This is a genomic window from Actinopolyspora mzabensis, from assembly GCF_900101095.1.
In the GTDB taxonomy this organism is placed as follows: Bacteria; Actinomycetota; Actinomycetes; order Mycobacteriales; family Pseudonocardiaceae; genus Actinopolyspora; species Actinopolyspora mzabensis.
This window is the reverse complement of record NZ_FNFM01000009.1, coordinates 1-56,776: the sequence shown is the minus strand read 5'-3', so window position 1 is coordinate 56,776 and position 56,776 is coordinate 1. Positions and strand designations below refer to the sequence as shown.

At 68.0% G+C, this 56,776-nt stretch carries 57 protein-coding genes (1 of these 57 cut by a window edge); 35 read left to right on the top strand and 22 right to left on the bottom strand.

The genetic code is table 11. The features are described 5' to 3' along the window. The 6 genes from BLR41_RS15720 to BLR41_RS15695 form a co-directional block, all read left to right on the top strand. Nucleotides 1-117: the 3' portion of a hypothetical protein gene (locus BLR41_RS15720; RefSeq protein WP_092629347.1), read on the top strand. The gene continues 108 nt to the left of window position 1, outside the view; only the last 117 of its 225 coding nucleotides appear in the window; its start codon lies off the left edge, out of view; the stop codon is at nt 115-117. Then, entirely contained in the window at nt 98-526 is a 429-nt protein-coding gene (locus BLR41_RS15715; RefSeq protein WP_092629344.1) for a hypothetical protein, read from the top strand. The genes BLR41_RS15720 and BLR41_RS15715 overlap by 20 nt, the downstream gene beginning before the upstream one ends. Further along, nucleotides 526-1,077 (top strand): hypothetical protein, encoded by a 552-nt coding sequence (locus BLR41_RS15710; protein WP_092629342.1) that lies wholly within the window; start codon nt 526-528, stop codon nt 1,075-1,077. The genes BLR41_RS15715 and BLR41_RS15710 overlap by 1 nt, the downstream gene beginning before the upstream one ends. 18 nt (nt 1,078-1,095) lie before the next feature. Next, nucleotides 1,096-1,506: a hypothetical protein gene (locus BLR41_RS15705; RefSeq protein WP_092629339.1), complete on the top strand. Its 411-nt coding sequence runs from the start codon at nt 1,096-1,098 to the stop codon at nt 1,504-1,506. Continuing rightward, nucleotides 1,506-2,756, top strand: coding sequence for a hypothetical protein (locus tag BLR41_RS15700; RefSeq protein WP_092629338.1), 1,251 nt, complete (start codon nt 1,506-1,508; stop codon nt 2,754-2,756). The genes BLR41_RS15705 and BLR41_RS15700 overlap by 1 nt, the downstream gene beginning before the upstream one ends. Before the next feature lie 77 nt (nt 2,757-2,833). Beyond that, nucleotides 2,834-4,648, top strand: a complete 1,815-nt coding sequence (locus BLR41_RS15695) for an ATP-binding protein (RefSeq protein WP_092629336.1) — start codon at nt 2,834-2,836, stop codon at nt 4,646-4,648. Here the strand turns inward: BLR41_RS15695 and BLR41_RS15690 are convergent, their stop codons facing one another. Then, nucleotides 4,649-4,942 carry a hypothetical protein gene (locus BLR41_RS15690; protein ID WP_092604620.1) on the bottom strand — a complete coding sequence of 98 codons (294 nt, stop codon included), beginning with the start codon at nt 4,940-4,942 and terminating at the stop codon, nt 4,649-4,651. It abuts the gene before it with no gap. Between the two features lie 135 nt (nt 4,943-5,077). On the opposite strand from BLR41_RS15690, the gene BLR41_RS15685 reads away from it, so the two are divergent. The 3 genes from BLR41_RS15685 to dnaB all read left to right on the top strand — a co-directional run bounded on the left by BLR41_RS15685 (nt 5,078) and on the right by dnaB (nt 8,622). Further along, complete coding sequence (locus BLR41_RS15685; RefSeq protein ID WP_092629335.1) at nt 5,078-5,731, top strand: GGDEF domain-containing protein; 654 nt, start codon at nt 5,078-5,080, stop codon at nt 5,729-5,731. Between the two features lie 132 nt (nt 5,732-5,863). Beyond that, entirely contained in the window at nt 5,864-7,141 is a 1,278-nt protein-coding gene (locus tag BLR41_RS15680) for a radical SAM family protein (RefSeq protein ID WP_092629334.1), read from the top strand. A gap of 107 nt (nt 7,142-7,248) precedes the next feature. Further along, entirely contained in the window at nt 7,249-8,622 is a 1,374-nt protein-coding gene (gene dnaB / locus BLR41_RS15675; protein ID WP_092629332.1) for a replicative DNA helicase, read from the top strand. Nucleotides 8,623-8,741: 119 nt separating this feature from the next. On the opposite strand, the gene BLR41_RS22580 is transcribed toward dnaB, so the two are convergent. Continuing rightward, the gene (locus BLR41_RS22580) at nt 8,742-9,497 is read right to left on the bottom strand and encodes a hypothetical protein (RefSeq protein WP_143013101.1); all 756 of its coding nucleotides are present in this window, start codon (nt 9,495-9,497) and stop codon (nt 8,742-8,744) included. 292 nt (nt 9,498-9,789) lie between these two features. Beyond that, nucleotides 9,790-11,040: an MFS transporter gene (locus BLR41_RS15670; RefSeq protein WP_143013100.1), complete on the bottom strand. Its 1,251-nt coding sequence runs from the start codon at nt 11,038-11,040 to the stop codon at nt 9,790-9,792. 181 nt (nt 11,041-11,221) lie between these two features. Between BLR41_RS15670 and BLR41_RS22575 the strand changes: the two genes are divergently transcribed. From BLR41_RS22575 to BLR41_RS15660, 3 genes are all read left to right on the top strand, one after another. After that, nucleotides 11,222-11,596: a hypothetical protein gene (locus BLR41_RS22575; RefSeq protein ID WP_143013099.1), complete on the top strand. Its 375-nt coding sequence runs from the start codon at nt 11,222-11,224 to the stop codon at nt 11,594-11,596. Between the two features lie 229 nt (nt 11,597-11,825). Beyond that, nucleotides 11,826-12,227 (top strand): hypothetical protein, encoded by a 402-nt coding sequence (locus tag BLR41_RS15665; protein ID WP_092629330.1) that lies wholly within the window; start codon nt 11,826-11,828, stop codon nt 12,225-12,227. Nucleotides 12,228-12,354: 127 nt separating this feature from the next. Beyond that, entirely contained in the window at nt 12,355-13,764 is a 1,410-nt protein-coding gene (locus tag BLR41_RS15660) for a pentapeptide repeat-containing protein (RefSeq protein ID WP_143013098.1), read from the top strand. Nucleotides 13,765-14,288: 524 nt separating this feature from the next. Here the strand turns inward: BLR41_RS15660 and BLR41_RS15655 are convergent. Beyond that, nucleotides 14,289-14,723, bottom strand: coding sequence for a VOC family protein (locus BLR41_RS15655; protein WP_092629327.1), 435 nt, complete (start codon nt 14,721-14,723; stop codon nt 14,289-14,291). A gap of 343 nt (nt 14,724-15,066) precedes the next feature. Here BLR41_RS15655 and BLR41_RS15645 point away from each other — a divergent pair, with 343 nt between their 5' ends. The 5 genes from BLR41_RS15645 to BLR41_RS15625 all read left to right on the top strand — a co-directional run bounded on the left by BLR41_RS15645 (nt 15,067) and on the right by BLR41_RS15625 (nt 20,602). Next, on the top strand, nt 15,067-15,531 hold the full coding sequence (locus BLR41_RS15645) for a PPOX class F420-dependent oxidoreductase (protein ID WP_092629324.1): 465 nt from the start codon (nt 15,067-15,069) through the stop codon (nt 15,529-15,531). Between the two features lie 426 nt (nt 15,532-15,957). After that, the gene (locus tag BLR41_RS15640) at nt 15,958-16,383 is read left to right on the top strand and encodes a MarR family transcriptional regulator (protein WP_092629579.1); all 426 of its coding nucleotides are present in this window, start codon (nt 15,958-15,960) and stop codon (nt 16,381-16,383) included. Between the two features lie 194 nt (nt 16,384-16,577). After that, the gene (locus BLR41_RS15635; protein ID WP_092629322.1) at nt 16,578-17,420 is read left to right on the top strand and encodes a p-hydroxycinnamoyl CoA hydratase/lyase; all 843 of its coding nucleotides are present in this window, start codon (nt 16,578-16,580) and stop codon (nt 17,418-17,420) included. A 95-nt stretch (nt 17,421-17,515) separates the two neighbouring features. Beyond that, entirely contained in the window at nt 17,516-19,033 is a 1,518-nt protein-coding gene (locus tag BLR41_RS15630) for an acyl-CoA synthetase (RefSeq protein ID WP_092629321.1), read from the top strand. A 405-nt stretch (nt 19,034-19,438) separates the two neighbouring features. Continuing rightward, on the top strand, nt 19,439-20,602 hold the full coding sequence (locus BLR41_RS15625) for a beta-1,3-glucanase family protein (protein ID WP_092629319.1): 1,164 nt from the start codon (nt 19,439-19,441) through the stop codon (nt 20,600-20,602). A 481-nt stretch (nt 20,603-21,083) separates the two neighbouring features. Here the strand turns inward: BLR41_RS15625 and BLR41_RS15620 are convergent, their stop codons facing one another. The 3 genes from BLR41_RS15620 to BLR41_RS15610 form a co-directional block, all read right to left on the bottom strand. Continuing rightward, on the bottom strand, nt 21,084-21,920 hold the full coding sequence (locus BLR41_RS15620) for an ABC transporter permease (protein ID WP_092629318.1): 837 nt from the start codon (nt 21,918-21,920) through the stop codon (nt 21,084-21,086). 16 nt (nt 21,921-21,936) lie between these two features. After that, complete coding sequence (locus BLR41_RS15615; RefSeq protein ID WP_092629316.1) at nt 21,937-22,884, bottom strand: ATP-binding cassette domain-containing protein; 948 nt, start codon at nt 22,882-22,884, stop codon at nt 21,937-21,939. A 72-nt stretch (nt 22,885-22,956) separates the two neighbouring features. Further along, the gene (locus BLR41_RS15610) at nt 22,957-23,577 is read right to left on the bottom strand and encodes a TetR/AcrR family transcriptional regulator (RefSeq protein WP_245694289.1); all 621 of its coding nucleotides are present in this window, start codon (nt 23,575-23,577) and stop codon (nt 22,957-22,959) included. Between the two features lie 676 nt (nt 23,578-24,253). On the opposite strand from BLR41_RS15610, the gene BLR41_RS15605 reads away from it, so the two are divergent. Both BLR41_RS15605 and BLR41_RS15600 read left to right on the top strand, forming a co-directional pair. After that, nucleotides 24,254-24,454 carry a hypothetical protein gene (locus BLR41_RS15605; protein WP_218120172.1) on the top strand — a complete coding sequence of 67 codons (201 nt, stop codon included), beginning with the start codon at nt 24,254-24,256 and terminating at the stop codon, nt 24,452-24,454. Between the two features lie 444 nt (nt 24,455-24,898). Beyond that, nucleotides 24,899-26,350 carry a hypothetical protein gene (locus BLR41_RS15600; RefSeq protein ID WP_176798009.1) on the top strand — a complete coding sequence of 484 codons (1,452 nt, stop codon included), beginning with the start codon at nt 24,899-24,901 and terminating at the stop codon, nt 26,348-26,350. Nucleotides 26,351-26,372: 22 nt separating this feature from the next. Here BLR41_RS15600 and BLR41_RS15595 read toward each other — a convergent pair whose 3' ends face one another. From BLR41_RS15595 to BLR41_RS15585, 3 genes are all read right to left on the bottom strand, one after another. After that, nucleotides 26,373-28,436 (bottom strand): IucA/IucC family protein, encoded by a 2,064-nt coding sequence (locus tag BLR41_RS15595; protein WP_092629313.1) that lies wholly within the window; start codon nt 28,434-28,436, stop codon nt 26,373-26,375. Beyond that, entirely contained in the window at nt 28,433-30,403 is a 1,971-nt protein-coding gene (locus tag BLR41_RS15590; RefSeq protein WP_143013097.1) for an IucA/IucC family protein, read from the bottom strand. Before BLR41_RS15590 ends, BLR41_RS15595 begins: the two co-directional genes overlap by 4 nt. 237 nt (nt 30,404-30,640) lie before the next feature. After that, on the bottom strand, nt 30,641-32,620 hold the full coding sequence (locus BLR41_RS15585) for a cation:proton antiporter domain-containing protein (protein WP_092629310.1): 1,980 nt from the start codon (nt 32,618-32,620) through the stop codon (nt 30,641-30,643). A 220-nt stretch (nt 32,621-32,840) separates the two neighbouring features. Here BLR41_RS15585 and BLR41_RS15580 point away from each other — a divergent pair, with 220 nt between their 5' ends. From BLR41_RS15580 to BLR41_RS15570, 3 genes are all read left to right on the top strand, one after another. Continuing rightward, nucleotides 32,841-33,059 carry a hypothetical protein gene (locus BLR41_RS15580; protein ID WP_092629309.1) on the top strand — a complete coding sequence of 73 codons (219 nt, stop codon included), beginning with the start codon at nt 32,841-32,843 and terminating at the stop codon, nt 33,057-33,059. 46 nt (nt 33,060-33,105) lie between these two features. Further along, nucleotides 33,106-33,441 (top strand): DUF8129 domain-containing protein, encoded by a 336-nt coding sequence (locus BLR41_RS15575; RefSeq protein WP_092629307.1) that lies wholly within the window; start codon nt 33,106-33,108, stop codon nt 33,439-33,441. 296 nt (nt 33,442-33,737) lie between these two features. Beyond that, nucleotides 33,738-34,940 carry a hypothetical protein gene (locus BLR41_RS15570; protein ID WP_176798008.1) on the top strand — a complete coding sequence of 401 codons (1,203 nt, stop codon included), beginning with the start codon at nt 33,738-33,740 and terminating at the stop codon, nt 34,938-34,940. A gap of 75 nt (nt 34,941-35,015) precedes the next feature. On the opposite strand, the gene BLR41_RS15565 is transcribed toward BLR41_RS15570, so the two are convergent. The 4 genes from BLR41_RS15565 to BLR41_RS15555 all read right to left on the bottom strand — a co-directional run bounded on the left by BLR41_RS15565 (nt 35,016) and on the right by BLR41_RS15555 (nt 39,564). Then, nucleotides 35,016-35,417, bottom strand: coding sequence for a type II toxin-antitoxin system VapC family toxin (locus BLR41_RS15565; protein ID WP_092629305.1), 402 nt, complete (start codon nt 35,415-35,417; stop codon nt 35,016-35,018). Next, entirely contained in the window at nt 35,417-35,689 is a 273-nt protein-coding gene (locus tag BLR41_RS22570) for a hypothetical protein (RefSeq protein ID WP_143013096.1), read from the bottom strand. Before BLR41_RS22570 ends, BLR41_RS15565 begins: the two co-directional genes overlap by 1 nt. A 115-nt stretch (nt 35,690-35,804) precedes the next feature. Next, nucleotides 35,805-36,650, bottom strand: a complete 846-nt coding sequence (locus tag BLR41_RS15560; protein ID WP_092629304.1) for a formate/nitrite transporter family protein — start codon at nt 36,648-36,650, stop codon at nt 35,805-35,807. A 169-nt stretch (nt 36,651-36,819) separates the two neighbouring features. After that, the gene (locus BLR41_RS15555) at nt 36,820-39,564 is read right to left on the bottom strand and encodes a helix-turn-helix transcriptional regulator (protein ID WP_245694371.1); all 2,745 of its coding nucleotides are present in this window, start codon (nt 39,562-39,564) and stop codon (nt 36,820-36,822) included. A gap of 187 nt (nt 39,565-39,751) precedes the next feature. Here BLR41_RS15555 and BLR41_RS15550 point away from each other — a divergent pair, with 187 nt between their 5' ends. From BLR41_RS15550 to BLR41_RS15535, 4 genes are all read left to right on the top strand, one after another. Further along, the gene (locus BLR41_RS15550) at nt 39,752-40,417 is read left to right on the top strand and encodes an esterase/lipase family protein (protein ID WP_092629303.1); all 666 of its coding nucleotides are present in this window, start codon (nt 39,752-39,754) and stop codon (nt 40,415-40,417) included. A 262-nt stretch (nt 40,418-40,679) separates the two neighbouring features. Next, nucleotides 40,680-41,462 carry a DUF6381 family protein gene (locus tag BLR41_RS15545; protein WP_092629301.1) on the top strand — a complete coding sequence of 261 codons (783 nt, stop codon included), beginning with the start codon at nt 40,680-40,682 and terminating at the stop codon, nt 41,460-41,462. Nucleotides 41,463-41,465: 3 nt separating this feature from the next. Continuing rightward, nucleotides 41,466-42,173 (top strand): DUF5710 domain-containing protein, encoded by a 708-nt coding sequence (locus BLR41_RS15540; protein WP_092629299.1) that lies wholly within the window; start codon nt 41,466-41,468, stop codon nt 42,171-42,173. 43 nt (nt 42,174-42,216) lie between these two features. Beyond that, complete coding sequence (locus BLR41_RS15535) at nt 42,217-43,047, top strand: MOSC domain-containing protein (protein WP_092629297.1); 831 nt, start codon at nt 42,217-42,219, stop codon at nt 43,045-43,047. A 127-nt stretch (nt 43,048-43,174) separates the two neighbouring features. On the opposite strand, the gene BLR41_RS15530 is transcribed toward BLR41_RS15535, so the two are convergent. Then, nucleotides 43,175-43,465 carry a helix-turn-helix domain-containing protein gene (locus BLR41_RS15530; RefSeq protein ID WP_092629295.1) on the bottom strand — a complete coding sequence of 97 codons (291 nt, stop codon included), beginning with the start codon at nt 43,463-43,465 and terminating at the stop codon, nt 43,175-43,177. Between the two features lie 57 nt (nt 43,466-43,522). Between BLR41_RS15530 and map the strand changes: the two genes are divergently transcribed. From map to BLR41_RS15510, 4 genes are all read left to right on the top strand, one after another. After that, nucleotides 43,523-44,290, top strand: coding sequence for a type I methionyl aminopeptidase (map, locus tag BLR41_RS15525; protein ID WP_092629293.1), 768 nt, complete (start codon nt 43,523-43,525; stop codon nt 44,288-44,290). 70 nt (nt 44,291-44,360) lie between these two features. Continuing rightward, nucleotides 44,361-45,371 (top strand): aldo/keto reductase, encoded by a 1,011-nt coding sequence (locus tag BLR41_RS15520; protein WP_092629292.1) that lies wholly within the window; start codon nt 44,361-44,363, stop codon nt 45,369-45,371. Next, nucleotides 45,368-45,955 carry a TetR/AcrR family transcriptional regulator gene (locus BLR41_RS15515; RefSeq protein ID WP_092629291.1) on the top strand — a complete coding sequence of 196 codons (588 nt, stop codon included), beginning with the start codon at nt 45,368-45,370 and terminating at the stop codon, nt 45,953-45,955. The genes BLR41_RS15520 and BLR41_RS15515 overlap by 4 nt, the downstream gene beginning before the upstream one ends. Nucleotides 45,956-46,132: 177 nt before the next feature. Beyond that, nucleotides 46,133-46,603 carry a transcriptional regulator, SarA/Rot family gene (locus BLR41_RS15510; protein WP_092629575.1) on the top strand — a complete coding sequence of 157 codons (471 nt, stop codon included), beginning with the start codon at nt 46,133-46,135 and terminating at the stop codon, nt 46,601-46,603. Nucleotides 46,604-46,802: 199 nt separating this feature from the next. Here the strand turns inward: BLR41_RS15510 and BLR41_RS15505 are convergent, their stop codons facing one another. Beyond that, the gene (locus tag BLR41_RS15505) at nt 46,803-47,831 is read right to left on the bottom strand and encodes an aldo/keto reductase (RefSeq protein ID WP_092629289.1); all 1,029 of its coding nucleotides are present in this window, start codon (nt 47,829-47,831) and stop codon (nt 46,803-46,805) included. A 358-nt stretch (nt 47,832-48,189) separates the two neighbouring features. Here BLR41_RS15505 and BLR41_RS15500 point away from each other — a divergent pair, with 358 nt between their 5' ends. Continuing rightward, a complete protein-coding gene (locus BLR41_RS15500) occupies nt 48,190-49,203 on the top strand; it encodes an NADP-dependent oxidoreductase (RefSeq protein WP_218120170.1) in 1,014 nt (337 codons plus the stop codon). Between the two features lie 60 nt (nt 49,204-49,263). After that, complete coding sequence (locus BLR41_RS15495; RefSeq protein ID WP_092629288.1) at nt 49,264-50,316, top strand: alcohol dehydrogenase catalytic domain-containing protein; 1,053 nt, start codon at nt 49,264-49,266, stop codon at nt 50,314-50,316. Nucleotides 50,317-50,434: 118 nt separating this feature from the next. On the opposite strand, the gene BLR41_RS15490 is transcribed toward BLR41_RS15495, so the two are convergent. Together BLR41_RS15490 and BLR41_RS15485 are read right to left on the bottom strand one after the other, a co-directional pair. Further along, complete coding sequence (locus BLR41_RS15490) at nt 50,435-51,310, bottom strand: arginase family protein (RefSeq protein ID WP_092629287.1); 876 nt, start codon at nt 51,308-51,310, stop codon at nt 50,435-50,437. Nucleotides 51,311-51,505: 195 nt separating this feature from the next. Continuing rightward, nucleotides 51,506-52,180 (bottom strand): haloacid dehalogenase type II, encoded by a 675-nt coding sequence (locus tag BLR41_RS15485; RefSeq protein ID WP_092629285.1) that lies wholly within the window; start codon nt 52,178-52,180, stop codon nt 51,506-51,508. A gap of 79 nt (nt 52,181-52,259) precedes the next feature. Here BLR41_RS15485 and BLR41_RS15480 point away from each other — a divergent pair, with 79 nt between their 5' ends. Beyond that, the gene (locus BLR41_RS15480) at nt 52,260-52,859 is read left to right on the top strand and encodes a TetR/AcrR family transcriptional regulator (protein ID WP_092629284.1); all 600 of its coding nucleotides are present in this window, start codon (nt 52,260-52,262) and stop codon (nt 52,857-52,859) included. 198 nt (nt 52,860-53,057) lie between these two features. Here BLR41_RS15480 and BLR41_RS15475 read toward each other — a convergent pair whose 3' ends face one another. Beyond that, nucleotides 53,058-53,894 (bottom strand): helix-turn-helix transcriptional regulator, encoded by an 837-nt coding sequence (locus BLR41_RS15475; protein WP_176798007.1) that lies wholly within the window; start codon nt 53,892-53,894, stop codon nt 53,058-53,060. Between the two features lie 122 nt (nt 53,895-54,016). Here BLR41_RS15475 and BLR41_RS15470 point away from each other — a divergent pair, with 122 nt between their 5' ends. Further along, the gene (locus BLR41_RS15470) at nt 54,017-54,424 is read left to right on the top strand and encodes a VOC family protein (protein ID WP_092629280.1); all 408 of its coding nucleotides are present in this window, start codon (nt 54,017-54,019) and stop codon (nt 54,422-54,424) included. 219 nt (nt 54,425-54,643) lie between these two features. Continuing rightward, a complete protein-coding gene (locus tag BLR41_RS15465; RefSeq protein ID WP_245694278.1) occupies nt 54,644-55,024 on the top strand; it encodes a hypothetical protein in 381 nt (126 codons plus the stop codon). Between the two features lie 89 nt (nt 55,025-55,113). On the opposite strand, the gene BLR41_RS15460 is transcribed toward BLR41_RS15465, so the two are convergent. The 3 genes from BLR41_RS15460 to BLR41_RS15450 form a co-directional block, all read right to left on the bottom strand. Then, complete coding sequence (locus tag BLR41_RS15460) at nt 55,114-55,500, bottom strand: hypothetical protein (RefSeq protein ID WP_143013095.1); 387 nt, start codon at nt 55,498-55,500, stop codon at nt 55,114-55,116. Nucleotides 55,501-56,135: 635 nt separating this feature from the next. Then, entirely contained in the window at nt 56,136-56,582 is a 447-nt protein-coding gene (locus tag BLR41_RS15455) for a hypothetical protein (RefSeq protein WP_143013094.1), read from the bottom strand. Beyond that, a partial coding sequence (locus tag BLR41_RS15450; RefSeq protein ID WP_245694277.1) for a hypothetical protein occupies nt 56,582-56,776 on the bottom strand: 195 nt, incomplete at its 5' end. The genes BLR41_RS15455 and BLR41_RS15450, both read right to left, overlap by 1 nt.

The window sequence follows — 56,776 nt, the reverse complement described above, 5'->3', positions numbered from 1 at the left end:
GGCCGCTGGCAGGCCGACGATCAGATGGACATCTGGCAGTGCGCCGACGAAGTGGAACTCGACGCGATGCGCGCACGCGGTGCGGAGGTGGACGAACATGGCGACGACGAAGCGTGAGCCGAAGCGGGTGCGCTCGATGCGACGCCGCAGCGCACACCACGCGGACCGGGCGCGCAAGGCGAGCACCCCGGTGGAGCGGTTCCGGGCCGCGCAGGACGCGCTGCTCAGCGCCGTCACCCACTCCCGCGCTCCGGCCCGGACGGCGCGCGGGAAGTACGAGGAGATCGCCGAGCACGTGCGGCGGGTGCTCGACCGTGGCGAGCCGAACGCGGCGAGCGCGGCGCTCTACGACAGCAAGCTCAACCAGAGCGGCACCGATTCGGCGCGGTTGGGCAACGCGCTGATGTGCCTGCGGGGTGCGATCTCGCTGCTGCCGGAAACGGAACGTGACCGGCTGTTCGAGCACTACGCCCGGCATCTGGGCGAGGAGGCCCAGCGGATCGACGCCGAAGGTGGTGACCGCTGATGCCGATCCCGGATCCGTGGGAGAGCCCCGATTCGGCCACCGCGAACCCTTCGGAAGAAGGTCCCAATCGGGGGCGTGAGCGCGAGCCCGAGCGCGATCGCGCACGCGCGCGTGGGGAACCCGCCGAACAGGACGCGGAAACCGAGGGCGGCGAGGTGCTGCCGTTCCCGAGCGACCGGCAGGGTTCGAACACGACGAGTAGTCGAGTCGAACCGCACTCGGACGGCGGGAAACCCGCGCACGTCTCCGTGGTGAAGCTGCGGAAGGCGGCCGCCGCCTGGACCTCGGAGGCCGGCAGCAGCGCCCGTGCGGCCCTGGACGGCTCGGTGTGGCGGGCTCGTCCACCGTCCCTCCGCGACATCCACACCCGCGCGCGACGCGCCGAGTGGTCCGGCGACATCCCCGCGCTGCGGGCCGCCGGGCAGTGGTTCGGCTGGGTGTCCCTGGTGATCACCGCCGTGGGATACGCGCTGCTCTGGCTGGCTCGCCGGCCTTCCCGACTCCTGCTGACCACCGCCGTAGCCGTGCTGATCACCGTGCTGGCGGTCTGAACTCCCCGAGGAGGAATCTTGTCCTGGGCGATCATGATCGTGGCCTTCGGACTGGTCGCGATCCTTTGGAAGCGCAAGAAGGCCAACCCCTGGTGGCTGAAATCCTCGCTGGTCTTCATCGGCGGGTGCTCGCTGGCGGACACCGCGCTCGGCGCGTGGCTGGCCGCCCGCATCAACGAGATCGTCGGCATCGTTCCGGTCAACAGCAGCATCGTCGTAGGAGCGGCGACCCTGCTGCTCATCGTGCTGACCGTCTACGACATCGGCATCGACCGGAAGGCCGACAAGACGGCGCTGATCTGTCTGGTCGTGCTGCCGGTGCTGTTCCTGGCCGGTGTCGGCCCGCTGGCCGAGGCGGGCTCCGGGCTGACCGAAGCGATCTCGCAGGTCGGTGCGAACAGCATCGGCAGGCTGATCGGAGGTCAGTGATGGGGATGCTGCTTCTGGCGATGGTGCTGGCGGCCGGGATCACCCACGCCGCCGAGCAGAGCGCCGCACGCACGAGGGCCCGCTGGGACGAGGCCCGCCGCCGCGCCGAGGAACGCGGGGCGGCCAGGGAACGAGCACGGCAGGAACGCCTCAGGTCGGCCAAGTCCCGGTGGCACGCCGCCGTGTCCACCGGGCCGCGCCACCTGCTGTGGTGGGTCTACGCCGCCGGCTGGATCACCGCCGGAGCGGTGGCCGCGCTCGGTGCGGGCGCGGTCGGCGTCTACTCCGGGGCCGTCTCCGGTGGCCGCTCGGGATACCGGGTCGGGCTCGAAGCCGGACGCCGGGGTGCCCACTACCGCGAAGCCTGGCGGCAGTGGCGCCGCGAGACACCGCGGCCTCGGGTGGAGCTGGCCAAGTGCCGCAACTGCGGCTACTGGGTCCGCGCCGAACAGCTCGACCAGACCGGCGCCTGCCCCGACTGCGCCAGCCCCGCCGAAAGCGGCGCCGCCTGCGGAGCCACCGGGCAGTGCGCGGCTTGCCGCGCCCGCTACCCCTGGACCGAGCTGCGCGTTATCCACACCGGACGTCCCCTGTGCCGCACGTGCTGGCGCACCCCCCACGTGCGCAGCACCGTTCCCCGCCGCTGCGCATGGTGCGCCCGACTGACCGAGCCCTACGAGCTCGACCAGGATGGGTGGTGCCCGGACTGCGCCTGGTGGCACGACTCCGGCGCCGCCGATGACTCGCACGGCGCAGGCCCCACGCCGGGAGCAGGAACTCCGCCACCCGGCAGCTTCCAGTCGTCCGGTGGTTCGCGGCACGCCAACGGCGAGCAACAACCCAACCGGATCTACGTCGACGCGGAACGCGCCGACAAGCACGAGGAAGAAACCGAGGAATCGAAAGGAATCACCAACACCATGGCCGAACTCATGCCCGCCAACAACACGGTCGCCGCGACCGGCGAGGGCTACAGCGACACCGTCCAATCGCTGCAGTCGCTGGCGAAGCTGCTCACCCTGGCGCACGAGGAGGTGACCAACCTCGGCGACGTGCTCACCGCCAACAGCCTGGACGCCGAGACGCTGAACCAGATCAACGAACTGGCCGACCTGCTCGACACCGCCGCACCGATGGCCGACCGACTGCACAAGCACGTCGAGGGCAGGCACGGCGGGGTGGCGGACGCGATGGCCGCCGCGGGTGGAAGCGGCAACGTCGCCGAGAAGGGCTGGTACGACCAGTACTGAGCTGTCGGGTGCGTGTCCCGCCCCGGCAGCCGCCGGGGCGGGGTGCGGGTCCGGAAAGCCCAGCGGAAGGAGACGGGATGACCACCCCCACCAAACACCCTCCCGCCGAGATCGAGCGGCGGGAGACCGAGTCGGACACCGCGCCGGAGGAGCCGCGAATTCCCGTAACACCGCAGGTGGTTAACGAACTCCGGCGGCTGCTCGGGCGCTGGCGCCACCAAGCGATGCCGTTCGCGGCGATCGGCGCCACCCACGGGGTCGGGGCCGTCGCGGCGGCGCTGGACCCGCCGGAGGCGCTGCTGCCGGTTGCGGCGGGCTGGACCGCCTCGGCCGGGATGTACGGCTACGTGCACCGTAAAGCGTCCCGCTGGGACCGGCTGTACGTCTGCGTCGCGGCGGGAAGCTCCGCCAGCTGGCAAGCGGCCCTCGCGCTGACCGGTGCGAACGGTGTGACGGCTGGGCTGATGTGGGCGTTCGGCGCGGCCCTGTCGATCCCCTGGTGGGTGCGGCACGCGGAACCGGAGCCGGACGTGACCGCCGAACTCGCCGCACCACCGCAGCCCAGGGAAACGCTGCCGGTGGCGCCCGGCACGGCGGATCGGCGGCTGAAGCTGTGGAACGAGCACATCGCCGCCAACGGCAAACCACTCCCCGGCTCCGCCCTGGAGGGGATCACCGGGTTCGCCTACGGCTGGAAGGCCACGGTGACCCTGGCCATCGGGGAGCACTGGCACACCACGCTGCAGGCGCGGAAGTCGATCCTGTCGGTCTACGACCTGCCCGACGGTCGGGTGTTCGTGGAGGCGATGCACGGCGAATCGGTCCGCAAGTCGCGGCTGACCGTGCTCACCAGCGACCCGTTGCAGCAGAAGAACCACTGGAACGAGCCGGGACTCGACCCCGAGACCGGAAAGTTCCCGCTGATGATCGCCGCCGACGGCGAGCCGCTGCACTTCAAGCTGTGGAACCCGGGAGCCGGCGCCCTGCACGCGCTCATCTCCGGGGTGACGCGTTCGGGCAAGACCAAGGTGCTGGACGTGGTGCTGACCGAGGCCAGCATGTCGGACCGGGTGTATCCGCTGGTGATCGACGGGGGTGGCGGTGCCTCCCTGCCGCAGTGGCGCGAGCGCGCCAACCTGTTCGCGGGCACACCGGAGCAGGCCCGCGAGGTGCTGCGCTACACGCTGCGGCTGATCGAGCGGCGGCGTCCCGTCGTGGAGCGGCAGGGCGGCGGCTCGCTGGAGCCGTCCCCGGAGATGCCGCTGGTGCCCGTGGTTATCGACGAGGCGCACAAGCTGCTGATGAGCGACGACGAGACCGACAACCGCGACATCGTGCGGATGTGCGAGCAGATTACGCAGGAGGGCGCCAAGTTCGGCGTCTGCCTGATCCTCGCTACCCAGGTGCCCTCGGTGAAGCAGCTGGGCAACTCGACCGCGCTACGCGACCAGGTCAAAGCGGGAACGATCGTGGGACTGCGGATCACCGAGAAGGGCTCCGGGAACATGATCGACACCGGTGATCCGATGCCGGAGCACCTGAAGGACCTGCCCGCCGAGTTCCCCGACGGCAGTTCGACGCACGGGCTCGGCTACATGATGACCTCGCGCAAGATCCGGGCGCGGGCGCTGCTGCTGGAGAACCCCGCCGAGCAGCCGGTGACGCCGACCAGGCTCGATCCGGATTCGGCGGCCGAGCCGGCACCGGCACTGAACGCGGCGAAGAAACCGGCGGAAACCGACCCGCGACGGCGGTCCGGGCCGACGGCCGAGGACATCGACGCGACGGTGCGGGAGGCGATCGAGGCGGGCACCGAGTCAACTGTGGAAGCGCTGATGCGGGACACCGGGCTCGCGATGACCCAGGTACGCGCCGCGTTGAAGCGGATCTGATCAGACCTTGCGGTAGATGTCGTCGATCGTCTTGCGCAGCTTCGCCGCGTCCCTGTCGGCCACCCCGGAACGCCCCTCGGTGACCAGCAGCAGGACGTAGCGCCGGAAGAGCTTGTCGGAGTCCCCGGTGGACTGCGCCAGCCAGCCGCGGAACTCGTGCACGAACAGATCGACCGCCGCGAACTCGCTCGGAGGACCGACCACGTTGCACGCCGCACGCAGCGCGATCAGCCGATCCATCTCCCGGTCGTCCACACCGGGCAGGTTCACCACCGAGTTGTTGTCGAGCTCCATGCGCCCAGCCTAGCCACCACGACCGACGCACCGAGGACTTCCGGCCGAACCACGGCCGGGACGGTCCGAGTCACCACGAAGCCGCCAAGCACCCGGTGACCCGGATTCATCCACCCCACTCGAAAGGAGAACACCGTGCGACTCCGCGACGGTTCGACGAGGAACGGAATGCTCACCGCCCTCGCACTGGGACTGACCGCCACCGGCTGGTGGTGCACCGGCCGCTACGCCTCGCGATTACACCGCGAGCTGCGCACCGACCCGCTGACCGGACTCGGCAACCGCCTCGCCCTGCGGGAGGCCTTCCAGCGCGACGGCGCGGGCAACGGCCGGTGCGTGGCCGTGCTGCTGCTCGACCTGGACGGTTTCAAGGAGCTCAACGACACCCACGGACACCGCTTCGGCGACCAGGTGCTGCGCGAGGTGGCCCGACGGATGCGCGAGAGCCGGCGCCCGGGGCGGCTCGCCGTGCGGTTGTCCGGCGACGAGTTCGCCTGCTGGCTCGGCACGCTGCCGGACACGCCCTCGCACTGGCAACGGGTCGAGGAGCTGCAGCACGCGCTGGCCGAACGGCTCGCCGAACCGATGCTGATCGAGGGAACCACCGTGCGGGTAAGCGCGAGCATCGGAGCGGCGATCACTGCCGGACCGGCCGACACGCTCGAAGGCGTGCTGGAGCAGGCCGACCGCGCGATGTACCGCGACAAGCGCGGCCGAGGCCGCTCGGATCGACTCAGGCATGGACGGCGGACGAGCGGTCACACCCGAGCGGGGAGAACGGCCGAGTGAGCACGGAGCCGCGCCTCGCACGACGAGGTGCGGCGCCGGGTCCGCTCGGACCAGACCCGGCCGGGACGTATCGGCCTGGCAAGCGTGGCGTCCCGGCCGGGTTCCCACGACCCGAAGGAAGTGGAGACCCCATTGTCTCTGGACAGGAATCTGCCGCTCGTCGACCTCAACCGACCCGGCTCGAACGAGCCGAACCCGACGGAAACCCCGGACGAGCTGTACGGACGACTCAACCGGTTCCTCACCGAGGGCCTGGACTACATCGCCGGGTTCACCCCGCTCGACGACAGCGATCGGGAGGACCCGGACACCGCGCTCAGCCGGACCCAGCTGCTGTCGCTGCTGATCGGCTTCCTCGGCTGCGACACCACGGAACCGCTGGACAACCGCACCTACACCCTCGTCTACACCGATGGGGAGCAGAGCAAGTCGAACTACCAGACGATCTGCGTCCCCGACTACCGCGCGGCCTCGCCGATCCTGTTCACCCGCGAACAGGACAACCGGGCGCGGCTGGTGAACCGCTCCACCGGAGGGACGCTGGCCGAGGTGCTGGTGCACGCCAGGATCTTCGCGGCCAGCAACCACTACTACAGCCGCGTCGCGCCGGACTTCACCGAACTGCCCACCGCGGCGATCATCTCGCCGTACTCCACCTGCGCGGGAGGTTGCCTGGGCTGCTCGCGCGGCGCGGTCAAGAGCTTCACCCCTCCGCCGAAGGACTACATCGAGCGGCACGTGGCGCAGTTGGCGGCCGACTACGACCGCCGTGGCTGGGACCGCGGTGAACTGGTCAGCGTCAACATCACCACCGGTTGCCAGCCCGACGAGGACCGCGAGCTGGAGATGATGCTGAACCTGATGCGGACCTACCGCCGCTACGGGTTCGGCAACGCCGCCTTCCACGCCTTCACCTACGCCATCGACTCCACCAGGGCGATGGAGCTGCTGCGCGAGCACGGCGCAATCGGGTTCATCGGCACCGTCGAGACCATCAACGACGCCGAGCGGATCCGGCAGTGGGGGCGCAAGAAGGGTTCGATCACCTTCGAACAGCACCTGGAGAAGTACCGCCGTGCGCGCCGGGTGGGCTTCGACATCGTCGAGACCGACTACGTGCTCGGTGCCGACTCCTATACCGAGATGCTCGATGGCATAGCCGAGCTCGACGAGAACGGCGTCGCCGTGGTGCCCAACATCAAGCGCAACTACACCGTCGAGCAGCTCGACAGCAACCACCGGGACCTGTGGCTCCACGGCATGCGCTACATCGCCGACGGGTTCCACGCGGCGCTGTCCAGCTACGACAACGGCACGATCAAGCGCCGGGCGGCGCGCTACTCGGTGGACTACCTGCGCCGGTGCGGCCGGGAAGTGGGGCTGCGGGACCTGCCCATCCGCCACACCTGATCCCACCCCGCCCGTAATCCCAACAAGCCCGTAGCCCCAACTCGTCCGTAGTCCCAGCCCGGCCGGGGAACGCCTCCCGGCCGGGCTCCTTTCACCGAGGAGTCGTCATGTCCGTCACCGTGAACACCACCGAAGAAGAGCTCCACGGGCCGCACGCCCCGATGCCGCCGCAGGACATCGAGGCCGAGCAGTCCGTGCTCGGCGCGATGATGCTCAGCCGCGACGCCATCGCCGACGTGATCGAGGTCGTGCGGGCCGGGGAGTTCTACCGCCCCGACCACGGGGTGATCTTCCGCCACGTCGTGGAGCTGTTCGGCCGGGGCGAGCCCGCCGACGCGGTCACCGTGCGCGACGCGCTGGAGCAGTCCGGCGAACTCACGCAGATCACCCGAAACTCCGACACCGGGACGTACCTGCACACGCTGCTGGAGGCGGTGCCGACCGCGGCGAACGCGACGTTCTACGCCGAGATCGTGGCCGACCGGGCGCAGCGGCGCCGCATCATCGAGGAGGCCAGCGGCATCCTGCAGCAGGGCTACGGCGGGCAGGGCGAGGCCGCCGAGCTGCTCGACCGGGCGCAGGAGCGGTTCTCCTCGATCGGGCGCAGCCGCACCGAGGACATGTACTTCCTGCAGGACCTGGCCGACCCGCTGCTGTCCGAGCTGGAACGGATCCAGCGCAACGACGGGCGCTCCGGCATCCCCACCGGGTTCACCGAGCTCGACCGGCTCACCAACGGGCTGCAGCCGGGACAGCTCGCCGTCGTGGCGGCCAGGCCGGGACTGGGCAAGTCCGCGCTGGCGCTGGACATCGCCCGCTCAGCCGCGATCCGGCACCGCCGTGGGACGGCGCTGTTCAGCTTGGAGATGGGGCACGGGGAGCTGATGATGCGGCTGGTCTCGGCCGAGGCGAAGGTGCGGCTGGACCGGATGCGGGGCGGCTACATGTCCGAAGCGGACTGGAGCGCGACCGCGCGGCGCACCGGCGACGTGCAGGACGCACCGCTGGTGATCTCGGACGCGCCGAACATGACCATGATGGAGATCCGCGCCAGGGCGCGCAGGCTGAAACAGCGCGGGCAGCTGGACCTGGTGATCGTGGACTACCTGCAGCTGATGACCTCGGGCAGGCGGGTCGAGTCCCGCCAGCAGGAAGTCTCCGAGTTCTCCCGGAACCTCAAACTGCTGGCCAAGGAACTGGAGGTGCCCGTGGTGGCGCTCTCGCAGCTCAACCGAGGGCCGGAACAGCGCCTGGACAAAAAGCCCGAACTCGGGGATCTGCGGGAGAGCGGCTCGATCGAGCAGGACGCCGACCTGGTGGTGTTGCTGCACCGGCCGGACGCCTTCGAGCGCGACACCGCCCGCGTCGGCGAGGCCGACCTGATCCTGGCCAAGCAGCGTTCCGGACCGACCGGGGTGGTCACAGTGGCCCACCAGCTGCACTACAGCCGCTTCGTCGACATGGCCCCGGAGCCCGGCTGAATATAGATCCATCAAATCTAAAGGAGAGCTATCTTTTCTTTATAGGTGCCATACTAGATACACCACACAACAAAGAAAAATCACGATTTTCTTTATCCGATAAATTTTTCAGGCGCCCTTCATGACGCAAATATAACCTGAAGATCATCCTCGGTGATATCGGAATTCCAGATCGGCAAAATGGCTATCGAAGCCCACGAGCTAAACTCAGCGACACCGGTGCCGATTCGAACGAAAGCGCGAAACCTAGTCGGAATACAACGAATTTTACGACAGAGAGCAATCATAACATCTCGAATTTCGTCTTGATGGGCGAACCACTCTCCGGATTCACGCTGCCCCAAGGAACATGGAACAGGGTACCGAGTAAATCGATTAGAGAGGTGGTAAGGGACATACGCCACCTGGCCTACGTCGAACTCTAGCCCTGCCACTTCCACTCCGATAGGCAACAGCCCGTGATTCTCGGCGCGAATACCGATATACTTAGCGCCATCACTGTTTACTTCCTCACTCTTGACTGGCGCTTCGAGTGCTGTAGCGATCAGTCCGGAACCATTGGAGCCAACTCCACCGCGTAGTTCAACTACAAAGTTGACCTCCTTAAGAGAAGCGATGAACTCATCGAGCTTACGGACCAGCGGATCGATCTCTATATCAGTGACCGAACATCCTCCCCCTTGAGCGATCTGCCGACTTTTCCATTCAAGCAGTTCGCTAATAGTATAGAGGTCTTCGTGTTTGTCGACGTGATCGTGATGGGGACCATTACACAACAGCAACAAATTCTCGTCACTGTTGAGCTTGGCTCGATCGTAGCTGGGGTCGTGCCGCGGCCCTCCAGATTTAGCGGAGCGAATATGCGCAATCTGCACCGCAACGGTCCTGCGACCACGGTCCTCAAAGACCAACGGCGTCGTGCATCCAGGATAGGCACAGTGTCGCGCCGAACCGAAAAGGAATTTGATAGTTTGCTCGGTGTACCTGCTGGCCAATGTTGGCACCACCTATGATAAAATAGAAGATTTCGCCGATCAAAGCGACCGGACTGTGTCCCCTAAGGCTACGTCTCATTTGGTGTAGACGTGGCCTTAAGACTGATCGCGGTGACACAGCCCTGAGACACCTGAATCTTCTCAGGTTACACAAACCAATATGTTATGCGAATCACACCCCTATGCTAATCACGCTGGTATGACTCCGAAGAGGGGGTGCGGCCAGTGCCACCAGGGTGCTGGCCAGCGCCCACACCACCGCGGTGGCCAGCAGCAGACGGGCGTCGACGTGCTCGGCCAGCGGGCCGACGGCGGCCAGGCTCAGCGGCACGAGGACCAGGTTGCCGAGCTGGAAGCAGGACGCCACGCGGGCAAGCTGCAGGTCGGGCACGTGCCGCTGCAGCAGCCAGGCCTGAGTGGCCAGGTAGTACGAACCTTGCAGCCCGAACCCGAGTGCGGCCAGGCTGACCAGCCACAGCGGAGCGGCAGCGGCGAACAGCGCCAGATACGGCAGCATTAGCAGCGAGGCGGCCACCGCCGCCACGAGCGGGCGTGACGGGCGCAGCCGCAGCGCCAGCGCGCTGCCTGTGATCGAGCCGATCGCCTGAACCGCTCCGATCACCGCCCACGAGGCCGCACCGTGGTAGTGCTGCCGCGCCAGCAACGGTCCCAGCAGCATGTGCGGGCCGATCACCAGCGCCTGCAACAGGGCGGTGTAGCCCAGCAGAGTCCGCAGCCACGGGGTGGCCGTCACGTGTCGCCAGCCGCCCCACATCTCGGCCAGCACGCCCCGACGCTCCCGCTTCCCGGCGAGCGTGGTCACGGGGCCGATCAGCAGCAGCGAGAGCGCGCTGATGGTGAACGTGGCCGCATCGGCCAGCAATGCCCACCCCGAGCCGAGCCCGGCCACCAGCAGGCCCGCCACGCTGATCGCGGCCACCTTGTTCACATTGGCCGCCAGCCCGAGAAGCGCGTTGGCCTGCCGCAGCAGGTTCTCCGGCACCAGCGCGGGGAGCAGTCCGGTGGCCGCCGGGGTGAACACCGCGGTGCCCACCCCTGCGCAGCCCTGCAGCACGATCAGCGCCCAAAGTGGAAGCTGACCGGCCAGCAGCAGCGCCCCGCACACCGCCTGGGAGGCCATGCGCCACACGTCGGCGGCCACCATCACCCACCGTCGGTCGAACACGTCCCCCAGCACTCCCCCGGCCAGCGTCGCCACCACCACCGGCAACCGGTTCGCCAGCAGCACCCCGCCCAGTCCCACCGCCGAACCGGTCAGCTCCAACGCCGCGAACGCCACCGTCAACGGCACCAAGCTGTCCCCGAACGACGACAACACCCGCCCCACGAACAACCACCGAAACCCCCGCACACGCAGCGGAGAAACGGACGAAGCCTTCACAGCCGACTCGGTAGCGATCATCCACACATGGAGCACACATGCACGTGGCAAACGGAAGAGCTCAGCTCAGAGCGGGTGCGACAGGTACGAAGCGAAAGGCCCGCACGATCCAGATCGTTCCAACCATTCGTTTGATCATGATCACCCGTTCAGACCTGCAAAGGATGATCACCCCGCGATTACTGTCCATGCCGTGAAGGTAGTGCGCAAATACTGGGGATACGCGGTGGCCTTGGTCCTCCTGTACGGCTGGTTCAGCGCGACATTGGGAGCGGGCGTACTGGTGCTGCTCTCAGCGGCGACGTTCTTCTACGCACTCTTTCAAGCTCCGGTATGGTGTTGCGCCGAGACCAGAGGCAAGAACTTCTGCCACAACAACGCCAGCGGCATCCTCATGGGGTGTCACCTTCGAGAGCACCGCTGGCAGAAATTCAAGATGCTGGCACGAAAAAGCTCCTGGGGACGCCTGTTCCGGCGGCTGTGCTCTGGATTTCACGGCGTGGCTACCAGCTTCTCAGCACTCGGAGCGATGATTTCAGCAGTAGCAGCGGTAATAACTTTGGCGCTCGGGCGCTGAACTGGGCAAGATAATTACCGACGGCTGGCTCTTGGTGGACGAGACGAAGATCTATCCAGGATAAACGGGGTACCTGCCTCAACGCCTCCGTGAACGGTCCCCGGAAAGGCAGAAGGTCGACGTGAACAACCACTGCCTCCGATAAGCTCTTTCCGCTGGAACGCGGAAGAGGCACTGAGGCAACCAGTAACGTTGGCCCGGTAGCACTCTGATCGATACTCTGTGGATCATGACTTCTGAGATCATCCAGCTCATCTCCGCCGAACCAGGCTATTACCTGCGTAACGAGCAAGATGACCAAACCTTCTACACACCGATCGCGGCCTGGGCACTCATGGAGGACAAGGAAGGAACCAGGTGGATCGAACCGGTCGATCCGACTGGCGACGGATGGGACGGACAGCCGGAGGGAAACGGCAAGGAAGTCGTGCACGTAGCTGGAACGATCGAAGGCGAGAACTGGCCACCGCACGAAAAGGAAAGCTCGGCCGAAGACACACTCTCCAGTCACACGCGAGCGATGAGGTGGCTCGTCAAAGCTCTCGGCTCACACGAAAAGTCCGTTCGGAACCTCATCGGCGAACTCGACGCGCACGCCACCGAGGTCAAACGAGCGTTGCGCGGTCGCTGACGACGCTATCGCCCCCTTGCCTCACCACCGCTCCATAAGGCCGTAACTTCACACCAACCTCCACGCGATTTTTCGGGATCGATCCCGCTACCTGAAGCTTCGGTGTGATCATGTTCGAGTGAGGATAGTGACCAGGCGAGCTTGGCGGTGGTTGCGGGACTCCACATGGGCGCTGCTGGCAGTGGTGGTGCTGTTGGCTGGCGGAGTGCTGACGTGGTTGCCGATCCCTTGGGCAACTCTGGCAAACCGACTCGGCCACAGCCTGGCCATCTGGGGCATCTTCCGCGGTCCAGGATTGGCCACCCTGCTCGGCACCGTGCTGCTGGCCATGATCGTGGTAGCTAGGATGCTCACGTGGCGTCGTCAGCGGCACAGCGCGGAAAAGCGACGTCCAGCGGTGCGACCGCTGCGCTGGTGGTGGGTGGTACTCATCGCGCTGGTGATCGCAGGCGTGGTCGCTCTGGCGCTGTGGTGGTTGATGGGCTTGGCTGAGCATTCCCTGCCCAAGGACGAGCCCAAGGCTCGCATCGACGCGGTGCGCACCGCACTGACCCTGGGCGCCGGACTGGTCGGAGTGGTGGCGTTGGTGCTGACCTCACGCAAGCAGTGGCTGGCCGAGCACACCCAGCGCCACACCGAATCCGACGCTGCCGAACAGCGGGCCACCGAGCTCTACACCGCTGCCGCCGAACAACTGGCTTCGGACAAGGCTCCAGTACGACTGGCCGGGCTCTATGCCTTATCCCGACTCGGGCAGAACAACCCCACCTACCGCCAAACCATCGTCGACCTGTGGTGCGCCTACCTCCGCATGCCCTACGCCCCGCCCGGGCTCAAACAACATCAGGAAAACACCTCCGAACGCTCCATAACGGATACAACAAGACAGGATGACGACAACCAGCCACTGCTGCTTGACCTCGCCCCCACCTTGGCCGAGGCTGCCGGGCTTTCCCTGGATGGGGCCGAGCAACACCAGCAGGAAGGTCAGGTACGGCTGACCGCCCAACGGCTACTCGCCCACCACCAAAGCCCCCACTGGGATGAACACGGCCAGCCTACAAACCGCGCCTTCTGGGGAGGTGAACACGGCACAGGTATGGAACTCGACCTGACCGGGGCTACGCTCGGGCGTTGGAACTTCCGCAACTGCTCTGTCCGAACCGCCAACTTCACCGAGACACACTTCTACGGCTTAACAGACTTCCGAAAGTCGCGGTTCCACGGCGGCGTCATCTTCTTGGGAGCGCAGTTTCACAACATCGCCGACTTCGGGGGCTCAGAGTTCCACCACCACACTGACTTCGCCGGAATGCAATTCCACGATCACGCCTTTGGGGAAGTGTGGGTACGGCTCGATCACGACACCCCCGTGGCATCGATGTACCCGAAAGGATGGACGGTGCGCGAGACTAATTCTGGCGACGGGCACGAAGGCCGCTGGGGCAAGCTCGTACCAGTCGATGACACGACACCCGACGATGCAGAAGGCACCGGCTCCCCCGAATCAGATGAGCAGACACAGACCAACGAGTAATCCGACGAAGTTTGTTCCACGAGCGTTGACTTAGCGGAAGATACCGTTCGAGTACTACTCCGGCTCTGGCATCAATGCTTGGCCTGTTCTGGGCATGACCGTGGGCATGAAGTAGGTGAATCGGGCGAGACAGTTGGAACGACAGCGACACATGGAACAACCATCGATGCAGGTCAAACGCCTGCATGCGGTGTCGGCAGTCCTCCTAAAGCGGGTGTCGCAGGTTCGAATCCTGCCGAGGGCGCATCAACCCAGCGCCACGGGTGAGCAGGGATCTCGACCAAGATCGGTCCCCACTTTACCCCCACTTTTCGGGCTCTTCGCACTGATGTGTGGCGGGATACCCGTTGCCGAGCGGCCGGCTCCCGTCCGGTCGAAAGCCGGCTCTTCAAAAACGAAAGACTGCTGCTCCGCAACAAGCGCGATTCGTCACCGGCGAGTGAATCAACTCGCGGTCGCGAGTGCATCCCGCCGGGCAACCCTAACCCCGCTCGAGTGGTCGGGATCGCCCGCCACACGGGTCATCAGTCGAGACAGAACTCGTTGCCCTCGAGGTCCTGCATCACGATGCACGACTCGTCGTTTCCATCGGCGGGCAGCAGTCGCACACGAGTCGCGCCGAGCTCGATCAGTCGTGCGCACTCGGCCTCGAGTGTGGCGAGGCGCTCTTCACCCACTAGCCCGGTCCCGACCCGCACATCGAGATGTACTCGATTCTTGACGACCTTGCCCTCGGGAACGCGCTGGAAGAACAGCCGCGGCCCCGTACCGGAGGGATCGATGCAGGCGAATGCTGAGCCCTGATGTTCTGACGGCAGCGAACGATTGAAATCGTCCCAGGTGGCGGACCCCTCGGGTGGCGGTGGTACGACGTACCCCAATACTTCGCACCAGAAACGGGCGACGCGCTCGGGTTCCGCGCAGTCGAAGGTGACTTGGAACTGCCTTACCGATGTCATCGATCAAGCCTAGTGGAGTGTGCTGCCCACAGCGAGCGCTGCCGCGAGCGAGTAGCCGACGATTCGGACACCGAGCTGCGGGATCGCACCTGGTTCGAAACCGTCCCACCGCACGGAACGACACGCGGCCAGCACCGTTTCCACGAACCACTCCGCACGGCTACCGCGCAGGCAATGACCGCGTACCGAACGGTACTGGCCAGAACCGTATTCCCAGAATATCGCCATTTCCCCGCATGCGGCGGCGATAACCCCATTCCCACCCGATCAGGCGACCAGCGGAGTCCTGTCCGGTCCGAACAGGACGGTCTCGGGTAAGACTTCCGCGTGAGATGCTGGATTCATGCCACGAATCGCCACGGCCGAACGCGTCGAGCGGGAAGCACTGCTCGAATTCCTCCGTCCACGTCATCGCGGCCTGCTGTCGACCACCCGCGCCGGAGGCGGCCCGCAGATGTCCCCGGTGACCTGCGGTATCGACCCGCAGGGTCGGATCGTGGTCTCCACCTACCCGGCCCGCGCCAAGACCCGCAACGCGCGTCGCGACCCACGAGTGTCGATCTGCGTCCTCTCCGACGAGTGGGACGGACCGTACGTGCAGGTCGACGGCCGCGCCCGGGTGCTGGACATGCCCGAGGCGCTGGACGGCCTCGTCGACTACTTTCGCTGCATCTCGGGTGAGCACCCCGACTGGGACGAGTACCGCGAAGCCATGGCCCGGCAGCACAAGTCACTGCTCCGCATCGAGATCGAGAACTGGGGCCCGATCGCCACCGGTGGTTTCCCGCCTCACCTCGCGGAATCCTGAACAGCGACGAGCGGCATTCCGTACCCGGAGCAGCGACTCGACGAAGGTGGGGCGTTTCCCCACTGCGGAGTGCCCGGCTGTGCAGTCCGCGTCACCCGGGCTCCCGGCCGGCGAAACGGTCAGGTCGAAGGAGCGCGGAGCATACGGCGCGGGTAACCGCACCATCTGCTCCGCGATTACGCAAGAGCCGACCACTCACAGAACTTCGGACCGGACGAACGAGTCGTTCCACAACGAGTCGCAAATATCAGCATCCCTGATTCCAGATGAACACGACGCTCAACGCCTCCGCGGACGAGGCAAGAGCGAATCACCACGACGAGGTGGCAGGAGGACCGCGTGACCGACTATGCCGAGGACGCGGACGGCTCGGAGTCGTCCGACACCGACGCGCCGCTGACGCTTTACCTGGTCAAGCGGCTGGAAATGGTCGTCCGCGCGCTGATGGACGACGCCTTGCGCCCCCACGGCCTGACCACGCTGCAGTACACCGCGCTGACCGTGCTGGAACAGCGCGGCGAGCTCTCCTCCGCCCAACTTGCCCGGCGCTCCTTCGTGACTCCGCAGACCATGCACGAGATGGTGCAGTGGTTGGAACGGCACGAGCTGGTGCGACGCAGGCGCGACGAGACCAACCGCCGTGCCCTGCTGATCAGCCTGACCACGCGGGGCCGGGAACTGGTCACCACCTGCGCGCCCATGATCGACTCACTGGAACGACGCGTGCTGGACTCGATGAACCCCGGGGAGCGCCTGGTCTTCCGGGAGTGCCTCGACAGAGGCTACGCGGCGCTGACCCCGCTGGTGCAACAACGAACCGAGTCCGGAGACACCCCCGCTTCGGGATCCTGACCCACCGCCCGGTGGACGAAGCCCCGACTCCGGGTGCTCAAAGCGGCCCGAACGGAGTCTTGCGGCAGCAACAGCTCTTGTGCATTATCAGGATACCTGATTAATTCCGCCGTTGGCTCGACAGGGACCCGTGCTCACCCCGCGGGAGCGGGCCCCATCCGCCACTCGCACGAGGAGCGTTCGAGTTGTCCACCATGAACGGATCCACCACGAACCGGTACGAAACCGTCGGGGTCGAGGTCGACGACTCCGGAACCGGCTGGCTCACGTTCGACCGGCCCGAAAAACGCAACGCCATGAACCCGACGCTCAACCGCGAGATGATCCGGGCACTGGAACAACTCGAAGCCGACGAGCGGGTCCGCGTGGTGGTGTTGACCGGAAACGGCCAGGCCTGGTCGGCGGGCATGGATCTCAAGGAGTACTTCCGGGAAGTGGAGGAGGCACCACCGCACGTGGAGAACCGGGCCCGCCGGGAGAGCGCCGAGTGGCAGTGGCGGCGCCTGATCCACTTCGCCAAACCCACCGTCGCGATGGTCAACGGATGGTGCTTCGGCGGCGCGTTCACCCCGCTGGTGTGCTGTGACCTGGCGATAGCCGCCGAGGACGCGACGTTCGGCCTGTCCGAGGTCAACTGGGGCATTCCGCCCGGTGGACTGGTCTCCCGGGCACTGGCGGAAACCGTGCCTTCCCGGGACGCGCTGTGGTTCATCATGACCGGGGAAACCTTCGACGGCCGTCGCGCGGAGCGGATGCGCCTGGTCAACGAAGCGGTTCCCGCCGAGCGACTGCGCCCGCGCACCGTGGAAGTGGCGACCCGACTGGCGGGGATGAACACCCACGTGTTGCGTGCGGCCAAGGTCGGTTTCAAGAAGGCACAGCAGCTCTCGTGGGACCAGGCCGAGGACTATCTGTACGCCAAACTGGACGCCGCGACCGGCCACGATCCCGAGCGGGGCAAGCAGCAGGGGCTCAAGCAGTTCCTCGACGACAAGACCTACCGGCCGGGCCTCGGCTCGTACGAGCAGGAGGCATGACGACGAGCCCACCCCCACGACGATTCGGCCGGAGTTCACCCGGCTGACTCCGGCCGGCTCGTGCTCGGCCCCACGCTCGGGAGAGGTGCACACGTATGCGCAATCAGGGACTGGGTTCCTGGCCGGTCAGACGCGCCCGCGCCACGCCGGACAAGGCAGCCGTGATCCACCGGGGAGGCACCCGCACTTACCGTGAGTGGTGCGGACGCGTGCATGCCCTGGCCAACGGCCTGCACCAGCGAGGAGTGGGCAGAGGCGACCGCATCGCCTATCTCGGCCCGAACCACCCGGCGTTGTTGGAGACGCTGTTCGCGGCGGGAACGTTGGGGGCCGTCTTCGTGCCGCTGAACACCAGGCTCGCAGCGGCGGAACTGACGTTCACCCTGCACGACTGCGGCGCCGAAGTGCTCGTGCACGACGGGCGACACACCGAAACGGCCCGATCGCTCCGGGAGCGCATTCCCGAGCTGCTGCTGATCACCACCACCGAGGACAACAGCGGGGAGGAAGATCTCGAGACCCTGATCTCGGCCGCGCCGAGCGACTTCCGGGACGAACCGGTCGCGCCCGAGGAAACGGCGCTGGTCCTCTACACCTCAGGCACCACCGGGCGCCCGAAAGGCGCGAGGATGAGCCACGGCAACGCCATCTGGAACGCGCTCAACGTGCTGGTCGACGTGGACATCACCAGCACCGAGGTCACCCTGCTCAACGCTCCGCTGTTCCACAGCGCGGCACTGGGGATGACCTGCCTGCCCACGCTGCTCAAGGGCGGGACGGTGGTGTTGGAGGAGAGATTCGACGTCGATACCACCTTCGATCTGATCGAACGGCTCCGGATCACGCTGATGTTCGGTGTTCCGACCATGTTCGACGCGTTGAGTCGTGCTGCGCGCTGGCCGGACGCGGACCTGTCGAGCCTGCGTTTCCTGCTGTGCGGTGGCGCTCCGGTCCCCGCGGAGCTCATCCGCCGCTACAGTGCACGAGGGTTGGCCTTCATGCAGGGTTACGGCATGACCGAAGCTTCTCCCGGCGTTCTACTGCTGAGTGCCGCCGAGAGTGCCGAGCGAATCGGCTACGCGGGCAAACCGGCGTTCTTCAGCGACGTACGCCTCGAACGGACCGACGGTACGACGCCTTCGGTCGGCGAGCCGGGGGAGATCCTCGTGACGGGACCGAACGTGGTGGCCGGATACTGGCAGCGCCCCGCCGACACCGCGAACGCCTTCACCGAGGACGGCTGGTTCCGTTCCGGCGATCTCGCCACCGTCGACGAGGCCGGTTTTCACCGCATCGTGGGCCGGATAAAGGACATGTTCATCTCCGGTGGGGAGAACGTGTATCCGGCGGAGATCGAGTCGGTGCTGCACGAGCATCCCGCGGTGGTGGAAGCCGCCGTGGTCGGGGTACCGGACCCCGTCTGGGGCGAAGTGGGCAGGGCAGCGGTCGTCGTCGGCACCGAGCGCCCCGCCGAAACCGGCGAGCTCGCCGAGTTCATCGCCGAACGACTCGGCGGCTACAAGGTTCCGAAAAGGATCGATCTCGTGGACGAACTGCCGCGTGGTGCCACCGGCAAGGTGGACAAGCAGGCGATCCGCCGAGCGCACGGCTGAGAACCCACCGGATTTTCCGGGGTGGAGGGGCACCGAGTTCGTCGGGTGGGACTGACCACGACGATTCCGGGATCCGCACGGGCGGCGTCAATTTCTCGCGAAATCGCCGAGCCGGAGCTACGAGCGAAGGCAGTCGAGTGGTACTCGCCGAAATCGCCCGGCAGGCGGACAACGGATTCACCCCGCCGCGAGGAACGGGCTGCCCACAGCGGCACGACTTTCGGAGGAAAGCAGCAGCTGAGGGAGACCGTTGTCCCCTCGGGGACGTTCGGGTGGCACTTTTCGGCTCTGCCGGACGTGCCATCGACAGCGCCGGATCGACGTAATGCTGGATCGGTTCTGGCGGCAGCACACTGGTCTGGACCGCATGAGGGCCGTTACCGCGGCCCGACCGAAGGAGGCACCTTGTTCAGCAGGAGAACATTCCTGGGGGGACTTTCCACTGCGGCGCTGGCGGCACCGGTACTGGGTAGCGGCGCCATCGCGGCGGCACGGCCACGAACCACCGCCGCGGCCGTGCCACTGCCACTGACGATCGCCAACCACACCGGCAACTTCGCGAACACCTCGATCTCGCTCTACATCGTCGGAGTCGACCACTCGGGTCAGCAGGTTCGGGTCACCCCCGACGGCCGGAGGGTGCCGATCTCGTTCTCCGACAACGGTTCGGACGGTTACGCCCACTACGGAATTCCGCTGAACAGCAGCGGCGACACGCAGCTCAGCCTGCCCGCCATGTCGGGACGCATCTATTTCGCCCTGGGCGGCGAGCTCAAGTTCAAGGTGGTCGAGAGCGGCACCGGTCAACCGGCGCTGCAGTACCCGGCAGGCTGGGTGCCCAGCGATCCGAGTAACACGGTGCTGCACGACACCTTCGAGTTCACGCTCAACGAGACCGGCATGTACTGCAACACCACGATGGTGGACATGTTCAGCGTGCCCTCCTCCATCAGGCTCGTGGGCGCCTCGGACCAGACCACCGGCACGCTGGAGTCGGGCGGCCGGGACCGGATCTTCTCCAGCGTCACCTCCACCCCCGGTTTCGAGAACCTGCAGCAGGGCGACTACCGGATCGTCGCTCCCGGCCACGCTCTGGACCTGGGCAACTTCTCCAGCACCTACTTCGACCCCTACATCGACCAGGTGTGGGAGAAGTACCGTTCGAGCACGATGACCGTGGACATCGGCACCGGTGTCTACCACGGCTCGGTCTCCGGTGATCGGTTCGTCTTCGACGGAGACGTCGGTGCTTTCGACCGGCCGAGCACCCGTGACGTGCTGTTCTGCGACGGTGCGCTCGCGGCGGGTGCGGCCCCGAGAGGCCCGGTGGCGGCGATCCTGGCCGCCGGACTCAACCGGTCCAACCTGCACAGCGTCACCTCGCAGCCCGCCTCCAACCCGGCCGGCTTCTACAACCACTCGGTGACGAACCACTACGCGAAGGCGATGCACGCCAACACGGTCGACGGCAAGGCTTACGGCTTCGCTTTCGACGACGTGGCCGGTTTCGCGTCCTACATCCAGGACACGCAGGCGAGTTCCGCCACGCTGACGCTCACCCCGATGTGAGGTAGCCGTTCCGACAGGCGTGACACGGATCGACCACCCGCTCGGGCCAACCGCTTCCGGGCGGGTGGTCGCGTTTCGGGAGCAGCCATTTCGGAAGCAGCCGGTTCTGGAGGCACACGAGGTGCCACGGATCATCGGTCTCGGAGCACATCCCGTCCGGGACGTCCTCTCGAACCGCTCCAGCATGTCCGGGATCCTCTGCCGCACGTGGGCGAGGAAACGCTCCATTCGCGACACCGCCACCACCGGCGCTGTCGGGGCGTCGGTGGCGGCGGGTCGGGTATCCGCGGTGAACCGGAGACGGGCTCGGTACCCGCCGCTCGAACGACGGGTACCGCTTCGGTCCGGTCACATAGCTTGCCCGGTGGCCACCTGCGACCAGCTCCTCCACCAGCACGAGCGTGGATCGCCGTGCCCGACAGCCGGCGGCCCGAGCAACGCGAAGTGCATGCTCGCCTCGTCGCGCCTCGGTCGGGGTGTGTCACAGCGGGCGGCGGAATCCCTTCACCGCGAAGAAGGCACCTACGAGCAGCAGAACCGCGCTGGTGCCCACCGCGGAGAACACGCCGGTTCCCACCGGCATCGCCAGTGACAGGTCCCGGGAGGCGTCGACCGCGTAGGTCAGCGGGTTGATGCGTGCGACGATGCTCAGCCAGTCGGGCAGCGCTTTCAGCGGGACGAACGCGCTGGAGGCGAACATCAGCGGGAACATGGCCAGGAAGCCGACGCTCTGCATGACCTCCTCCTTGCGGACCCACGAGGCGATCGCGAGGAAGACCCAGGTCAACGACCAGCTCACCAACAGCGCGAGCAGCCACGCGCTGAAGGTACCGAGGAAACCGCCCTGCGGGGAGAAACCGAACAGTACGGCGGCGGCCCCCAGCAGGATCAGCAGTTGCACCGCCGTGCGGAACAGGTCGGCGAGGCTGCGTGCCAGCAGTACCGAGCCCATCCGGATGGGCAGTGAGCGGAATCGGCCGAGCACACCGTTCTTCATGTCGGTGATCAGCCCCACACCGGATTGCAGTGAGGCACCGATACCGGTGGTGACCAGGATGGCGGGCATCAGGTAGTTGATGTAGCTGCCGGTCTGGATGCTCGACAGCAACGCCTTGCCGAAGACCTGGCTGAACAGGGTCAGCATGATCAGCGGTTGTAGCAGGCTGAAGACGACTATTCGGGGATCTTTCAGGACCGCACGTAAGGATCTGCCGGTCAGAACCACGATCTGGGTCCACACCCCTGCGCCGTGCCAGTTGCTGCGGTCCGGTGTGGACTCTTGTTCTCCGGTTCGCGGAGCGGTGAGTGTACTGGTCATCTGGACTTCCCGTCGCTCAGGCAGCCGGTTCGGCGGAGTGGTGGGCAAGGGTCAGGTAGACGTCGTCCAGCGTCGGCTCACCGAGGCCGAGACCGCTGACCTCGATGCCGGCCTCGTCCAGCGCGCGGACCACCACCGCGAGTTCGTGCGAGGCGTTGACCGGGGTGGTGATGGCGTTGCGCTGTTCGTCGTGCACCGGGCTGAGGCCGGCACGGCCGAGCGCTTCGAGGGCGCGGGCGGAATCGGCGGCGTCGGTGAGCGTGGCGGTGGCGGTCCGCTGGCCCACCTCGGCCTTCAGTTCCTCGGCGGTTCCGGAAGCGACGACCTTGCCGCTGGAGAGCACGGTGATGGAGTCGGCGAGCCGGTCTGCCTCGTCGAGGTACTGCGTGGTGAGCAGCACTGTGGTGCCGTCGTCGACCAGGTTCTCCACGATCCGCCACAGCCCCATCCGACTGGTCGGATCCAGCCCGGTGGTCGGCTCGTCGAGGAAGATCACGTCAGGATGACCGACGAGGCTGGCCGCCAGATCCAGTCTGCGCCGCATACCGCCGGAGTACGTCCGGGCCGGCCGCTTGGCCGCCTCGGTCAGCTCGAACAGGGTCAGCAGCTCTTCCGCCCGCTGCTTGGCGGCACGCTTGCTCGCCCCCAGCAGCCTGGCGATCAGCACCAGATTGTCCAGTCCGGACAACTGTTCGTCGACGGCGGCGAACTGGCCGGTCAACCCGATGCGGGCGCAGACCTGCCTGCGCTGCCGGACGACGTCGTAGCCCGCGACGTGCGCCGTTCCGGCGGTCGGTGGTGCCAGCGTGCTGAGGATGTTGACCAGCGTGGTCTTGCCCGCGCCGTTGTGCCCCAGCAGCCCCAGGACGTTGCCCTGGGGGACTCGCAGGCTCACGTCGTCGAGAGCCTTGAACTTTCCGAAGTCCTTGGTTACGTGTTCGACCTCGATGGGCGGTCTTGCCATTGTTTCCCTCTCACCGGTTCGGGCCGGTCGATGTCGGGGGTTCGAGATGTCGGGACTGAGCCCGCGGGGCTGCTAGGCCGCCAGTGCACCGTGCAGCAGCACGTCGATGCGCGGGGCCAGTTTGGCGCGCGCCTCCTCGTCCGAGTTGCCGTCGAACCGCGCGCTCAGCAACAGACCGAGCAACATGGCCGCGACGTCTTCCACGGGAACCCGCAGCCGTTGCTCGTCGGGAACTATCAACTCGACGAACGCATCGGTCAGTTCGAGCACGAAACGTGGCGGCTCGTGTCGCGCGGCCCGTTTCGCGTCGTGGGTCTCGCGTTGGTGCAGATCGTAGTCGGAAGCTGCCAGATTGCGCTTCAGTTCACCCAGTCTGTCGAAGTGATCGAGCACCAGCGCCGCCCCTTCGGTCAGTCTGGCCTCGAGTGACTGGGTCGTTGATATCTCCCTTATCCGGGCACACACCTCGTCGGTGCGGAACGCCTCCGCGAGACAGGCACGAAGCAACTCGCCCTTGTCCGTGAAGACCCGGAAAACCGTCCCTTCCGCCACATCCGCCGCTTGGGCGATGGCTCGGGTGGTCACGTTCGCGCCCTGCTCGGCGAGCAGGGGCAACGTGGCCCGAACGATTTCGGTACGCCGCTGTTCCGAGCTCATCGCCGGGGCACGGCGGCGGGATTCCGGTGTGCTCACACCCCCACTGTACTGAGTGAGTACTCACTCAGCAACCGGTGCGACCGGACGCCCTGAGCCGAACGGACACCCGACCCGCGATCCGGAACGGTTCCCGGCACCGCTCGTGCCGACCGCCGGGCACTACGGCCACCAAGCGCTGCGGCCGGCGGACTCCCCGCCGGCGGACTCCCGACCGGCAGGAAATCGCACCACTCACCACGTCCCCGGCGAGTTCGCGACCTGCTCACGGCGGGCACCAACCCCGCAACTGAGGCCATTACGATGACCGCCCCCTCGGGAAGGCCTTACAGCCGGTACTCCCCTCTCGCCGAGACCAGCCTCCTGACTGAATCCCGGGAACCGCACCCATCCGTCACGGTGACACTGGCAACCGGGGCGAACCCCGCCCGAAGCGTCGGCCACCGAACCGGCGAGCTCGCTGTTGTGCGCCAGTGCCGACGTAGCCCCACGAACATTCTCCAACCACTTCATTTCCAAGGAGGAAGTGCTCGCCCCGTGGAACCGGGAGACCGTCGACAACACCCGAAGCGCATCCTGGAACGCGCTCCCGCGGAGGAGTCGCCCGAAGTGCCCCCAGTGGTACTCGGCGAGACCGTCGGCACGGCGATGAGTGGCCCCACCCGGCGTGATCAGGCCGTCGTGCCTCGACCACCCCGAAGTGCTCGAAAAGATCGTGACCTCGTTCCGCACGTTGGAGGCCTCGCCCGCCGAGGGCTTCGCCGCGCGACTCGCCAGGAACACCGAGGACGTGCAGTGCGGCTGCTGGCCGCCACGACGATCACCACGCTCCGCCTCGGTGCAGAGCCGCATCGTCACTGCCTCCGGTGACACGCGGCGTTTCCGCACCAATGTGCTCGCCCGGCGCGAGAAATGATCGACCGACGACTCCCACCGGAAAAACGATCGAGCGTGTTGGAGCGACACGCGCTATGGTGCTTGACACTGGCCGAGGACGGTACCGATCAGCGACGCGACACTGCGAACCGCCAACAGAGGTTCGTTCGGAACAAGTACTCCAGGCAGGCTGGCACGTGAGGCGGAGGCGCGAGAAATCGCAGTTCACCCGAGACGTGGTCACAGCACGTAGCGAACGACTCACGGCGCTCGCCTGCTCGCACGGGCGGCGACCGAGCACCTGAGCAAGTTCTATATTATAGCCCTGAAACCCGAGACGGAATCAAAAACGACTACTCACACTGTTCTTGCGGTGAGAGGGGTAACAGTGGCGGTCACCGAGGCGACGCGGGACGAGGAATCTTCTCAGTTATTTTCCAGTGGCGCGATACCGAACCAATCGGGAAAACGGGAAACCGCGTTGGTGGCCGGTGGTGCAGCGCTACTCGCCGGGCTCGTGTTCATGCTCGTGCGAGGCGGACTCACGGACGACGCCTACATCACCATCGACTTCGCACGTAACGTGGCCTTTCACGGCCACTGGGGAATGATCCAGCAGGAATTCTCCAACACCGCCACCTCCCCGCTGAACGTGCTGGTACTGGCGGCGCTGACCTTCCTGCTGCGGCAGCCCGTGCTGGCGCTGGGCACGCTTTTCGTAATCGCCAACGCCGTGCTGGCCGTGGCACTGCACCGCTCCGCACGACACAGCGGTTTCTCGCGCCTGACCGTGATCCTGGGCACCCTGCTCGTGCTGAGCAACCCGTTCCTGCTCTCCTCGGTCGGGTTGGAGATGACGCTGGCTTCCGCGCTGCTGGGGCTGCTACTGCTGGGAGCCACCACCCACAACCGGGTGTTGTTCGGCGTGGCGGCCGGACTGCTCGCGTTGACCAGACTGGACCTGGGTGTCTTCGTCGTGGTGCTGCTGCTGGGTCGCCCCGCACTGTGGCGGAAATTCTGGCGCTGGCTGGTGCCCGCCTGCCTCGTCTCACTGCCGTGGTTCGGCTTCAGCTGGTTGGCGTTCGGCTCGGCCGTACCCGACACGCTGGTACTCAAGCAGATGCAAGAAGCCTGGGGCAGCTGGAGCTTCGGCAACGGACTGGGGCTCTACTACGAGGTGTATCCCGCCGCGACCATCGCTGCGCTGAGCACTGTGGCGCTCGGAGCGCTCGCGCTGCCGGTTTGGCTGGTGACACGACTGCTGCGCAACACCGCGGCGCACAGGCTGCACCCCTGGGCACTCATGGGAGTGGGCGGGGTCGCGCACTTCTACGCCTACACCATGCTCGGGGTTCCCCCGTACCACTGGTACTACGTTCCGAGCATGCTGGGGCTCACGATGTTCCTCGCCGGTGTTATCGGAGCCGCCACGGCGGTGGCCGCCCGAAACCGGCGGGCGATTCCGGTGCTTGCCGCGACTGTGGCGGTGGCCCTGGGAACCGCGATGTTCGCCAACCAGGCCAGGGTCGCGATGGAAACCGGGATGCCCTGGCAACGCGCCACGATCACGACCAACTGGGCGACACCGGCGGACTACGCCAGGGTCGGGAACCTGCTGGAACAGCGGATCGGCGACGCCACGGTACGCAGTCCCGGCGAGATCGGCACCCTGGCCTACTTCTGCGAATGCTCCATAGTGGATGGACTGTCGGACCGCGGAATCCTGACTCCCGACATCAACGAACGCATCGCGGAGGCCGGGCCGGTCACCGGAGCTCTGCTCCGTGCGAACTACCGGAACTTCACCCCCGTGGAACCACGAGAGGTCGACTACGTCCTGACCAGGGTCATGGGCCGTGGACCAGCCCCCGCCTGGAACATCGACTCACCGTGGACCGAGCCCGCACACCTCGTCCTCAAGAAGGTGGAGCAGTGAGCCACTCGGCCGAAACGGAGCTTCATGCGGGCAACGGGCCGGACATCGGGTTGGGCTGCGGCAGGTAGATATCCCCCTGGTCGGGACGCAGCCGCATGGTGGCCAGCGCTTTCTGCGGCAGCTCCGGAGCGAACAGCGCCGCGAGATCCGCGGTGAGCGCGGCCCCACCCCGCTGCCCGACCCGTGCGGCCACTGCCGAAACCGCTTCCCGCACGATCCGCCACGCCACCGGCCCCGGCAGGGCGCACGAGCGCTGAAGCAGCACCACCACCTCTGCCAGGTTCGCCTGCAGCGTGGCGTGGCACATCTTGGCACGCAGCACCGCCGGGTCCTCGGTGCTCGTGACTCCCGGCCGCGTCGTCGGCACCTCGTAGCCCGCTGCCCGCAGCCGACCCGGATGCACCCGCACCCCGGCGAAGTCTCGCAGCAGCAGCCGGACCGGGCGGGAGTGCCGCACCACAACCAGGGTGTTCTGCAGATGTGCCTCCACGGCGATGCCGTAGCACGACAGCAGCGGCAACGTGGCGGCGAGCAACGATTCGGCGTAGTCCCGCAGGAACCACCGGCTCGCTTCGGCGCGTGTCACGTGGCCGTGCAGTGCCATCGTGTCCACCAGCTCCACCAGCAACGGCTCTCCCGAGACCGGGGAGGGTGCCAGCAGGGTCGCGGCGGTAACGGCCTGTTCACCCTCGTGGAGCGAGTCGGCGGGGTCCTGGCGCAGCAACGCGGACAGGCCACGCCTGCGCCCGGGCGAGGCCGAGCCGCCTTCCGAGGGCTCGAAGGCAACCCCTGCGAGATCGGGGACGATCCCCGCGCCACTCGCCAGAACCCGGTCCTCGGCGAACAGTTTCCGCAACAACGTGCCGAGCACGGGCCCGTCCCGGGTGCTCTCCGGCGCGATGGTTCGCCTGGCCGAGGTCAACAGCACGTCCAGCGCTGTTTTGACGGTCAGCCGCCGTCCGTGCCTGCCGGGACGATCGGTCACCAGGGTTCGCACCGAGAGGGTGGGTCTGCACGAAAGTCGCGGCTCGTCGAGCAGCAGCAGCGCGCCCGAGGCGAGCTCGGCGGAGTACTCGCGCGGCACGACGTTGCGCGCCTGCCAGGGATGCACCGGAATCAGCAGGTAATCCGACGGCTCAACACACCGTCGGAGCAACTCCCTGCGAGATCCGGCCGCCAGTGCCGGAAAGTGCTCGGCGAGCAGCTCGCCGACCGAGCGTCCGGTTTCGTCCGGCGTGGACCGCACGAAACCACGCCACACCGCCGCGAAACGCAGCTCGACCACTCGCCCGGATTCGGCGGTGTAGCGCGTGGAATCGGCGGGGGAGAAGCCGCCCCGCACCTTGCCGCAGGGATGTGTGTTGTGCCCCTCGGCGGTCAGCGCGTCCAGTTCGAGCGTGACCTCACTGGCGGAGTGCCGGAACGCCAGCGCGGGCAGCAGACCGGTGCTGCCGAGACCGGCGCCCCGAAGCGACACGAGCGTTGACCTGCGCCGGACCGTCGCACGGGAGAGCGCCAGGTTTCGGGCGGAGTCGGCGAGTTCGTTCCGCAGTCTGCGCCAACCGTCGGCCTCGGTCTCGGTCGCGGCCTCGGGCCGCAGCACCCCGATCAACTGCCCCGGACGTGCCAGCTCGACGACCGCGACACCGCCGTCGAACAGCACCGGCCCGTGGACCCGATGCAACCCGAACGGGGGCTCCCCCGAGCACACCGTGACGAGCGTACCGCCGTTCAGCCGCACCAACACCAGCTCGCCGTCGCGAGAACACCACCGGATTCGCAGCGCCCCGACGGCACCGCTGGACAGCCCCAGCCGGTGTGCCATCGACACATTCGACACCTCGTCGGTTCCGGAAAGAGGTGCTCGGAAAACGTCCACAGCGCCGGGCAGCAGCTGTTCCCGCAACAGCGCGGCAAGCGCGTGGTGGGCGGTGTCCCGTCGCGCGACCGGTAGTTCCGCCACCCACTCCTCGGCCAACTCGGCGTCCTCGGCGCGGAGTTCGCGCAGCATGGCTCGCTCGTCGGCGTCGAACGAGTCCGAATCACCCGGGAGGAACTCGCCGGTGAACGCTACCCCGGTGGTCATGTCGCCGAAAGCGGGTTCGGAGCGGAAACGTAGCGCTGCTCGGTGACCAGCCCGGCCAGGCGCATCCCCAGCATCGTCTTGAGCCGCCACGGCCGCTCCAGCAACGCCTCTGCGTCGGAGTCGCAGTCCGCGGCCTCGTCCCCGTCGACAGCCCTGGTTCGCAACCGGTCGAAGACCCCCGCCGCGCTGTGCCGCACCACCCGCCACAGCGGTCGTTCCGCACAGCCGGTGGCGGCGGCAGCGGCGGCCACGAGCTCACCGAGCTGATTCCCGAACAGCGGGAAGTACAGCTTGTCACGCAACGCCGCGGCATCGGTGCCCGGCAGCGCGGATCCCCGGTGCGGATCGAACTCGTGCCCACGTCGTCGCAGCCGCTCGGACAACACCCGAACCCCGCCGATGTCCCGCACGAACAGCCGGTGCGGCAGGCCGTCGCGCAGCACCAGCACGGTGTTCTGCGGATGCGGTTCCAGCGCGATGCCGTAACGCACCAGCAGCGCGAGCAGCGGGAACATCCCCAGCCCCAGGTGCAGCCGCAGCCAGCGACGCGCGGTGTCGAGCGAGGACTCCGCGCCGGCACCCCGCCCGTCCCGGAGGCGGGGGTTCAGTTCGGTCAGCACGTCGGCGAGCACGTTGTTGCCGGTCAGCGGGGAACGGGCGAGCAGTGCCGCCACCGGCAGCGCCACCTCCCCGGTGGCCATCGACGCACCCGGGTGCTCGCGCAGCACCGCCGCCAGTGATCGAGCACGTGCCCCGTCACGCTGCGCGTCCCCTGTCGAGTCGGCGGGCCGGTGTCCCGCGGCTGCGAGTTCCCGGCACACCGTGAAACGCGGTCGACCGTGCTCGTCGACCGGTGACAGGTCGGGGTCCCGGGCCACGATGCGGTCGAACAGCGCGGACAGTTCCGGCCCGTTGTGCACCGCCCCGGGGGAGACTCCGCGTACCGCGCCGGTCAGCCGTACCTCGACGGCGGTTTTGACCTGCAACCCCGGCGGGCGAGCCGGCTCACGCACCTCCAGCGTGCGCAGCGACATCAGCGGGCGTGCCGGAACGGTGGTGTCGAGCACCACAGCGGTTCCGTTGGCGAGGGAGCTCCCGTGCAGGTCCGGGATCGCGAACCGCAGCTGGTGCGGGTGTACCGGGATCAACGTGTACGACGCCGGGGAGTAACCCCGGCCGAGCAGCTCCGACTCTGCTTCCTCGGTCGCTCGCGGAAAGGCGGTGCGCAGCTCGCGCCACATCGCCCCGGCCCCGTCGAGCTCACCGGTGTGGTCGGCGCCGGAGACCGCGTCTCGGGCCACGGCCACCAACCGCAGGTCGAATCCGACCCCGAACTCGGGCGCGTACCGGCGCTCGTCGTCCGCACCGAGACCGATCCTGACCTTGGCCACGGGCTGCATCGGGTGCCCGTCGATCACCCACTGCTCGAAGGCGCCCAGCAGGGAATCGTCGGAGCCGTGACGCGTACGCAGCGCTCCGACGAGCGCGGTGAACGGTCGGCTTCGGAGGTCCACAGCGGAGGCCGAGTCGCGGAGCTCGCGGGCACGCGCCCGTTCGGCACGCAGCGCCCGCACCAACCCCGCCACGCTCTCCCCGAGATCGACGCGGAGCCCCAGCCACGCCTCCGGATCTCCCACCAGCAGCTCCAGCCGCAGCAGCACGTCGAGCAGTTCCGCGGGATCGTGCACCGTACGTGACTCGTCGGTGCCCTCCGAGATCGTGATCGGCCCGTCGGGAGCGAGCCTGCCCGTGGCGGTTACCCGGCTCAGCGGGATGCGGACGCCGCGCCGGGCGGCGCGTTCGGGATCGAGCAGCTCTTCCCGAACGAGTGCGGAGACCAGTCGCTCCAACACGACCGTTCGGGCGGACACGGCTCCCCGAGCACGGTAGTCGGTGGCGGGCGGCGCGGTGCCGTGCCGGACACCGGCGCCGTGCCGGGGCGCCGCACCCGAGGCGGACGTAACCACCTCCGCACGATCTGCGCTCACTCCCTCAGCGTGATCACTCACCGGCTCGAGGGCAACAGCCCCGCGCAAACTCACCCGCTTTGCGTAGCGATATGAACCACGACTTCGAAGCGGGAGGGCGAGCAAGCGGGCGCGGGCACCCCGAGCGAGCACCGCCCGAGTAGGCACCGCCCGGTGTCTCACCGCGGCTGGGCAGGATTCCGATGCCGGCGCGGGCCCCGGCGCCGGTGAACGGACTCACCGTGTCGAGGAACGCTCCAGTCTGGCCCGGTCCAAATAGCACCACGCCCAGTGCTCGTCCGGTTCCGCCGAAGCCACGATCGGATGCGTGCACGTGTCGGCGTGCGCACTGGCGTGCCGGTGCGGCGAGGAGTCGCAGCACCCCACGTTGCCGCAGTGCAGGCACGTCCGCAGGTGAACCCAGTCGCGCTCGCCGAGCCGCAGGCACTCGGTACAGCCCGCCGAGGACGGCAGTACCGGCTCGATCTCGGTTGCGTGCGGACAGGCCGTGGTCGGATCGACCCGAAAATCCACCGGGGTGTTCGGATCCGGGTAACCGGCGGAATCGAGCCGCCCGAGACGCCGCAGCACGGTGTCCGTCAGCGGGTGGGCCACGGCATCGACCGTGTCGACGATCCGGTCCACCCCGGCGGGCACGAGTTCCTCCGCACCGGCGCGATCGGTCGGACGCACCACGATCGACGTCTCCGGTGCGAACCGCGCGACCACGGCGGCGATCCGGGCGGCCTGTTCACCCGAGTTCTCGCAGATGACCACCAACCGCGCCGTCGCCAGTCCGGCCTCGTGCAGCACGTTGCCGTGCGTGGAATCGCCTCGCACCACCCGGTCGGCACGCTGCTCGGCGTCCGCGGCCAGCTCGGGACCGAGCGTGATCACCACCACCGGGATGTCGCGCGCACGCAACTCGGTGGTCAGCGCGGCGGCGACCCCTCCCCACCCGGAGACGAGCACATGCCCTCCCGCCGCACGCTCCGGCTCAGCCGCCGCTGTTTCACCGGTGGGACGGCGCCGCCGCAGTGCCTCGGCGAGCCGCTCGCCGAGAGCGGCCAGCGCGGGGGTGAGGATCATCAACATCACCGTCACGGCCACCAGTACCTGCTCGCCGTCGGGTCCCATCCCCAACGGCTCCACCCCGGCCGCACGCCCCGCCCGCTGCAGCACGAACGAGAACTCGCCGACCTGGGCGAGCAGGAAGCCACCCGCCACCGCCGTGGGCAGCCCGACCCGCAGCGCCAACAGCGCGACTCCGCCGGTGATCAACTTGAGCAGCACGACCGCGCAGGCCAGCAGCAGGATCAACCACCACATCCGCAGTACGGCACGCAGATCCACCAGCATCCCGATGGAGACGAAGAACGTGGCGCTGAACAGGATCTGCAGCGGCAGCACCTCGCCGAGCGCGTGTGAACTGTGCTTGGACTCGCTGACCACGAGCCCGGCCAGGAAGGCGCCGAGTGCCACGCTCACCCCGGCCAGCGAGGTCAGCCAGGCCGTTCCGAGGCCGATGGCCACCACGGCCAGCAGGAAGACCTCGGGCGAGCAGGTCCGTGCCACGCGTTCCAGCAGTGGCGGCATCACCTTGCGCGCCACCACCAGCACCACCACCAGCACCGCGAGCGCGGTGCCCAGCGCGCGCAGCAGCTCCAGCAACCCGCCACCGGAGTCCCGGCCGAGCAGCGGTACGAGCAGCACCATGACCACCACGGCCAAGTCCTGGAAGATCAGCGTCGCGATCGAGGTTCCACCCACAGTCGTCGTGGTGCGTCCCGAGGCGGACAGCACCTTGAGCACGATCGCGGTGGAGGACAGCGCCACGAGCAGCCCCGTGAGCAGCGCGGGGCGCCATTCGACACCGAAGAGCAGCGACACCGCCGCGGTGAGCCCGACGGTGAGCACGACCTGCAGCCCGCCGCCGAGCAGCACGTAACGCCTTATCGAGGCCATGCGGTCCAGCGAGAACTCGATGCCGATGGTGAACAGCAGCAGCATCACACCGATGTCGGCCGCCGCGCGGACCACCTCGGAATCCGAGACCAGCCCCAGTTGATGCGGCCCGATCAACACCCCGGCCAGCAGGAACCCCACGATGGGCACGATCCGCAGCCGGACGCTGAGGTAACCGATCAGTCCCGCGGCGCACAGCAGCGCCACGATCGGCCCCAGATAGCCGGTCGTCTCCCCGGCAGCGAGCACCATTCGCGCCACCTCGATTCCTTCCGGCCGGAAAGCCCTGCATACGCCAGGCACCGGCAACTCGCACGCGGAAGGAGATCCCGCTCGCCCGCTCCCGCCCACCGACATCGTTCGCGCACGTCCCGTTCCCGGCGATCATCGCCGACTTCTCGGATGCGTAGTCGGAGCGCCCACGGGGTAACCCTCCACCACGATCCGCAAGGCACCACCGGAAGGAACGGGAATGGCCAACACCGCTCACTTCATCACGGCGACCGAGGACGACAACCCCGTCCTGACGGTGCGCGACGACCGGGGAGCCGAGGTGACGGAGCTGGAGCTGCCACCGACGGTCTCGGAACCGACAGAGGCCGACGACGAGCTGCTCGCCGCGGGCTGGTCACGCAGCGCCGACTGGACCACCGCCGACGACGGTTATGTGGCACCGGTCGTGCCCGCCTGAGCACGTACCTCGAGCTGTTCGCACGAGCGAACGAGAAGGAGATCCAGTGACGGCACAACTACCGATACCGGACTACGACGAGATGCCGCTCTCGACCCTGGGACATCGCATCCGCTCGCTGACCGAGGACGAGTTGAACACCCTGCTGGAACACGAGCGGGCACACGCGGCCCGTGTTCCGGTGATCGAACAGCTGACCGGCAGGCTGAACGAGCTACGAGAGGGCGTGGAGCCCACTCCGGGCCCCGAGGAGGAGCCCTCCGACGTGCCGAGCCACAGCCGTTCGGGTTCGGAGGTGACTCCGGAACCGCCCCGCGGCAAGGGACGACCGACCGCACACGGCACCCGGTCGACGACCGGCAAGGGCATCGAACACGACTGAGGGATGCGAACAGCCGGGCCCCTGGCCGCGTAACCGGCTCGGGAGACGGCCCCGCGCTGGACGGTGTCGATTTCCCGCGAAATCGCGGCCTCCACGCAGAGTCGAGCTCCCACCACCCTCGCAGTAGGACCGAGTGCGGGTTCTCCGGTGCGGCTCTCGGGAGACGGCCCCGACGTCGTGTATCGCTACCCGATGTCGGGGCACCCGCAGCGAGAGCCGTGCCAGAGGTTCCGCCACCCGACCAGCTAAGAAAAGCGAGCCGACGAACTCTCATCATCGCCGGGAAGGAACGCGCAGTGGTTTCACTGGGGTTGGTCAGCGATCCGGATTTCCCCAGCTACGTCGCCGACTCGCTGGCCGAGAGCCTGCCACGGTATCTGACGGAACGCCTCGAGGAGGCCGAATGGTCGATCGAGGTGGTCCGCGATCCGGTCGCGGCGGGCCGCAGCAACGGTAAGGAGATCCTCGACGCGACCGAACGGCAACGGCGGCTGCACGGCTGGGACTACGCGGTCGGAGTGACCGACCTGCCCCTGCGGCGGGAGAGCCGACCGGTGCTTGCCGACATCGGGGAGGAACACGAGCAGGTCGGGGTGATCTCACTTCCCGCCCTCGGCGGGTTCCAACCGCACCGCAGGGCGAGACAACTGCTGATAAGCGTGCTGGGCGAGCTCACCGGGGCCAGCGGCCGGAGGGACAGCGGGCTGTACAGCCAACTGACCGAGTTACTGGCTCCCATCAGACGGGAACGTGCCGACAGCGATTCGATCGCGGTGCGGTACCGCGCGACGAAGCGGCGCGGCAGGCTGCGGTTGCTGACCGGGATGGTGCGCAGCAACACGCCGTGGCGGTTGGTGCTTGGCATGTCCGGGGCACTCGCCGCGGCGCTGGCCACTTCCGTGTTCGGGCTGACCTCGAGCACGGTCTGGCAGATCGCGGACATGCTGGGGTTGTGGCGCCGCAGCGTGATCGTGGTGCTGGCGGTGGCGCTGATGACGACGTGGCTGATCCTCACGCACAAGCTCTGGGAGCACCCGCGCTACACCGCCGACCGGGAGCAGCGGATGCTGTACAACTCCTCCACCGTGCTGACGATCGTTGCCGGGGTGGGCTGTCTGTACGTGGTGCTGTTCGCGGCCAACCTGACGGGGAGCCTGTTCCTGATCGATTCCGAACTGCTGAGCAGCAGCGTGGGCGGAAGCGTCGGAGTCGGCAACTACGTGGGGTTGGCATTGGCTGCCACCTCGATGGGGGTTGCGGCGGGCGCGCTCGGCTCGGGGCTGGAGGACGATGCCACGGTGCGCCGTGCCGCTTACGGCTACCGGGAGGCACAGCGCCGGGCGAGCCAACAACAGGCACGAGAGGAACAGGAGGAGCAGGAAGCACAGACCACCCAGGCAGCACAGGCCAGCCAGGAGGAACGGGCGGCGCAGGAGGAACAGCAGGAGCAGGCCGAGCCCGAGGAGCGCTCCGAAGGGGATTCGGACACCGAGCGATGAACCGGAGCGGGCTGGGGCGGATCGGAGAGATCGGGAACGGCTACTTGCGGAGTCGGAGGAAGATCCGGACCGTGATCAACCGCGGATGAGGTCCACCTGGATGAGTTCCTCGTCCAGGACGAGACCGTCGATTGCTTTCCAGGCACGGTCGGCGGTGAGCGCCACACGGCCGAAGCGGGCGGCAAGGGCCAGGCAGGAACGCTCTCCCAAGCTCAGGCCGGCCGCTCGGGTGTGCGGATACAGCCGCGCGGCCCTGCGCGCGTCGTCGGCGCCGAACGGTTCGATCCGCAGTCCCGTGGCCAAGAGCATCTCGCCGATCTGTTCGGCGTTTCCGCTCTGGAACGCGAGCTTTTGCGAGACCTCCGACCAGTTCACCGCCGAGATCACGGCGCCTGCGGCCAACTGTTCCGTCACGTGTTCGTGGCCGTCTTCACGGTAGGTCAGCGCCAACAACGCCGACGCGTCGAGGACGACCATCAGTGCTCGCCCTCGATCTCGTGAAACTCGATCGCCGCCTCGGACCGACGGGTGGCGAGCAGATCGTCGACCACTGAGCCCGATTCCGTTCGTGCGCCGAGCGCCATGTCCTGAATGCGTCGCACCATGTCAGCGCGCGGCTCTATGATGACTCTACTTCCTTCGCTGTATTCGACCAGATCAGTTTCCGGCCCCCAGCCGAGTTCGTGCCGCAGCTGGGAGACGATTGACACTCTTCCCTGCGGAGTGAGCTTTACACTCGCACTTGTCATGGCTCCATCTTAATTGTCATGTCAAATAATCACCTGTACCGAGAACGATCATGAGACACCGTGCACGACACGTCTCCGAGGCCCACATCGCTTCGGCCCTGCTCATCAACCCTGCTCACGGACGGTGGCTGGCGGGGGCGGTGCGGCGCCACTCGTACAGCCGCTCGTGGCTGCGAACCAGCCGCAGGAAGGTCGTCAGCCCGATCCCGCCGACAGCGTTACCGAGGACGGTCCACCCGAAGAACGCGAGCCAGGAAAGGTAGCCGTAATCCGCGCCGGCGTGAATACCGCCGAAGATGAAAAGCGTGTCCAGCACGGAGTGGTACATGCTCAGGCCCGCCACCAGGAACGCTGTGGCCAGCGAGGCCAGCACTCGGGCGACGTCGTCGCCGGTGCCGATGCGCATTCTGGTCAACAGCGTCATCGTGCTGCCCGCCAGCACGGCCAGCAGGAAGGTGCGCAGCTCGAAACCGGATTCGGCGAACTTCTCGCCGGTCTCGATCGCCATCGACTGCAGCCCGGGGAAGGCGCGCACCACCATCCACATGCTCACCCAGCCACCCAGCAGGTTGCCCCCCAGCGTCGCCAACCAGAATCGGGCCAGCCGCCACCAGCCCGCCTCGCGGGCCAGTACCACGGCGATGGGCACCAGAAACCCCTCGGTGAAGAGCTCGCTGTTGCCCAGCAGCAGCGCGATGAACCCGACTCCGAAGGCGAGCCCGGCCAACAGTTGGCTGCCGGTGGCCTGTTCGACGTAGAGGAAGGCGAGCACCCCGAGCGAGATCTCGACTCCGGCGATGGTGCCGCTCGCCAGCAACTCGGGCATGGTCCGGAACAGTCTCGGCCTGCCCCGGGCGACGATGGTGTCGAAGGCGCGTTCGACCTCGTCCTCCCGCAGCGGGGCGTGTCGGCCCTTGCTGTCCGTACGGGGCCGGTCCTCTTCCGGTTCTTGTTCAGTCATTGCTCTCCGAGGAGTTTCGCTGGTGCGCGTCCTCCAGACCGGTACCCGAACAGCTCGGCGGGAAACCCGAACCACCCGCCGAGAATCACGGCGTTCGAACCGACAGCCGCTCGGGGTACGCGTGCTCGCCGGACTCGAACCCTCGACAGGTCACCGCGACAGCAACAGGTCACCGCAACAGCTTGGCCAGTTCCGTCCGGGAACGCACTCCGAGCTTGACGAAGACGTTGCGCAGGTGGTGTTCGACGGTGCGGTCGCTGACGTAGAGCAGCTCGGCTATCTCCCGGTTCGTCGCGCCCTCCGCCACGAGCCGGGAGATCTCGGTCTGCCGCGCGGTGAGTTCGTTCACCGCCCCCGGTGAACGGGTGGGTACCGAGCGCCCGGTGGCGCGCAGCTCGGCACGTGCCCGCCGGGACCAGGGTTCGGCACCGTACTCGTCGAAGATGGTGCCCGCCTCGTCGAGCAGTTCACGGGCCGCGGCGGGTTTGCGCGCACGCCGCAGCCTGCCGGCGTAGAGCAGTTCCGTCCGCGCCAGTTCGAGCGCCCCGCCGCTCTCGCGGTGCGACTCGATGGCAGCGCGGAACCGCTCGTCGGCGTCGGCGGCCCGCTCTGCCAGCAGCGCGTGGCAGCGGTGGGAAAGCGCCATTCGGGGGGTGCTGCGGGTGGAGCTCACCCAGTGGTCGAAGGCACCGAGCAGCCGCACGGCGTCGTCGCGCTCGCCGCAGGAGACGGCTGCCTCCACGAAGTGCGGGGCAGCCAGCACCCGCACCGCCGGGTTGAAGCCACCGATACCGGAGTCCATCAGCCGCAGCCGGTGAACGGCCCGCACCGGGCGGCCGTGCGCGAGCTCCGCGCACGCCGCGGCCCAGGAGCAGAAGGCATCCGGCCTGCCCAGCCCTCGGCTGAGCAGCCCGTGCTCGGTGGCCTGCGCGAGTCGGATCTCCACGGTCTCCGGCTCACCGCGCAGCGCCGCCACCAGCGCCAGCAGCGCGAGGTGGTCGATCATCCGGTTGCGCTGGCCCAGCGCACGGGAGAGCCGAACTCCTTCCAGCGCGCTGCTCTCGGCCTCGACGTAACGCTCCAGCAGCAGCGCCGACAGCGAAACGTAGACCGAGGCCCAGGGCAGTTGCACCGTTTCACCCTTCTCCTCGGCGGTGCGCTGCGCCCGGGTGGCCAGCCGGTAGCAGACGGCGGGATCGCCCAGGGTGAACGCCGCGTGCCCCGCGAGGACGAGCGGTGCGGGTTCGGTGGCCCGGTCGGCGAGTCGGATCACCTCCCGCAGGGCGGGGGCGGCGACCTCGTGCTGCCCCCGGAAGGTCGCCGACATCGCGGTGAAGTTGCGCAGTATCAGCGCGGTGTCGTGGGAGTCGTCGGGTCTTCGCAGCCACTCGGCTCGGGAGGCGAGTTCGCAGTACTCGCGGTAGTCGCCCGTGACGCAGCAGGCGTCGCCCGCCAGCATCAACGCGGTGATCGCGAGTTCGCGATCGGTGTCGAGCAGCGCGCTCGACGCCTCGGTGAGTTCGCGTACCGCCGTGGCCGGTTTGCCGTCGCACAGTTCCACACCGCCATGCAGCAGGGCGCGCGTGCCACGCGGCCCGGCGGAGCGCACGAGCGGGCGGGCTCGGCGGGTCATCGCCAGAGCACGTCGCGGATCGCCCCCGGTCCAGGCGTCGTGCCCCGCCGCGAGGATCCGGAGCCCCTTGGACTCGTCGTGGCGGCTCAACGCGGCCGCCCGCTCGTACAGCCGCGAAGCCCTCTCGTACTCCCCGTCCCTCTCGGCTTCGCGGGCGGTGCGTTCCAGCTCGGTCGCGAGCCGTTCCGGGGAGTCCGCGTTCAACTCGGCGCGGTGTCGGAGCGCGCGGGGGTGGTGACCGCCATCTTCGAGTCCCCGGGCTTCTTGGAATCCCCGGGCGAGCGACAACCGGGCACGCCGCAGTTCACCGGGGCAGGCGTCGATCTCCAGGCAGCGCCGCCCGAGTTCTCCGGCCGGTCGGGGCCCACTCTCCCCCAGCTCGACCAGGCCCGATCGTGCGGCGGTCGACCAGGCGTGCGGGTCCGCCGCGGCGAGTGGTGCGGCGGCCAGCACGTCCTCGTGGTCGAGCCTGTCGTCCACCACGGTCAGCATGACCAGTTCACGCGCGAGATCGGGCAGGCTCCACAGTCGACGCCGGAGCTCGCCGCGGAACCTTCCGTCGTGCGGTGGTACGAGAGGTGGTGGGGCGAGTCCGCTCGACTGTCGCGCGGTGAGGGCGCGCGCCGACTCCACCAGCGCGAGCGGATTCCCCTCGGAGCTCGCGACGAGCTCCTCGGCCACTTCGGGGGACGGCGGGAACCGGGCGTGCCCGTGCAGCAGTCGCATGCCGTCGGAGAAGTCCAGGGGTGCCAGCCGCGAACTGGGTATCCCCTCCAACGGTTGGCCGGGGTCCTCGTGAAGGGGCTCGGATGTCAGCACCAGCAACACCGGGAGCCGTTCGATCCTGCGTGCCAGCAGTGCGAGCACCCGCAGCGAGGGCGGATCGAGCAGGTGGGCATCGTCCACCCGCAACAGCAGCGGACCGTGCTCGAGCAACCGCCCCAGCTCCCGCCACAGCCGTTGCCACACCACGGGTTCGGCCTCGTCGGTCGGGAATTCGGGAAGAGGTGGGCTGCCTCGGGGCGGGGAAATCCGGTTCAGCCCGGCGAACGGGATGTCCCGCTCCGCACGGAGACCGATCAGGTCCAATGTGGGCAGTCCCGCCTCGGCGGACAACTGTTCGAGCAGCACCGATTTGCCGCTGCCGTGGGCACCTTCGACCACCATCGCGGCTCCGCCGCGCACTTGTCGATCGGCCGTGCGACGCAGCGCGGCCAGCACCGAGCTACTGCCGTGCAACCGGATCGGCGACCCGGTATCCGCGGTGATCCCGATCGACATGGCCACAGTGTGAACCGCGAGTAACACCACGAAAAGACGCAACAGGACGAAAATCGACAACGCGGTTCGCGCCCGACACACCGGTTCTCGGCGGGAGCGCCGGAACACTGGTGATTTCACCGATGTGTCCGCCCCGCCGTCCGTCACAGACTCGTCGCGTCCTGTCCGAGATCACAGAGGAGGACTCATGCGCAGGATACTCGGCGTACTGCTGGCGACTGCCGCGATGGCGGCGTTCGGTTCCTTCGGGGTGGCCAACGCGGCCGGTCCGAACCCGGTGGTGTTCGTGCACGGCTACACCGGCAGCGCCTCCAACTGGACGACCGCCGAGGCGCAGTTCAGGCTGAGCGGCTACTCCAGCTCCGAGCTGCACGCCTTCGAGTACGACTGGACCCAGTCGAACAAGCAGAGCGCGGCCGAACTCGCCTCGTACGTGGACAACGTGCTCGCCGAGACCGGTGCGAACAAGGTCGACATCGTCAACCACTCGATGGGCGGCCTCGTCACCCGCTGGTACATGAAGGAGCTCGGCGGCCACACCGACGTGGCGAACTGGGCCTCACTGGCCGGAGCGAACCAGGGCACCACATCCGCGAGCGCGTGCCTGATCTACGCCTCCTGCCGGGAGATGTCGCCCGGTTCGGACTTCGAGGAGCGGCTCAACTCCGGTGACTGGACTCCCGGCGACTCCGACTACGCCACCTGGTACTCCCCCACCGACGGAGTCATCATCCCCTACACCAACACCCGGGTGTTGGGAGCGGACAACAACCACGTAGTCGGCCAGACCCACCTCGGTTTCCTGACCGACATCAGCGTGCTCGGTGAGGTCATCGACTTCTTCGAGGAGTGAGGGAACCGGTAGCGGGCCGCCCTCCGGGACCGCCCCGCCCCGGCGCCGAGAGCTCCCGCCGTCGACCGAGGTGCCCACCCCCGCACCGAGGGTGAGACGGGACTCCCGGACCTGCCGCAGAATGCACCGGTGCCGCGCACGGCCCGCGCCGTGCGCGGCACCTTTCCGCGTGACCGGCACCTTTGCGCGTGACCGGGACCTTAGCCGCGGTCGGACACCCACGGCTGGACACACCACGTGGCAGGGCGGGTACTTTCGAATCATGGACGATTCCGGTGTTTGCTGGGCCGACGGCCCGTTGCTCGCCTTCGACCTGGAGACCACGGGCGTCGACACGGACACGGACCGCATCGTGACCGCGACGCTGATCTCGATCGTGCCGGGGCGCGATCCCGTCTCCAGCAACTGGCTCGCGGACCCCGGTATCGAGATCCCGGAGGAGTCCAGCGAGGTGCACGGCATCACCACCGAGCACGCGCGCACCCACGGCAGGGCCGCGGCAGCGGTGGTGGACGAGTTGGCGACGACGCTCTCGGAATCGTGGCGACCGAGCACCCCGTTGATCGCGTTCAACGCGAGCTTCGACCTCTCCGTGCTGCACGCGGAACTGCGCAGGCACCACGGACGTGACCTGCCGATCGCCGGCCCGGTCGTCGATCCGTTCTGCATCGACCGGCAGCTCGACCGGTACCGCAAGGGCAAGCGGACGCTCGGGGCGCTGTGCGAGCACCACGGGGTGCGTGCCGACGGGGCGCACACCTCGGACGGGGACGCGCTCGCCGCCGCGCGACTGGCCTGGCGACTGGCCAAGAGCTACCCCGAGCAGGTCGGCGAGGTTCCTCTGGAGCAGCTGCACGACAACCAGGTCGGCTGGTACCGGGCGCAGACCAGGAACTTCGCGGATTACCTGGACAAACAGGCGGGCAGGGCCTCGGAACCGGCCGAACAGCGGCGACTGCGGCAGCGTGCCGAGCGGGTGCGCGAGGAGGCGGACTCCTGGCCGGTACGTGGAAGTACGGAACCGAGCACCGTTTCGGGGGTGTGAGCCGTGCCGGAACGCCACTGGCTCGACGTGCCCTACGCGGAGAAGAACGAGGCAAAAGCGCTGGGAGCTCGTTGGGACCCGCGGGAGAAGCGCTGGTACGCACCCCGCGAGGGAATGTCGGCGTTGACTCGCTGGGAGGCGCTGCCGGAAGTACCGGAGCTGCTTCCCGGCGAGGACAGGGGGTTCGGCACCGGCCTGTTCGTGGACCTCGTTCCCTCGTCCTGCTGGTTCACCAACGTGCGCTCGTGCGTCACCGCCGGGGACTGGGAACGACTGCGACGGATGATCGTGCGTCGTGCCGGGGCCGCGTGCGAGATCTGCGGGGCGCGGGAGGATCGTTCGATTCCCCGCAGGTTGGAGGCGCACGAGCGGTGGTCCTACGACGAGACCGAAGCGGTGCAGGCGCTGCGGCGGTTGATCTGCCTGTGCGACGCCTGCCACACCGCCACGCACTTCGGGCTGGCCCGCGTGCGCGGTCTGGCGGAGACCGCGCTGGACCACCTGTGTGCCGTCAACGGGTGGAGCCGAGACGACGCCGAGGAACACATCGAGGGGATGTTCGAACTGTGGCACCGGCGTTCCACCCGCGAGTGGCGGTTGGACCTGAGCATGCTCACCGATGCGGGGATCACCGTGGTGCCGCCGCCGGACGCCGGGCAGCGGCCTGGGATCGCCAGGCAGCGGTTGGACGAATCGGACCGGCCGGGCTGACGGGGAGTTGTGGTTCGGTGCCACCGACCCTAGACTCGGCGCGATGGCCCAGGTTTCGGAGCTGGTCCGGTATCCGGTCAAGGGATGCGCCGGTAACTCGGTGAGTGACATCGATCTGACCCCGGCCGGACTCCGACACGACCGCGCTTTCATGGTCACCGACGGGGACGGGGTGTTCCGGACGCAGCGCGGGAGTCCGTCGCTGGCGAGGGTCCGTCCCGAGATCGACCACGGCGGTGAGCGGCTCACGCTTCGCTGCGACGGGGTCGAGGAGCTGCTCCTCGAGGTGGACACCGATCCGCCGCGGCGCGACGTGACGCTGCACGGCGCGAGCTACCGGGGGATCGACCAGGGCGAGGAAGCGGCGGAGTGGTTCTCCGAGGTGCTCGGTGCCCACTGTCGACTGGTGTGCGTACCGCCGGAGCACGACCGCACCACGGACGGCCTGACGCCGGGGAGTTCCGCCTACGCAGACAGCTGCCCGCTGCTGCTCCTGTCGGAATCCACTCTGGAGGAGTTGAACGGCAGGCTGGCAGCGAGGGGCGAGTCCGGGCTGCCGATGGACCGGTTCCGACCGAACATCGTGATCTCCGGTTGGCGACGGCCCCACACGGAGGACCTGGCACGACGGGTCACCATCGGCGGGACCGAACTGGGCTACGCCAAACCCGCGAAACGCTGCGGGGTCACCAGGGTCGATCAGCGGTCCGGCGTCAAGGCGGGTCCCGAACCGATAAGGACACTGGCCCAGTACCGGACCTCGGCCACCCGAACCGGGGTGTTCCTGGGAAGCAAGTTCGCGGTGCTGCGAACGGGGAAGCTCTCGCTGGGTGACGAGGTCGTCGTCGACGCGTGGAGCGAGTCGGAGCTGTAGTCGGGCCGGGCCGGGGCTGTTCGGGCATCTCGGCACCGGTCGTCGAAAGCGCCCGCCGGAGCCGTCCTTCGGCCAACTCCGGCGCGCCTTCGGCCAGCTCAGGCACGATCGTGACACCAACGTCCGGTCAGGAGGCGTCGGCCCGCCCGGGCTCGTCGTGCGGTGGGTCATCCGGCGCGGTGTCCGTGTGCAGCGCCAGCCGATCGAGGGAAATGTCCAGCACTCCGGCCAGTGCGGCGATGGTGAAGAAGGCGGGCGTCGGGATGCGCCCGGTCTCGATCTTGCGCAGCGTCTCGACCGAGATCCCGGCCTTCTCGGCCGTGCGGCTCATGCTCTCCGGCCCGCGAGCGGCGCGGATCATCGCACCGAGCCTGCGTCCCCGGTCCATCTCGTCGGAGCTGAGGGGCACTCGTACCATGCAACCAATAATAATACCGGTATTGTTATTGGAAATCATGCGGCGCGAGGAGACAACGTGATCGAGCTGAAGACCCCCGGACAGATCGCGAGCATGCGGGCGGCCGGGAGAGTGGTGGGACAGGCCCTGCGGGAGGTCCGCCGAAACGCTCGGGTGGGCACCACTCCGCTGGAGTTGGACCGCACCGCCGAGGCGGTCATCGACGAAGCCGGGGCGGTACCGGCGTTCCGGGGATACCAGCCCTCCGGGGCACCGACGCCGTTTCCCGGGGTGATCTGCGCGAGCGTCAACGACGCGGTCGTGCACGGCATCCCCGACGACACGGAACTGGCAGACGGCGACCTGGTCAGCATCGACTGCGGCGCCTTCGTGGACGGATGGTGCGGCGATGCCGCGATCAGCTTCACGGTCGGATCGGCGAGCCCCGCCGACCAGCGGCTGATCGACTCGACCGAGGCCGCACTGCGACGCGGCATCGAGGCAGCGGTCGCGGACGCGAAGCTCGGCGACGTCGCACACGCCATCGGAGCACCGGCACGGGAGGAGGGATACGGACTGCTCGCCGACCACGGAGGCCACGGCATAGGGCGCGCCATGCACGAAGCGCCGCACGTGCCGAACGAGGGGCGCCCCGGCCGGGGGTTCCGGCTGCGCGCCGGGCTGGTCCTGGCGATCGAGCCGATGCTGCTGCCGAGCGGCCGGGACCACTACCGCACCGATCCGGACGGCTGGACGCTCCGAACCGCCGACGGGGGCCGGGCCGCCCACTGCGAGCACACGGTGGCCGTCACCGAGGACGGACCGGTGGTGCTGACCGAGCCGTGAACCTCATGACATCACGAATATGTACTGACAGATATTGACATCTGTCATCGCTTGGATGATAGTCGAAGGCATGAAACGACACGTACTCGGCAACGCCGGTCCCGAGGTCTCGACTCTCGGCCTCGGCCTGATGGGGATGTCGGACTTCTACGGCCCCGCCGACACGCGGGAGAGCCACGCCACCATCGACGCCGCCGTCGAAGCGGGGATCAACCTGCTGGACACCGGCGACTTCTACGGCAGCGGGCACAACGAGCTGCTGCTGCGGGAGGCGCTGCGGCGGCACGACCGCGACTCGCTGGAGATCAGCGTCAAGTTCGGCGCGATGCGCGATCCGGACGGCGGGATCGTCGGCTTCGACGGCAGCCCCGCCGGGGTGAAGAACTCGCTGGCGCAGACCCTGCAACGGCTGGGCACCGACCACGTCGACGTCTACCGACCGGCGAGGCTCGACCCCAACGTGCCGATCGAGGACACCATCGGCGCGATCTCGGAGATGGTCGAGGCGGGCTACGTCCGCCACATCGGACTGTCCGAGGTGGGCTCCGAGACCATCCGCCGGGCCGCCGCGGTGCACCCGATCGTGGACCTGCAGATCGAGTACTCGCTGATCTCGCGGAGCATCGAGCGGTCGATCCTGCCGACCTGCCGGGAACTCGGCATCGGCGTCACCGCCTACGGCGTGCTCTCGCGGGGGCTGATCTCCGGGCACTGGAGCTCCGAGAGCAACCAGGGGGACCCGCGAACCCACTTTCCCCGGTTCCGGGGCGAGAACCTGGAGCGCAACCTGGAACTCGTCGAACAGCTGCGCTCGATCGCGCGGGAGAAGGGCGTCGAGGTCGCGCAGGTGGCGATCGCCTGGGTGCTGGCGCAGGGCTCGGACATCGTGCCGCTGATCGGCGCCCGTCGCCGCGACCGGCTCACCGAGGCGCTGGGCGCCCTGGACTTCGAGCTCTCCAACGACGAGCTGGCCGCGATCGAGCGCGCGGTACCGCCGGGGGCCGTGGCCGGACAGCGTTACGACGAGGGCGGCATGGCGCTGCTCGACAGCGAGCGGGACTCCGAGGACGGCTCCTCGTGACCGAAGCACTCACCCCCGAACGGATCCTGGAAGCGGCGGAGGACACCCTCCGCCGCTTCGGCCCCGGCAAGACGACCGTGGTGGACGTGGCCCGAAGCCTGGGGGTCAGCCACGGCAGCGTGTACCGGCACTTCCCCAACAAGGCCGCGCTGCGCGACGCCGTGGCGGAGCGCTGGCTGGAGCGGGTCAACGCACGACTGTGGCCGCTGACCACCGCCGACGGCTCGACCACCGAACGGCTCCGGAGCTGGCTGGAACAGCTGAGCACGACCAAACGTCGGATGGCGCGGGAGGACCCGGAGCTGTTCGCGACCTACCACGCGCTGGCCACCGAGTCGCGGGAGGTGGTCAGGACGCACCTGGAGACGCTGGTCGGGATGATCGCTTCGATCATCTCGGACGGTGTCTCCCACGGCGAGTTCGAGGTCGAGGAGCCGCATCGCGCCGCGAGGGGTGTACTTACGGCCACCGCGCGGTTCCACAATCCCGCACACGCCTCGGAGTGGGACGATCCGGAGCTCGACGCGCAATTCGAGGAGGTCTGGGCGCTGCTGCTGCTGGGCTTGGCTAGCGGACGCCGGTAGGTCACGCTCGGCTCCGGTCCGGGGTGTCGCTCCGCGGCACCCGCTTCGGGGTGGGGCCGGGACGACGCCCCGCGAACGGAGCACGACGTAACGTCATTTGATTGTGCACAACCGACTGCTATGCTGCGCACCGTGTCGGACCGAACGGACGAAGCGCGGGAACCGGGGGACGAGCCGATGCCACCCGCGGATTCCGAACAGCTGCTGCGATTGGAGCGCCAGCTGTGCTTCGTGCTGCACGCCACCTCGCGCGCGTTCGACACGCTGTACCGGCCGGTGCTGGCCGAGCTCGGACTGACCTATCCGCAGTACCTGGTGATGCTGGCCGTGTGGGAGCACGGTGAGCGCAGCGTCAAGGAGCTGGGCCAATCACTGCGGCTGGACTCCGGAACGCTGTCCCCGCTGCTCAAACGACTGGAGAAGGCGGGGTTCGTACGCCGGGAACGCAGTCCGGCCGACGAGCGTTCGGTGGTGGTGCAACCCACCGAGGAGGGCATCGCGCTGCGCGAGCGGGCCGGTGACATCCCCCGGCGGATCCTCCGCGCGACAGGGTTGGACGAACAGCAGCTCAGCGAGCTGCACGGCGCGCTGAGCAACGTAACCTCCGCCCTGGACAAGGCCGCCGAGGAGATCGACCGGCGGGAGTGAGCGGACTCCCACCGGCCCGAGGCTTTCCATCGGTCCACGACTTTCCACCGTTCCGATCCGCACCGGCACTCGACACCCCCGCGAGGGGTTTTCCGTCCCGGACTTCGTGGCGGCGTCGATTTCTCGCGAAATCGCCGCCCCCTCGGCGCAGTGCCACCCGAGCCACTACGGCGGCCGAGCCGCTCCTGCCCCAGGGTTATCACCGCCTGCGGCGCAGCTCCTTGCGCTCCAGATCCGGCGGGGTCCAACCGACATCGGCCGGGTTGAGCGTGGTTCCGGGCGGCACGATCTCGTCGATGCGGTCCAGCGTCGCCGCCTCGAGGCGAATGTCCGCCGCGCCGAGCTGGGACTCGAGCTGTTCCATGGTGCGCGGACCGATGATCGGCGCGGTCACCGTCGGGTGGCTGAGCACGAACGCCAGCGCCAGGTCCACCAGCGTGATCCCCGAATCGGCGGCCAGTCGCGCCAGCTCCTCGACGGCGTCGAGCTTGCGCACGTTGTCGGGCTTGCTCGGGTCGAACCGGTCGGGCATGAAGTTGGCCCGGTGGGTGTTCGGCGCGTCCTGTCCCCGCCGGTACTTGCCGGACAGCCAACCACCGGACAGCGGGCTCCACGGGAGCACACCCATGCCGTACTCCCGGGCGACCGGCAGCACGTCGGCCTCGATTCCCCTGGTCAGGATCGAGTAGGGCGGTTGCTCGGTGACGAACCGCTCCCGCATGCGCTGTTCGGCCACCCAGTGCGACTCCACGATTCGGTGGGCCGGGAAGGTCGAGCAGCCCGCGTAGCGGATCTTGCCGTCCCGGATCAGGTCGGTCAGTGCGCCCAGCGTCTCGTCGATGTGGGTGTCGGGGTCGGGCCGGTGGATCTGGTAGAGATCGATGTGGTCGGTATCCAGCCTGCGCAGGCTGTTCTCCACCTCGCGGACGATCCAGCGGCGCGAGTTGCCGCGCTGGTTGGGGTCCTCGCCCATCGGGGCGTGCGCCTTGGTGGCCAGCACGACGTGGTCCCTGCGGCCGTCGGCGAGGGCCTTGCCGACGATCTCCTCCGACTCGCCGTGCGAGTACACATCGGCGGTGTCGATGAAGTTGATGCCCGCGTCCAGCGCGCGGTGGATGATTCGGATCGAGTCGTCGTGATCCGGGTTGCCCCAGGCGCCGAAGTTCATGGCACCCAGGCACAGCGGGCTGACCTTGACTCCGGTCCTACCGAGTGAAACGTGGTCCACGGGTGGGGTCCTCTCCTGTAGTCGCTCGTTCCGGTCGGTTCAGCCGGTGCTCACCGGCGGTTCGTCCACGCCACGTTCGATCGTGCCGCCGCGTGGCGCCCCCCGCTCGGTGGCGAACGGCGGACGGGGCGAAACCGCACGGTCCCGGCGAGCCGCTCGCACTCCAGCCGATCACGACGTCCCTTCCTACGGAAGCCTCGTGTCCCGGGAACGGTTCGCCCCGGTATCCGCGAACACAATATCAATTGCGCGCAATACAAACTTGGCAATTTGAGTTGTGTACAATGAAAATTGGGCTCGCCCGTGGGATGAAGCGGACGAGATCCCGACCGAACCACGACCCCGGGAGAACAAGCAGTTGTCACTGCCCGAGACAGCACGAGAAGTACGGCTCGCCGAACGCCCCAGCGGGTGGCCCACCGACAGGACCTTCGAGACCGCCACCGTGCCGGTGGGCGAACCGGCGGCCGGGCAACTGCTGGTGCGCAACCTGGTGATGAGCGTCGACCCGGCCATGCGCGGCCAGATGGACGACCGCCCCTCCTACGTGGCCCCCTTCCAGATCGGTGAGCCCTTGACCGGCGCGGCGGTCGGCGAGGTGGTCGCCTCCGAGGCCGAGGGCTTTCAGCCCGGCGACCTCGTGATGCACGTGCTCGGCTGGCGCGAGTACGCCGTGCTCGACGCGGCGGCAGCGAGGCGATTGGACCAGGAACTGGCCGAACCCAACGCGTTCCTCGGCGTACTCGGCGCACCGGGGCTGACCGCCTACACCGGACTGTTCGAGATCACCGGGCTGCACGAGACCGACGTCGTGTTCGTCTCCGGCGCCGCGGGCGCGGTCGGCTCCATCGCCGGACAGCTCGCCAAGCTGCACGGCGCACGCCGGGTCATCGGCAGCGCCGGTTCGGACGAGAAGGTCCGCCACCTCACCGAGGACCTCGGATTCGACGCGGCCTTCAACTACAAGCGGGGACCGGTGCACCAACAGCTGGCCGAAGCCGCACCGGACGGCATCGACGTCTACTTCGACAACGTGGGCGGCGAGCATCTGGAAGCCGCGATCCACACCATGAACGACTTCGGCCGCATCGCCATGTGCGGCGCGATCTCGCAGTACAACGAGGTCGACGCGCAGCCGGGACCGCGCGGCATGTTCCAGATGGTCAGCAAACGGCTCACCGCGCGCGGCTTCATCGTCATCGACCACTTCGACAAGTACCCGGAGTTCATGGCCGAGGTCGGCGGCTGGCTGCGCCAGGGCCGGATCCACCACGAGGAGACCGTGCTGCACGGCCTGGACAAGGCACCCGAGGCGTTCCTCGGCATGATGCGCGGCGAGAACACCGGCAAGATGCTGGTCGACCTGCGCTGAGCACACCCCTCGGCGACGAATCCTGAAAACGAAAACCCACGTCATCCGGAGTTCACAGACTTGAAGGCAACACTGCTCCACGGCCCGAAGGACATCCGCGTCGGCGAGGTCCCCGACCCCGCGCTGCGGGAGAGCACCGACGCGATCGTGCGGGTGACCCACGCCTGCATCTGCGGCAGCGACCTGTGGCCCTACCGGGGCGTCGGGCTCGGTTCCGAGGACGGATCGGCCGCCGAACCACAGCGAATCGGCCACGAGTTCCTCGGCGTGGTCGAGGAGACCGGCTCCGACGTGAACTCGCTGCAGCGCGGCGAGGTGGTGGTCTCGCCGTTCACCTTCTCCGACGGCAACTGCGAGTTCTGCGACGACGGGCTGCACACCTCCTGCGTCAACGGCGGGATGTGGGGCTCCGACGGGGTGGACGGCGGCCAGGGCGAGGCCGTGCGCGTGCCGCGCGCGGAAGGAACCCTGGTCCGGCTGCCCGGCGGGGCCGACGAGGCGTTGAGCGCCTCGCTGCTCACCCTCTCCGACGTGTTCAGCACCGGACATCACGCCGCCGTGTCCGCCTCGGTGCGGCAGGGCTCCACCGTGGTCGTGGTCGGCGACGGCGCGGTCGGCCTGTCCGGCGTGCTCGCCTCCGCCCGCCTCGGCGCCGGCCGGATCGTCATCATGGGCAGGCACACCCCCCGAACCGACCTGGCCAAGCGGTTCGGCGCCACCGACGTGGTGCCGGAACGCGGCGCCGAAGGCATCGAACGGGTGCGCGAGCTCACCGGCGGGCACGGCGCCCCACACGTACTGGAGTGCGTCGGCACGGACGACTCGCTGGCCACCGCCGTGGGCGTGGTGCGCGACGGCGGATCGATCGGCCGGGTCGGCGCGCCGACCTACGCGAACATCCCGCAGTCGGCGGAGGCGTTCTTCCGCAACGTCACCATCAGCGGCGGAGTGGCACCGGCGCGCAACTACATCCCGGAGCTGCTGCCCGACGTGTTGGAGGGCAGAGTCCAACCCGGCCTGGTGTTCGACAAGACGGTCGGGCTCGACGACGTGGCCGAGGGCTACCGGGCCATGCACGAGCGCGAGGCGCTCAAGGTGCTGGTCCGCCCGTGACACCCGGGTGACCGGTCCCGTACGGGAACGACGGCTCCGCCGGAACACCACCACGGCTTCCGAGGGAGCGAAGACCGGCCCTCCCGAGCGTTCGGGGCGCTCGGGAGGGCCGCTGGGGTCAGCCGCGCGTGTTGTCCAACAGCGGCGAGACTGCCTCGATCAACCGCTGAGCCGCCTGCGTGTCGGTCTCCCCGGTGGGCTGGATCGTCTCGAACTCGCCGAGCTCCACCCCGACCGTCTCGTGCTCGGCGAGCATCCCGGCCACCGCACGCAGCCCTTCGAGCGTGAGCCCGCCCGGCACCCGGTAGTCGGTGCCCAGCAGCCCCGGTTCGAGCACGTCGCAGTCGAGGTGGAAGTACACCGGCCTGCCCGCGATCGCGGCGCGGAGGCGGTCCACCAGGTCCTCACCGGCGGACACGGCACTGATGGCGCCCTCGGACAGCAACCGCTGTTCCGGCTCGTCGATGTCGCGCACCCCGCCGAGCACGATGTTGCCCGGCGACAGCTCCCCGCCGAGCCCGGAGTCCCACATCCCACTGGCACCGGCCAGCACCATGCCACCCAGATAGCCGCTGTCCGAGGTGGTCGGGGTGTGCAGGTCGGGATGCGCGTCCAGCCAGACCACGCAGGCATCGGGCCGGTGCCGGGCGACCACCGGCAGCGTGGCCAGGGCGACCGCGCAGCGGTTCACGGCCGTGACCGGCCTGGCTCCCGCTGCCAACAGACTCTCGTAGCGGTCGGCGAGCCTGCGCAGCTCCGGTAGTGCCGCGGTGAGTTCGGTCTCCCAGCCCGCGTTCAGCGCCGGACGCGACTGGCCGATCCGCGTCAGCCCGGCCCGCATGTGGCGGGCGAGTTCGGTGCCCAGGACCCGCGCCCCGGCCATGGCACGATCGTTGTGGTCCCCCGCGCGCCCGTGGAACGCCGTGAGCACCCAGTGAGACGCCGTGGCTGCCCCGGGAAACGCCGGGAATTCCGAGCCTTCGCCTGCCGACATTCGCCCCCTCCTCGTCTGACGGCCGAGTTACGTCGAACAACAGCATCCTATTGGGGGACGAACCGGCAGTATCCGGGAGTTGGACTTCGTGACGGCGAGGCTTCCGGCAGGAACCCGCCGACAACGGCTCAGCGCCACGCGGCCGGGCGAATCACACACCGCCCGGCCGCCGTGAGCGGCGCCGGAATGGGTCCGTCACCGGGTGGGCAGCGCCAGCAACCGATCCGCGACGGTGACGAGGTCGTCACCGGTAACGTCGGGCGCGTCGAAGACGTCACCCGGTTCGCCCTCCAGCCGGGAGCACCAGCCCGAGGTGCAGCCCGCGCGCTTGGCGCCGTGGCAGTCCCAGGCGTGCACCGCGACCAGCGCCATGTCCCGGGGGGCTACTTCCAGCTGATAGGCGGTGGCCCGGTAGACGGTGGGCGAGGGCTTCCAGATGCCCGCCTGGTCGGCCGTGACCACCTGGTCGACGTACTGCTCCAGACCGACGTTGGCCAGGAACCTCGCGGTGTTCTCCGGACTGCCGACGGTCAGGCAGCCGACGCGTACGCCGGCTTCGGAGAGCTTGCGCAGCGCGGGTTCGGCGTCCGGGTGGGCGGGCAGGTTGGCGAAGCCGTCGAGCACGTGCTCGATGTCGGCCTCGCTCGCGGTGTGTTCGCTCTCGGTTCGCAGTGACTGGCGGGCTACCGCGGGGAACGAGGCGAGCTCGCCACTCAGCGCCAGCGCCAGCGCGTCGCGCTGGAAGCGCAGGAACCAGGGGTGCAGCATCTCGGCCGGCTGGCCGATGTCGGTGAAGCGGGTGTGCAGGGCGTGCACATCCAGCAGGGTCTCCAGCACGTCGAACGCGACTGCCGCGGGCCTGGTACTCATCGAACTACCTCCGTCTCGGATCGCTGCCGGGGGTTACCGGCAGCCGTACCCTACATACCGGTTTGTATAGTGACAACTGATGGTGGAGACGAAACAGAGTGGGCCAGGAACCAGCGAACCCGGTTCTGCCAGACAACGCATCCTGGACACGGCATCGCGGCTGTTCTACGAGTCCGGCATCCGGGCTGTGGGGGTCAACACACTCGCGGCGCGGGCCGGGGTGACCAAGGTGACGCTGTACGCGCACTTCGGCTCGAAGGACGGGCTGGTGGCCGAACACCTGGCCGAGCGGGACCGGCGCTGGCGGGAAACCCTGGCACGCGTGTCGGCGGCAAGCGAGACGGCCGAGCAGCGACTCTCGGCGGTGTTCGACGGTTACGAGGAGTGGACCGTGGCGGACGGGTTCCGGGGTTGCGGATTCGTCAACGCCGGGGTGGAGCTGACCGATCCCGAGCACCCCGGCCGCGAGATCATCGAGCGGAACAAGGACGGAATCCGCACGTGGCTGACGGAGATCGCCGAGGCGGCCGGGTGCCCCGATCCGTCCGACGTGGCCGAGGAGTGGTTCCTGCTGCTGGAGGGAGCCGTGGTGCGCGCGACGCTGCGGCAGGACGCCACCCCACTGCACCGGGCGCACCGGGCGGCACTCCGGTTGCTCCGGGAGGAGGCTGGCGGCTGAGGCGGTTCCCACTTCACTGAGCGGCCACCACTCATCTCCACGGCACGTGGAGAGCACGTCGGTCGGAACGTGCAGATTGAGCACGGCGACGGCCCACCTCCACGCACGTGGAGAGCACGGCCAAGTGGGCGTCGAGGCGGTTGACGGCGTCGGTCCACCTCCACGCGCGTGGAGAGCACCCCTCTGCGGCCTGCGACGTTACAACCGACGCCGCACGTTTTGAACCTCGCCCGGTGAAGTTCGCCCGCGCACCCACTCCCGGGTTTCATCGTTACCCGGCACCTGCACGAGCAGCGAGCCGGACGTCCCATCGGTACGCAGCAGCGTGAAGTCGAATCGCGGCCTGCCTCCGCTCCCATCTGTGACGAGCACCGGCCATGTCCCGGAATCGCGGACGTCGCGGCACTCCCAGTAGTGAGCCAGGTCGGGGCGGCTGTTCCGCAGCGTTCGCAGCACCTCGTGGCATCTCGGGTCGGTTGGGTGCAGGTCCGCCTGAGCTCGGAAGCGCAGGAAGAGTTCGTACAGCACTTCCCGCTCGTCGACGAGGACGTCGCGCCAATCCGGCTCGGTCGCCATCGCGAGCAGCAGGTTCGTTCCTTCCAGCACCTCGGGGTTCGACTGCCAGACCGTGTGGTGCACCTCGTTGACCGCGTGCACGTCGAACCGGTGATCGAGCAGCAGCGCCGGGCTCCGCGACCACTCGGCCAGCAACGCCGAAAGCCGGGCGGAATCGGTACTTTCCTGGAGTCCAGGCTGGAATCCACCTAATGCGAGCACGTGCCGGTGTTGCTGTTCACCCAGCCGCAACGTGCTCGCCAACGCATCGAGCACCTGCCGCGAGGTGGCGACCCTGCCTTGTTCCAGCCAGGTGTACCACGACAACCCGACCCCGGAGACGGCGGCGACTTCTTCGCGTCGCAGGCCACGGACCCGGCGACTGCCGTGCACGTTCAGTCCGAGATCGGCAGGGGTGAGCTGAGCGCGTGCGGCCCGCAGGAACGCACCGAGTTCGCCTCGGATCGTCGTCGTGGACATCACTCCTCCACGTTCCATGAGCCTGTCAGTGTCGGTAACAGTACGAATCGGCCGCTGGCTGACTCCGGTTCGCGGCAGGAGGCTCGGGGTGTCCGAACCGGAAGCCGACGGAAGGAATCCTCTTGCTCGATCAACTCTGGCGTGAACTCACGGATTCCCGCACCCTTCAGCAGCCGAGAACGTTCGTGAGAGTCTTCGTGGATATCGCCGATCTCGAAGCGACCACCTCGTGGTATGAGAGGGTGTTGGGACTTCGGCGGGACATGGTCATGCCCTATCCGGAGAAGAACCTGACGCTGACCGCCGTGGGAGGCTTCCTGCTCATCGGCGGTTCGGCGGAAGCGCTGCAACCGTTCCGGGCCACGGTCGGGACGCTGCTCGTGCCGGACATCGAGCCCTACCTGACCCGACTGCGCGCGGAAGGTGCGGAACTGGTGCAGCAGCCGTTCCGAGCACCGGTGGGAAATGGGGTGACGGTACGACATCCGGACGGTTCGATCATCGAGTACGTGCACCACCGTCCCGCCTGAGCCGAATCAGAGCCGCCCCTCACGACAACGGACGCACGAGCTGTCCGCAGGAATTCGGAGGTCGTCGTCACGATCGTCTCAGATTAGAAGTACGGAGAAACCGTACCGCGACGACCACAGGAGATCCCGCCCCCGAACCAGAGATCTCGATCAGAGAAACGGGAGGACCAGAACCTCGCACACCACGAAGCGGCGCCCACCAGGGATTTACCATCCCCGGTGCGACCAGACAGCGAAGTCGGTGAGGAGGAGAAGATGGCCCCGACCGAGGAACTCGACGCGGCACGGGAGCGGCTGGGGCAACTCGACCGTGTCCCGGAGTCGGCTTCGGCTAGCGTGACGGCGCTACTCGGTTGGATACGAAGGATCGAACTCACCGACGAGACCGAGCAGCAGTGGCGCGATCTCGTGGCCTCGACGGAGAAGCTGGACCCCACCGACGCCGGGGCCTTCCTGGCGCTCACTCAGCAGTTGAAAGAAGCTCCCACCACTCCCCCACCGCACCGTGGCTGGCTGCTGGCCGACCTGGCCGTTCTCGACTGCGCCCGTGCCATCAACACGGCCTTCCCGGAAACCACACCGGAAACCGAGTCCAGCTGAGGGAGCACTGAACCACGCGACAGCCGCAACCTCCGGAGCCATATGGCGATTTCGCGAGAAATCGCCGCCGAACGGGGTTTTCGGAATTCCTACATAAATCCGGCGGCCAGCAGCATGAGTTCGGGAACGAGCAGCCCCGCCGCAGCGGCGAAGAGCACCGCTCTGCGCACCGCGATTCGCTCCGGCAACGAAGTACGCCGGGTCACCCCGCACAGCAGGAACGACAACGGCGCTCCGAGGAGCATGATCGCCCACACGTAGAAACCGAATCCCCCGAGCAGGATCCAGCTCGCTTCGGTGGCCTCGTAGTCCCAGCCGGTCGCGACACCGGCCGCGAGGTAGAACCCGGCCATGCTCACCACCAGCAGGACCGGTGCGGCCACGACCACAATCGTCCCCGCCGTCTCGGTCGCCAGCCGGAACCGACCGGCTCCGGCCGCCCCGCGTCCCCCTACAGCGCTCCTCTCCTGGGACATGCCGCCAGACTCGGACCTCACCCGAACAGTGACATCGGCAGGACTACTCAGATCCCCTCGCGTTCTGACCACTCCGGAGCTCAGGCTCCGCCTCCACCCCCGTGGAGAGCACATGGCGATCCAGGGTCCGCCGCAGGTGCATTCCGGTCCACCTCCACCCACGTGGAGAGCACCCTCTGCGAACTGCGATGTTACAACCGCCGCTGCACGTTTTGCGGACCATTCAAAGTCATTCGCCACCATGCTAGTTCCCGATTCGCGGTACGGAGGAACCGTATCGCGGCGATCACAGAAGATCACAGCCCCGAGCGCGAGAGCCCGACAAAGCACGAGGACCGGCTAGATGCAACCCGACCATCTCCCTGAGTCGGCACCAACGAGCATGGCAGCGCTGCTTGGTTTGTTGCCGGGAAGACCATGGCTGCCAGATAGGCGCCAGCCAATGTGCCCTCACCCCAGTTCAAGCCACGTGGTGCACGCACCGATAGAAGCGAAGCGAGAAATTGACGAGGTCCAGGTCGGGGCGGTCCGGGTGTCCCGCCACTGTGTCGGGGCTGGTCGGGACACCCGGACCATGACTGCGGGCCGCGCCAAGGCGGTGATGCGAAGAAGTCGGAGTGGCAGAGCTCAGGAGATCAGGGGTTCTGGAGCCGCCGCAGCCCGGCCAACACTCTGCCCATGACAACCAGGTCCGGCTGCTCGGCCGCGCTGCCCAGGCCGCTCTCGACACTCCCGGGCTCCCCGACCCCGGCAGCGAGTCCGGTACCGGTCGCGGTACCAGCCGCCGCACCAGCCTCGGCAGCCGCGGGAACCACCGACGGCGCCACCGGCCCCGGTACCGCCGGGGCGAACAGCCGCGGCCGCTCATCCGGATCAACCAGCGGCCACCCGATCAACTCCACCGTGGGCCGCTCCTCCCGGAAATACGGCCGCAACCGCAACGCCGCCACCCCGTGGGCCGCCGGACCACTGCCCCCGGCATGACGCGGACGCCAGGCGCCCCGCCGCGACCAGCACCGCAACACCACCGCTGCCCCGGCCAGCACCAACGCCGTCCCCACCGGCCACACCGAACCCACCATCACCGGGCACCACCACCCTCATCACCCAGCACACCCGCATCGACCACACCGTCCACGGCCCCACCACCGAACGACACCGCCGCCGCGTGCTCCCGCAGCTGCCGCGCCACCCGCTCCAGCACCACCGCCGTCTCCGCGCACTGCCGCGCCGTGGCCCGACCACCGGCCAGGTCGTAGGCCACCCGCTCCAGCAC

What these genes read in the sequence shown, in the direction of transcription:
- BLR41_RS15620 (WP_092629318.1), bottom strand. Translation starts at nt 21,920, where the DNA reads ATGACCAGTACACTCACCGCTCCGCGAACCGGAGAACAAGAGTCCACA.
- BLR41_RS15535 (WP_092629297.1), top strand. Translation starts at nt 42,217, where the DNA reads ATGGCCCAGGTTTCGGAGCTGGTCCGGTATCCGGTCAAGGGATGCGCC.
- BLR41_RS15690 (WP_092604620.1), bottom strand. Translation starts at nt 4,942, where the DNA reads ATGGAGCTCGACAACAACTCGGTGGTGAACCTGCCCGGTGTGGACGAC.
- BLR41_RS15635 (WP_092629322.1), top strand. Translation starts at nt 16,578, where the DNA reads ATGAACGGATCCACCACGAACCGGTACGAAACCGTCGGGGTCGAGGTC.
- BLR41_RS15560 (WP_092629304.1), bottom strand. Translation starts at nt 36,650, where the DNA reads ATGACTGAACAAGAACCGGAAGAGGACCGGCCCCGTACGGACAGCAAG.
- BLR41_RS15615 (WP_092629316.1), bottom strand. Translation starts at nt 22,884, where the DNA reads ATGGCAAGACCGCCCATCGAGGTCGAACACGTAACCAAGGACTTCGGA.
- BLR41_RS15645 (WP_092629324.1), top strand. Translation starts at nt 15,067, where the DNA reads ATGCCACGAATCGCCACGGCCGAACGCGTCGAGCGGGAAGCACTGCTC.
- BLR41_RS15710 (WP_092629342.1), top strand. Translation starts at nt 526, where the DNA reads ATGCCGATCCCGGATCCGTGGGAGAGCCCCGATTCGGCCACCGCGAAC.
- BLR41_RS15695 (WP_092629336.1), top strand. Translation starts at nt 2,834, where the DNA reads ATGACCACCCCCACCAAACACCCTCCCGCCGAGATCGAGCGGCGGGAG.
- BLR41_RS15595 (WP_092629313.1), bottom strand. Translation starts at nt 28,436, where the DNA reads ATGACCACCGGGGTAGCGTTCACCGGCGAGTTCCTCCCGGGTGATTCG.
- BLR41_RS15670 (WP_143013100.1), bottom strand. Translation starts at nt 11,040, where the DNA reads ATGATCGCTACCGAGTCGGCTGTGAAGGCTTCGTCCGTTTCTCCGCTG.
- BLR41_RS15655 (WP_092629327.1), bottom strand. Translation starts at nt 14,723, where the DNA reads ATGACATCGGTAAGGCAGTTCCAAGTCACCTTCGACTGCGCGGAACCC.
- BLR41_RS15565 (WP_092629305.1), bottom strand. Translation starts at nt 35,417, where the DNA reads ATGGTCGTCCTCGACGCGTCGGCGTTGTTGGCGCTGACCTACCGTGAA.
- BLR41_RS15475 (WP_176798007.1), bottom strand. Translation starts at nt 53,894, where the DNA reads ATGTCCACGACGACGATCCGAGGCGAACTCGGTGCGTTCCTGCGGGCC.
- BLR41_RS15480 (WP_092629284.1), top strand. Translation starts at nt 52,260, where the DNA reads ATGGTGGAGACGAAACAGAGTGGGCCAGGAACCAGCGAACCCGGTTCT.
- dnaB (WP_092629332.1), top strand. Translation starts at nt 7,249, where the DNA reads ATGTCCGTCACCGTGAACACCACCGAAGAAGAGCTCCACGGGCCGCAC.
- BLR41_RS15490 (WP_092629287.1), bottom strand. Translation starts at nt 51,310, where the DNA reads ATGTCGGCAGGCGAAGGCTCGGAATTCCCGGCGTTTCCCGGGGCAGCC.
- BLR41_RS15580 (WP_092629309.1), top strand. Translation starts at nt 32,841, where the DNA reads ATGGCCAACACCGCTCACTTCATCACGGCGACCGAGGACGACAACCCC.
- BLR41_RS15510 (WP_092629575.1), top strand. Translation starts at nt 46,133, where the DNA reads ATGCCACCCGCGGATTCCGAACAGCTGCTGCGATTGGAGCGCCAGCTG.
- BLR41_RS15550 (WP_092629303.1), top strand. Translation starts at nt 39,752, where the DNA reads ATGCGCAGGATACTCGGCGTACTGCTGGCGACTGCCGCGATGGCGGCG.
- BLR41_RS15665 (WP_092629330.1), top strand. Translation starts at nt 11,826, where the DNA reads ATGACTTCTGAGATCATCCAGCTCATCTCCGCCGAACCAGGCTATTAC.
- BLR41_RS15460 (WP_143013095.1), bottom strand. Translation starts at nt 55,500, where the DNA reads ATGTCCCAGGAGAGGAGCGCTGTAGGGGGACGCGGGGCGGCCGGAGCC.
- BLR41_RS15485 (WP_092629285.1), bottom strand. Translation starts at nt 52,180, where the DNA reads ATGAGTACCAGGCCCGCGGCAGTCGCGTTCGACGTGCTGGAGACCCTG.
- BLR41_RS22570 (WP_143013096.1), bottom strand. Translation starts at nt 35,689, where the DNA reads ATGACAAGTGCGAGTGTAAAGCTCACTCCGCAGGGAAGAGTGTCAATC.
- BLR41_RS15455 (WP_143013094.1), bottom strand. Translation starts at nt 56,582, where the DNA reads ATGGTGGGTTCGGTGTGGCCGGTGGGGACGGCGTTGGTGCTGGCCGGG.
- BLR41_RS15520 (WP_092629292.1), top strand. Translation starts at nt 44,361, where the DNA reads ATGAAACGACACGTACTCGGCAACGCCGGTCCCGAGGTCTCGACTCTC.
- BLR41_RS15530 (WP_092629295.1), bottom strand. Translation starts at nt 43,465, where the DNA reads ATGGTACGAGTGCCCCTCAGCTCCGACGAGATGGACCGGGGACGCAGG.
- BLR41_RS15715 (WP_092629344.1), top strand. Translation starts at nt 98, where the DNA reads ATGGCGACGACGAAGCGTGAGCCGAAGCGGGTGCGCTCGATGCGACGC.
- BLR41_RS15630 (WP_092629321.1), top strand. Translation starts at nt 17,516, where the DNA reads ATGCGCAATCAGGGACTGGGTTCCTGGCCGGTCAGACGCGCCCGCGCC.
- BLR41_RS15700 (WP_092629338.1), top strand. Translation starts at nt 1,506, where the DNA reads ATGGGGATGCTGCTTCTGGCGATGGTGCTGGCGGCCGGGATCACCCAC.
- BLR41_RS15555 (WP_245694371.1), bottom strand. Translation starts at nt 39,564, where the DNA reads ATGTCGATCGGGATCACCGCGGATACCGGGTCGCCGATCCGGTTGCAC.
- BLR41_RS15640 (WP_092629579.1), top strand. Translation starts at nt 15,958, where the DNA reads ATGGTCGTCCGCGCGCTGATGGACGACGCCTTGCGCCCCCACGGCCTG.
- BLR41_RS15545 (WP_092629301.1), top strand. Translation starts at nt 40,680, where the DNA reads ATGGACGATTCCGGTGTTTGCTGGGCCGACGGCCCGTTGCTCGCCTTC.
- BLR41_RS15585 (WP_092629310.1), bottom strand. Translation starts at nt 32,620, where the DNA reads ATGGTGCTCGCTGCCGGGGAGACGACCGGCTATCTGGGGCCGATCGTG.